The 45,951-nt window shown below is 43.9% G+C and carries 43 protein-coding genes and 3 pseudogenes; 19 read left to right on the top strand and 27 right to left on the bottom strand.

Features of this window, described 5'->3' with window-relative positions; genetic code table 11:
* The 9 genes from DFP77_RS19995 to DFP77_RS16620 all read right to left on the bottom strand — a co-directional run.
* Positions 1–2,067 (bottom strand): histidine kinase dimerization/phospho-acceptor domain-containing protein (locus tag DFP77_RS19995; RefSeq protein ID WP_181858584.1); only part of this gene is annotated, 2,067 nt, incomplete at its 3' end.
* A gap of 12 nt (positions 2,068–2,079) precedes the next feature.
* A complete protein-coding gene (locus DFP77_RS16655) occupies positions 2,080–3,282 on the bottom strand; it encodes an ABC transporter substrate-binding protein (RefSeq protein WP_114413351.1) in 1,203 nt (400 codons plus the stop codon).
* A 224-nt stretch (positions 3,283–3,506) separates the two neighbouring features.
* The gene (locus DFP77_RS16650) at positions 3,507–4,430 is read right to left on the bottom strand and encodes a 5-oxoprolinase subunit C family protein (RefSeq protein WP_114413350.1); all 924 of its coding nucleotides are present in this window, start codon (positions 4,428–4,430) and stop codon (positions 3,507–3,509) included.
* Complete coding sequence (gene pxpB, locus DFP77_RS16645) at positions 4,420–5,124, bottom strand: 5-oxoprolinase subunit PxpB (protein ID WP_114413349.1); 705 nt, start codon at positions 5,122–5,124, stop codon at positions 4,420–4,422. Before pxpB ends, DFP77_RS16650 begins: the two co-directional genes overlap by 11 nt.
* A 3-nt stretch (positions 5,125–5,127) precedes the next feature.
* Positions 5,128–5,880 carry a 5-oxoprolinase subunit PxpA gene (locus DFP77_RS16640; protein WP_114413348.1) on the bottom strand — a complete coding sequence of 251 codons (753 nt, stop codon included), beginning with the start codon at positions 5,878–5,880 and terminating at the stop codon, positions 5,128–5,130.
* Between the two features lie 34 nt (positions 5,881–5,914).
* Positions 5,915–7,222 carry a TRAP transporter large permease gene (locus tag DFP77_RS16635; protein WP_114413347.1) on the bottom strand — a complete coding sequence of 436 codons (1,308 nt, stop codon included), beginning with the start codon at positions 7,220–7,222 and terminating at the stop codon, positions 5,915–5,917.
* Positions 7,222–7,740: a TRAP transporter small permease gene (locus DFP77_RS16630; protein ID WP_114413346.1), complete on the bottom strand. Its 519-nt coding sequence runs from the start codon at positions 7,738–7,740 to the stop codon at positions 7,222–7,224. The genes DFP77_RS16635 and DFP77_RS16630 overlap by 1 nt, the downstream gene beginning before the upstream one ends.
* Before the next feature lie 117 nt (positions 7,741–7,857).
* Positions 7,858–8,829 carry a TRAP transporter substrate-binding protein gene (locus DFP77_RS16625; protein ID WP_114413345.1) on the bottom strand — a complete coding sequence of 324 codons (972 nt, stop codon included), beginning with the start codon at positions 8,827–8,829 and terminating at the stop codon, positions 7,858–7,860.
* Between the two features lie 97 nt (positions 8,830–8,926).
* Positions 8,927–9,727: a putative hydro-lyase gene (locus DFP77_RS16620; protein WP_114413344.1), complete on the bottom strand. Its 801-nt coding sequence runs from the start codon at positions 9,725–9,727 to the stop codon at positions 8,927–8,929.
* A 197-nt stretch (positions 9,728–9,924) separates the two neighbouring features.
* Between DFP77_RS16620 and DFP77_RS16615 the strand changes: the two genes are divergently transcribed.
* Positions 9,925–11,193: an amidase family protein gene (locus DFP77_RS16615; RefSeq protein ID WP_114413353.1), complete on the top strand. Its 1,269-nt coding sequence runs from the start codon at positions 9,925–9,927 to the stop codon at positions 11,191–11,193.
* On the opposite strand, the gene DFP77_RS16610 is transcribed toward DFP77_RS16615, so the two are convergent.
* Positions 11,194–12,099, bottom strand: a complete 906-nt coding sequence (locus tag DFP77_RS16610) for a LysR family transcriptional regulator (protein ID WP_114413343.1) — start codon at positions 12,097–12,099, stop codon at positions 11,194–11,196. It lies immediately after the preceding gene.
* 168 nt (positions 12,100–12,267) lie between these two features.
* Between DFP77_RS16610 and DFP77_RS16605 the strand changes: the two genes are divergently transcribed.
* The 5 genes and pseudogenes from DFP77_RS16605 to DFP77_RS16585 all read left to right on the top strand — a co-directional run bounded on the left by DFP77_RS16605 (position 12,268) and on the right by DFP77_RS16585 (position 15,917).
* On the top strand, positions 12,268–12,852 hold the full coding sequence (locus DFP77_RS16605) for a DUF502 domain-containing protein (RefSeq protein ID WP_114413342.1): 585 nt from the start codon (positions 12,268–12,270) through the stop codon (positions 12,850–12,852).
* 75 nt (positions 12,853–12,927) lie between these two features.
* Positions 12,928–14,007 (top strand): annotated as a pseudogene (gene rfbB, locus DFP77_RS16600) (dTDP-glucose 4,6-dehydratase).
* A pseudogene (gene rfbA / locus DFP77_RS16595) lies at positions 13,997–14,847 on the top strand (glucose-1-phosphate thymidylyltransferase RfbA). Before rfbB ends, rfbA begins: the two co-directional pseudogenes overlap by 11 nt.
* 122 nt (positions 14,848–14,969) lie before the next feature.
* Positions 14,970–15,350 (top strand): dTDP-4-dehydrorhamnose 3,5-epimerase, encoded by a 381-nt coding sequence (rfbC, locus tag DFP77_RS16590; protein WP_309477169.1) that lies wholly within the window; start codon positions 14,970–14,972, stop codon positions 15,348–15,350.
* 87 nt (positions 15,351–15,437) lie between these two features.
* Positions 15,438–15,917 (top strand): annotated as a pseudogene (locus tag DFP77_RS16585) (SDR family oxidoreductase).
* A gap of 92 nt (positions 15,918–16,009) precedes the next feature.
* Here the strand turns inward: DFP77_RS16585 and DFP77_RS16580 are convergent.
* Positions 16,010–16,831, bottom strand: coding sequence for a glycosyltransferase (locus DFP77_RS16580; protein WP_114413341.1), 822 nt, complete (start codon positions 16,829–16,831; stop codon positions 16,010–16,012).
* Positions 16,832–17,049: 218 nt separating this feature from the next.
* On the opposite strand from DFP77_RS16580, the gene DFP77_RS16575 reads away from it, so the two are divergent.
* Positions 17,050–18,285, top strand: coding sequence for a TIGR03862 family flavoprotein (locus tag DFP77_RS16575; RefSeq protein ID WP_114413340.1), 1,236 nt, complete (start codon positions 17,050–17,052; stop codon positions 18,283–18,285).
* Positions 18,286–18,433: 148 nt separating this feature from the next.
* On the opposite strand, the gene DFP77_RS16570 is transcribed toward DFP77_RS16575, so the two are convergent.
* The 3 genes from DFP77_RS16570 to DFP77_RS16560 form a co-directional block, all read right to left on the bottom strand.
* Positions 18,434–18,979, bottom strand: coding sequence for a porin family protein (locus DFP77_RS16570; protein WP_114413339.1), 546 nt, complete (start codon positions 18,977–18,979; stop codon positions 18,434–18,436).
* Between the two features lie 358 nt (positions 18,980–19,337).
* Positions 19,338–20,429 (bottom strand): OmpA family protein, encoded by a 1,092-nt coding sequence (locus tag DFP77_RS16565; protein ID WP_114413338.1) that lies wholly within the window; start codon positions 20,427–20,429, stop codon positions 19,338–19,340.
* Between the two features lie 288 nt (positions 20,430–20,717).
* The gene (locus tag DFP77_RS16560; protein ID WP_114413337.1) at positions 20,718–21,614 is read right to left on the bottom strand and encodes an NAD(P)/FAD-dependent oxidoreductase; all 897 of its coding nucleotides are present in this window, start codon (positions 21,612–21,614) and stop codon (positions 20,718–20,720) included.
* A gap of 112 nt (positions 21,615–21,726) precedes the next feature.
* Here DFP77_RS16560 and DFP77_RS16555 point away from each other — a divergent pair, with 112 nt between their 5' ends.
* The 4 genes from DFP77_RS16555 to DFP77_RS16540 all read left to right on the top strand — a co-directional run bounded on the left by DFP77_RS16555 (position 21,727) and on the right by DFP77_RS16540 (position 24,451).
* A complete protein-coding gene (locus tag DFP77_RS16555) occupies positions 21,727–22,206 on the top strand; it encodes an Rrf2 family transcriptional regulator (RefSeq protein WP_239543943.1) in 480 nt (159 codons plus the stop codon).
* 4 nt (positions 22,207–22,210) lie between these two features.
* Positions 22,211–22,903 carry a helix-turn-helix transcriptional regulator gene (locus tag DFP77_RS16550; protein ID WP_114413335.1) on the top strand — a complete coding sequence of 231 codons (693 nt, stop codon included), beginning with the start codon at positions 22,211–22,213 and terminating at the stop codon, positions 22,901–22,903.
* Between the two features lie 136 nt (positions 22,904–23,039).
* The gene (locus DFP77_RS16545; RefSeq protein WP_114413334.1) at positions 23,040–23,423 is read left to right on the top strand and encodes a VOC family protein; all 384 of its coding nucleotides are present in this window, start codon (positions 23,040–23,042) and stop codon (positions 23,421–23,423) included.
* Positions 23,424–23,659: 236 nt separating this feature from the next.
* Positions 23,660–24,451, top strand: a complete 792-nt coding sequence (locus DFP77_RS16540; protein ID WP_114413333.1) for a DODA-type extradiol aromatic ring-opening family dioxygenase — start codon at positions 23,660–23,662, stop codon at positions 24,449–24,451.
* Positions 24,452–24,713: 262 nt separating this feature from the next.
* Here the strand turns inward: DFP77_RS16540 and DFP77_RS16535 are convergent, their stop codons facing one another.
* The gene (locus DFP77_RS16535) at positions 24,714–25,052 is read right to left on the bottom strand and encodes a hypothetical protein (RefSeq protein ID WP_147270567.1); all 339 of its coding nucleotides are present in this window, start codon (positions 25,050–25,052) and stop codon (positions 24,714–24,716) included.
* Between the two features lie 19 nt (positions 25,053–25,071).
* Positions 25,072–25,956, bottom strand: a complete 885-nt coding sequence (locus DFP77_RS16530; RefSeq protein WP_114413331.1) for a phytanoyl-CoA dioxygenase family protein — start codon at positions 25,954–25,956, stop codon at positions 25,072–25,074.
* Between the two features lie 352 nt (positions 25,957–26,308).
* Here DFP77_RS16530 and DFP77_RS16525 point away from each other — a divergent pair, with 352 nt between their 5' ends.
* Both DFP77_RS16525 and DFP77_RS16520 read left to right on the top strand, forming a co-directional pair.
* Complete coding sequence (locus DFP77_RS16525; protein WP_114413330.1) at positions 26,309–26,491, top strand: hypothetical protein; 183 nt, start codon at positions 26,309–26,311, stop codon at positions 26,489–26,491.
* A gap of 181 nt (positions 26,492–26,672) precedes the next feature.
* Complete coding sequence (locus tag DFP77_RS16520; RefSeq protein ID WP_114413329.1) at positions 26,673–26,855, top strand: hypothetical protein; 183 nt, start codon at positions 26,673–26,675, stop codon at positions 26,853–26,855.
* A gap of 126 nt (positions 26,856–26,981) precedes the next feature.
* On the opposite strand, the gene DFP77_RS16515 is transcribed toward DFP77_RS16520, so the two are convergent.
* The 6 genes from DFP77_RS16515 to DFP77_RS16490 form a co-directional block, all read right to left on the bottom strand.
* Positions 26,982–28,706, bottom strand: coding sequence for an ABC transporter substrate-binding protein (locus DFP77_RS16515; protein ID WP_114413328.1), 1,725 nt, complete (start codon positions 28,704–28,706; stop codon positions 26,982–26,984).
* Between the two features lie 103 nt (positions 28,707–28,809).
* Positions 28,810–29,082, bottom strand: coding sequence for a DUF2160 domain-containing protein (locus DFP77_RS16510; RefSeq protein ID WP_114413327.1), 273 nt, complete (start codon positions 29,080–29,082; stop codon positions 28,810–28,812).
* Positions 29,083–29,093: 11 nt separating this feature from the next.
* A complete protein-coding gene (locus DFP77_RS16505; RefSeq protein WP_258861199.1) occupies positions 29,094–29,987 on the bottom strand; it encodes a carbohydrate ABC transporter permease in 894 nt (297 codons plus the stop codon).
* Positions 29,988–29,996: 9 nt separating this feature from the next.
* On the bottom strand, positions 29,997–30,866 hold the full coding sequence (locus tag DFP77_RS16500) for a carbohydrate ABC transporter permease (RefSeq protein WP_114413326.1): 870 nt from the start codon (positions 30,864–30,866) through the stop codon (positions 29,997–29,999).
* The gene (locus DFP77_RS16495; protein WP_114413325.1) at positions 30,856–32,010 is read right to left on the bottom strand and encodes an ABC transporter ATP-binding protein; all 1,155 of its coding nucleotides are present in this window, start codon (positions 32,008–32,010) and stop codon (positions 30,856–30,858) included. Before DFP77_RS16495 ends, DFP77_RS16500 begins: the two co-directional genes overlap by 11 nt.
* 2 nt (positions 32,011–32,012) lie before the next feature.
* A complete protein-coding gene (locus tag DFP77_RS16490) occupies positions 32,013–33,101 on the bottom strand; it encodes an ABC transporter ATP-binding protein (protein WP_114413324.1) in 1,089 nt (362 codons plus the stop codon).
* A 318-nt stretch (positions 33,102–33,419) separates the two neighbouring features.
* Here DFP77_RS16490 and DFP77_RS16485 point away from each other — a divergent pair, with 318 nt between their 5' ends.
* Complete coding sequence (locus tag DFP77_RS16485) at positions 33,420–35,432, top strand: sigma-54-dependent Fis family transcriptional regulator (RefSeq protein WP_114413323.1); 2,013 nt, start codon at positions 33,420–33,422, stop codon at positions 35,430–35,432.
* Positions 35,433–35,486: 54 nt separating this feature from the next.
* Here the strand turns inward: DFP77_RS16485 and DFP77_RS16480 are convergent, their stop codons facing one another.
* A complete protein-coding gene (locus tag DFP77_RS16480; RefSeq protein WP_114413322.1) occupies positions 35,487–35,888 on the bottom strand; it encodes a RidA family protein in 402 nt (133 codons plus the stop codon).
* Positions 35,889–35,988: 100 nt separating this feature from the next.
* A complete protein-coding gene (locus DFP77_RS16475) occupies positions 35,989–36,876 on the bottom strand; it encodes a LysR family transcriptional regulator (RefSeq protein WP_114413321.1) in 888 nt (295 codons plus the stop codon).
* 100 nt (positions 36,877–36,976) lie between these two features.
* On the opposite strand from DFP77_RS16475, the gene DFP77_RS16470 reads away from it, so the two are divergent.
* The 3 genes from DFP77_RS16470 (at position 36,977) to DFP77_RS16460 (ending at position 39,877) form a co-directional block, all read left to right on the top strand.
* On the top strand, positions 36,977–37,504 hold the full coding sequence (locus tag DFP77_RS16470; protein ID WP_114413320.1) for a DUF7482 domain-containing protein: 528 nt from the start codon (positions 36,977–36,979) through the stop codon (positions 37,502–37,504).
* A 272-nt stretch (positions 37,505–37,776) separates the two neighbouring features.
* Complete coding sequence (locus tag DFP77_RS16465; protein ID WP_114413319.1) at positions 37,777–38,751, top strand: DUF1852 domain-containing protein; 975 nt, start codon at positions 37,777–37,779, stop codon at positions 38,749–38,751.
* Positions 38,752–38,809: 58 nt separating this feature from the next.
* A complete protein-coding gene (locus tag DFP77_RS16460; protein ID WP_114413318.1) occupies positions 38,810–39,877 on the top strand; it encodes a methionine synthase in 1,068 nt (355 codons plus the stop codon).
* Positions 39,878–39,979: 102 nt separating this feature from the next.
* Here the strand turns inward: DFP77_RS16460 and DFP77_RS16455 are convergent, their stop codons facing one another.
* The gene (locus tag DFP77_RS16455) at positions 39,980–40,918 is read right to left on the bottom strand and encodes an AraC family transcriptional regulator (RefSeq protein WP_114413317.1); all 939 of its coding nucleotides are present in this window, start codon (positions 40,916–40,918) and stop codon (positions 39,980–39,982) included.
* 95 nt (positions 40,919–41,013) lie between these two features.
* Here DFP77_RS16455 and DFP77_RS16450 point away from each other — a divergent pair, with 95 nt between their 5' ends.
* Positions 41,014–41,964 (top strand): alpha/beta hydrolase family protein, encoded by a 951-nt coding sequence (locus DFP77_RS16450; protein WP_114413316.1) that lies wholly within the window; start codon positions 41,014–41,016, stop codon positions 41,962–41,964.
* Between the two features lie 122 nt (positions 41,965–42,086).
* On the opposite strand, the gene DFP77_RS16445 is transcribed toward DFP77_RS16450, so the two are convergent.
* A complete protein-coding gene (locus tag DFP77_RS16445) occupies positions 42,087–43,136 on the bottom strand; it encodes a peptidase M42 (protein ID WP_114413315.1) in 1,050 nt (349 codons plus the stop codon).
* A 174-nt stretch (positions 43,137–43,310) separates the two neighbouring features.
* On the opposite strand from DFP77_RS16445, the gene DFP77_RS19990 reads away from it, so the two are divergent.
* The gene (locus DFP77_RS19990) at positions 43,311–44,627 is read left to right on the top strand and encodes a methyl-accepting chemotaxis protein (protein ID WP_114413314.1); all 1,317 of its coding nucleotides are present in this window, start codon (positions 43,311–43,313) and stop codon (positions 44,625–44,627) included.
* Between the two features lie 83 nt (positions 44,628–44,710).
* Here the strand turns inward: DFP77_RS19990 and DFP77_RS16435 are convergent, their stop codons facing one another.
* Positions 44,711–45,829, bottom strand: coding sequence for a PA0069 family radical SAM protein (locus tag DFP77_RS16435; protein ID WP_114413313.1), 1,119 nt, complete (start codon positions 45,827–45,829; stop codon positions 44,711–44,713).
* Between the last annotated feature and the right edge of the window lie 122 nt (positions 45,830–45,951).

Genomic DNA, 45,951 nt, shown 5'->3' with positions numbered 1-45,951 from the left:
CACTTGAATGTCTTTGGTAATCCACTGGTTTTCACTTACCGTCCCCTGTCTATTTATAATAACAAATGAGGCGACAACTATCCTGACACAGGGGGCATTAGGGGAAATATCGAACAAGAGTTCGATGGACTTTTCATCGGCTTTTAGCGCCAGTATGTTTGCGGCATCACCAAATACATTATTAATATTGAAGTCGATTTTTTCGATGGTGAGCATACCTGCTTCGACTTTAGAAAAATCGAGAATGTCATTGATGATGCCAAGTAATGACTCGGCAGAATAACTGACCTTTTCAATATAGCTGCGTTGTTTTTTATTCAAGTCGGTTAACAACGCAAGATGAGACATACCAATGATGGCGTTCATTGGCGTGCGGATTTCATGGCTCATATTGGCGAGAAAATCACTTTTAGCTCGGTTTGCTTGCTCGGCGGCGTCTTTCGCGACTTCTAGTTCATTAGTGCGGTTTTTGACTTCGATTTCGAGCTGTTCTCGGTGTGCTTTGAGGGCGTTTTCAGCTTGTTTACGCTGACGAATATTATGCCAAGTACAGAGTGTTGCGGGATGGTTGGCAATCATAATACTTGCCATGGTAACTTCTGCGATCAGAGGTTGGCCGGTAGCGTCAGACAGCAGCCACTCAAAACGATGATAACCTTCTTGCTCTACTTGTCTAAGAACATTTTCAAGAGCGGTGGAAGAGTTATAACCATTGGCTTGAGTGGGTGGGCTGAGTTCTTCCATGGTTTTTTGTTTGATGTCCCGCTCTTGGGTGAACCTCATTTGTTCAACGGCGGCCTTGTTACACTCCACAACTTTATGGCCTGAAAGTATCCATACAGGGTCAGGAGATAATTCGAACATGGAGCGGAAACGGTTCTCACTGTCGACCAAATCTGCTAGTTGTTTTTTAACTCGACGAGATACAATCCAAGACAAAATCAGCAATGCCAAGACACCCATCAGTACCTTTGACGACATTTTTTTAGTGAAATCATCAAGACGTGTTTCTACTTCGTAGTTGGTTTTTTTTGACTGGGACTGAACGCGTTCACCAATGGAATCCAACATCTTAGGTAAGTCTTGAAAAGCGCTGTAGAAGCGTTTGTCTAAACGTTCTCGGTCACTTTCAATTTGTAGTTGATCGATACGCATCTGGTACAAACTCAAGCCAGAAGGAACAATGATGTCCCTTTGTTGATTCACATAATAGCGATCACCAAACATCTCGTTCGCCAGTTTTTGAGTTAGCGATGTTATTTTTTTTGAGGCGCCACTAAAGTCTTTTTCTAACAAAACCGGCAGACGGTTTAGGCTTTCTAATATCGGTTTCACACCATTGTCTTTGATGTCTCTTAGATTGTCTCTGTCGGCCTCGGTTAGCATGAAGTTAATCAGTACTCTCAAGTCAGAAAGGCTCAGGATAATTTGACGTATTTGCGAGTTTAGACGTTGATTTCCAAAGTTACTGTACTCTAATGCTAGCTTTGCTTTTTGGTCGCCGGTGCTGTTGTTGTAGCGATATAGAATAACGGCTTCACTAAGGTGTATTTTACCCTCCACATCATTAAGCAAATCGCGAATTACTTGTAATGTCGCTAGGGTATCTTCTTTGTAGTTGTCATTTGGGTAACTTTGTTTAAAGATGCTGCGTTGTTGGCTCCAGACTTGAATATCTACAGTGAGTTGCAGTATTTGATTAAGTCCTCTATTAAGCGCTGCAGACAAAAATCTAAAATCAATATCTTTTTCTCCCGCTTTTTCCAGTGACTTTATGGCAGCATCGATGCGGTCTATTTGTTCTGCTGGTGGATAAACTGCGGCATAGTCTTCTTTCAGTACTTGGCGTAGTCGATATTGATGCGAGGGTAAAAGTTCTCTTAGTTCGGACGATGCAAATAGCAGCTCGTCTTGGGATGTTCTTGCGTCGTTGTAAGTGACTTTTAAGTCGGTCAGCGCAGTTGAGAGCATGATGGAGAAAGCGATTGTCATGGTAAGTGCCACAAACGTAAGCAGCCAGACTAAGGACCGGATACTAGATTTTGGCATTTTCATGGACACTTTCATTACGTATGACACCTACTCTAAGAGATTCGCGTAATCGAGATACAATTTTGGCGCAGCGGAAAAAGGAATTGAAACCAGCTGCCCTACTTTCAACTGTGTTAACCATACGGAATGGCTTGCTTGATGCTCTTGGGGTGAGAGCATAAGCGGTACGCCAAGACCTATATCGAATTCCCCTAATGACTCAAGGGCATCAATGATTTTTTCGCGGCTTGTCGGTAATTCATTCGAAAATGGTTTGGTGAAGATTCGAGCCGCGATATAGCCTTCGAAGCTTAGTGGGTTTAGTTTAGCTTGTGGTGAATATTTAGCCATATCTTCACGGAAATCGATCGCTACAGGCAATGCTTTATCTCTAAATGAAGGCACCACCTGGGTGACTAGGATTCTGGCTGGTATGTCCTGTAACTGCTCCACAAATAAGCGACTGCCCATAAAGGAGATACCAACAAACAAGGGGTCTAGGCCATATTCTCGTGTTAATCGAATAAATTTGGCACTGGGGCCAGCGCTGCCAATCATGAAAATAACTTTGGGTGTGGGATTACGAATCAGTAAGTCTGCAACGGCGTGCTCTACCGCTAGAGTGTTGCGTGAGTATTCCATTTGAAATAGATGGTATTTTGGATCTATGTTGTGCTTTTCAATCAATGTATTAAGGTGCTTACGTCCCGTGCTGCCAAACATATCTTGTTGGTTAAAGAGTGCTATATCGTCTGGCGTCAAGTTTAGCTCGGCAGCGAGGGCATCAAAAACGGCAGCTAGTTCTTCTTCATAGCTAGCCCGATAGTTAATTAAGTAACGGTCGGGAGTAATAGGGCGAATAACAGAAGAGCCTGTGACAGGTGCAAATAAAAGCGTCTTATTTTCTAGGGCAATGGGCGCACTGACGGCGACAGTGGGGGTTCCTATATTGCCAAATAACACATCAACGAAACTTTCTTCAATCAGGGCTCTAACATTAGAGGCCACTTTTCTAGGCTCGTAAGCATCGTCCATGGCCATTAGCTGAACCGTGTGACCTGTTTCACTCTTGAAGCGAGAAAAAGCAGCGCGTGCGCCTGCGCTAAAGTCTTCTCCCATTGATGCGTTATCCCCTGAGAAAGCGCCACTCATTCCTACCTTCATAATCTGCGCAGATTGGCTCGTGCTTGCAGCGCTTAGGTTGGCAAGAAGAAGCAGAAAAGAAAAGATGACAAAGCGCGATAAAACCATTGGTTTTTAGTTCTCCGTTGAAGGAAATATAACGACAGAAAATAGACTTAGATTAAGTGTTTAACGACTCTCGCTTGAGTGTAGAGCGTTTTCTAGGAAAGGTGGGAAAGTATTTATATAGAAATTGTCTTGATTTGTTACTGATGTGCAACTTATTGCAATATAACGCTCATCAAAAGGGAGTTAGGGCTCATCTGCTTGATGAGCGTTATATCATTGAAAGGCTAGCGCCACTGTGCAAGGCGAGCCATTTGTAAATGACGCTCTTGCTCTGCCTGATCAACCGTAATCGGCGTAAACTGAATAATATCTCCTGGCTTTTGCTGTGCCAGAATGCTGCCACCAATACGTGTTACGCAGCCTATTTTTGGATAGCCACCTATGGTTTGCCTGTCTTGCAGCAAGACAATCGGTTGGCCATCTTTAGGCACTTGAATCGCACCATAAGCGATACCTTCAGAGATAATACCTTTCAGGGTACTGTGAATTTCTTGTCCTTCTAAACGGTAACCCATGCGGTCTGAGTTTGACGATACAGTGTAATCGCTAGAGAAAAAGTTTGCCCGTTCCAAAGAGGAAAAAGATTGGTATTGGTAACCTAAAATCACAGGGATTTCTCTGTTGCCATAATTCGGAATCGCCAAGCGTGGTACGGATCGTTTTTCATGATCAGAACAAGCTTGATAGACCAATATGTCCCCTTTTTTCAGCTTGTCGCCTTTGCCGGTTAATCCGCCAACCTTTTCGCGTACGACGGTCGCAACACTGCCTAATATGGGGTCGCAAAGGAAACCACCTTTTACGGCAAGATAAGCACGCAAGCCCCAGACTGGCTGGTGGAAGGCCAGAATATCGCCTTTTTTAATGGCGTAAGTTTGCCAAGGCGTGATGCTTCTATCGTTTAGTGTCGCTCCAAGATCCGCGCCAGTAATGGCGATGCTGGTGTCTGCTTGGGCTTCCAGAGTCAACATGCCAAAGGTGATTTCGACTTGAGGGCTGTTGTCTTTGTTATCTAGTAATGCGTTACCCCAGCGAAAGGCAACTTCGTCCATTGGCCCCCCCGTGGTTAACCCAATAGACTGATGACCATGACGACCCAAATCTTGAACCAGTGCCAATAAACCGGGTTTAATTACTTTAAAAGCCATCGAGCTGACCTCCTTGTACCAAGAACTCATCTCGAGAAATCGGCTCGAATCGAACCGAGTCCCCCATGGCGATAAGGGCGAGATTTTCACTTCCCCAATCAATTAAATTGACAGGCGTTCGTCCAATAATTTGCCAACCACCGGGCGTAACACTGGGATAAACGGCGGTTTGATTTTCTGCCAATGCCACACTACCAATAGGCACTTTTAGGCGTGGAGTAGTTTTTCTTGGAACATGAAGTTCATCGGGCGTATTCCCCAAAAAAGCGAACCCCGGCGTAAACCCAATGGCATAGGCGCGATAGGTTGTTTCACTATGACGCTGAATTATTTCGCTGATGCTCAAATGACAGTGCTTGGCAACGTCTTCGATATCAGGCCCGACTTCTTTACCGTAATAAACAGGAATCACCACTTCGCGCTGATCTTTGACTGAAAAGTCATTAGGATCAATGGCTTCTATGGTCTGGCGAATGGTTTTAAAAATAGCAAAGCGGTCATAATGGTCGTCATCAAACACCACCAATAGGGTGGTGTAGGATGGCACCAAATCAACAATGCCTTCTAGTTTTACTAAGTATTGTGTTACTTGAGCAATGTAGTTGGACGTAGCTTCGCTAATCACCCGACTAAAGGTTAATAAGCAGGCCTGATTACTGACCATTTCTATATTTGGAAGATTTTCACCGCTCATGATTTATTTCGCATTTGTCTGATTTTGTCGATCAACCAATGTACGGATGCGCGTTACGGCATCTACAGCATGAGCGCCATCGCCATGCACACAAATGGTATCTGCATGGATGGCCAGTTGCTTGCCTGAGCTGGTCGTTAATGTGCCTGTTTCGCATAATTGTTCGACTTGCTTTTCGATCAAATCAAAGCTGGCGTGAACGGCATTTGGTTCTTTACGGGGCGTGAGTCGACCTTCGTCTGTGTATAAGCGATCAGAGAAAGCTTCAAACCAAACGTTGAGACCGTATTTCTTGGCCATCTTCTTAATCTCAGGGGCTTCTGGCACGGCCATCACCATTAATGTCAATGTAGCGTCTAGTTCGCTTACTGCTTGCATCACTGTGTCTAACACAGCGAAATCTGCCATCATGGTGTTGTACAAAGCGCCATGAGGTTTGACGTAATCCACATGGGTGTTTTGGCTTTCGCAGATGCCTTTTAACGCGCCAATTTGATATTGAATCAACGCTTTTAATTCAGCGGGAGCAATATCCATGTTACGACGACCGAAGCCAACCAAATCCGGATAAGCTGGATGCGCGCCAATGGTGACATTGTGCTGTTTTGCTAAGGCAACGGTCTTTGCCATGGTCAATGGGTCGGAAGCGTGAAAGCCGCAAGCGATGTTTGCTTGATCAACAAATGGCATGATTTGATCGTCTAAGCCCATTTGCCAAGTGCCGAACGCTTCGCCCATATCACAATTTAATTTCATTTTTGATTCCTTAAGCCTGTACACTGTTAAGCGCTTAGTTTTGAGACATGGTTGTTGGTAAATAGGTCACAATTTCAGGAAAGATACTAATTAACAGAATGGCCACGCCAATAAGTAAAAAGAACGGTAAGGCAGCTTTTGCTACATACAAAATGTTCTTCCCTGTCAGGGCCTGAATCACAAAGAGGTTGAAGCCAACGGGTGGGGTGATTTGCGACATTTCCACCACTAATACAATGAAAATACCAAACCACAACAGGTCAATATTCGCTGCTTGTACCATAGGTAAGATGACCGCAACGGTCAGCACGACTACAGAAATACCATCTAAGAAACAGCCTAAAATCACGAATAACACGGTGAGGTATAGGATCAATTCCATAGGTGACAAAGACATGCCCGAAATCCACAAAGCCAAGGCTTTAGGTATGCCCAAGAAGCCCATTGCCAATGTTAGAAAGTGCGCGCCGATCAAGATGAAACCAATCATACAAGAACTTTTTACGGCACCTAATAAGCTGTCCATAAAGCTATGACGACTTAATGAGCCTGTGAGTGCAGCAAGCACCAAAGCGCCCGCTACGCCCAAAGCCGCGGCTTCTGTTGGCGTCGTAATACCGCCGTAAATAGAACCTAAAACAAAGCCAATTAAACCCATGACAGGCAATAGTTTGCGCAAGCCTTTAATGCGTGCAGACCAGCTAGTTTCATGGCCTGTTGTTTTAGGTAATTCGTCTTTATGTAGGTGTCCCCAGATCATGGTGAAGCCCATAAACAAAGATACAAGTAATAACCCCGGCAAAGCGCCAGCGATAAACAAGCGTGCGATAGACACTTCTGCCGCCACACCATAAACAATCAAAATAATCGATGGTGGAATTAACAGCCCCAATGTTCCAGAGCCTGCTAAGGTGCCGATGGCCATACGATCGCTGTAACCTTGTTTGCGAAGTTCAGGCAAGGTCATGCGCCCAATTGTCGCAGCGGTGGCTGCAGAAGAGCCGGATACCGCAGCAAAAATGCCACAACTAAGAATATTTACATGCAGCAATTTACCCGGAACGCCACCTAACCAAGGCGACAGACCTTTGAATAAATCCTCAGATAAGCGCGTACGAAACAGCACCTCCCCCATCCAAATGAACAATGGCAAAGCGGTCAGTGACCACGCAGTACTTGCCCCCCAGCTTGAGGTCGCAAAAAGCAAATCCACTTGATAGTTTTCAGAAAGAATTAAGCCCAAACCACCAATGGCGATTAGGGTAAAAGACACCCAAACACCCAGTGACAAAAGGGCAAGCATGGCAAATGCCAACAGGATAGAAATCCACATCATATCCATTAGATTTCCTCCAAAGACAGGGCGTCTTCTTGTTCACTGTAAGTAGGTTGTTTACCACCAAGTACTGAGATTAATGCATCCAAAATAGCTAGGTTGAGTGCGATGACACCAATGGCAACAGGCAGTTGAGGTATCCAAAGTGGCACAGGAATGTAGCCATATGACACTTCTTCATAAATATAGGACTCGTAAACCATGTAACAGCAGGCATAGGATAAATAGCTCAATAACGCTAAGGACAGTATTAGAATCGCGCCTTCTTGAATCTTGCGAGGTACCGGAGAAAATCGTTGAATCAGCAAGGTGACTCGAATATGGCCGCCTTCACGGAAGGTATAAGCCAATCCAAGAAAGGTCGATGCCGCAAGTGCATAGCCTGCGAAGTCTTCTGCAGAGGGGACAATAAAACCGAATAAACGACCGACGATTTGTGCTAATAAAAGCGAGGTAATAATAACGATACACAAACCGGACAGCAGGCCAGAGCAGAGGTAAAGTTTTTCTTTTAATTGGCTCATAGTGTTCACTTTTTGCTTGGAAGACACCGCCTAAACCTATCTTATGGTAATGGTTAGAAGTAGGCGGTGTTAGGAGGACACTTATATCTAATCGTTTTAATTAGATAGACTTAATCATTAGTTTTGGTAGCGAGTTAGGATTTCACCAATCTCTTTTGGTGCTTCTGCTTTCCACTCTTCTGTCATTGTTTTACCAATGGCTTTTAATTCTTCAACTAACTGAGAAGACGGGTCTGATACCATCATGCCGTTTTCAACCAAGGTAGCTTTGTCCTTCGCCGCGCGCGCTGCAATTTGAGTCCAACCAGCTGCCTCAGCGTGCTTGGCAGCGTCTAGTACGATTTGTTGAGTGGCTTTATCCAAACGACGGAATGAGCGCTTGTTGACCACCACAATGTTTTTTGGAATCCACGCTTTTACATCTGTGTAGTGATTCACATAATCCCAAGCTTGACTATCAACACCTGTTGACGGTGATGTAATCATGGCTTGAATGATACCAGTGCTAAAAGCTTGAGGAATGTCTGGGGTTTGGATCGTCATTGGCGTGGTGTTCATCAAATCAGCAAGACGAGATTGCGTTGGGCTATAAGCGCGCATTTTCTGGCCTTTTAGGTCTGACAAAGTGTTCACTGCATCTTTGCTGTAAAGGCTCTGCGCTGGCCATGCAACAGTGTAAAGCAACATCATGCCGTCTTTATCAAGTTCTTTAGCAATAGATGGCTTAGCTGCTTCCCACAATTTTTTAGCATCTTCAAAAGACGTGGCCAAGAACGGAATATTATCGTGCTTGTAGATCGGGTTTTCATTACCCAAAATCCCCAAGAACATTTCGCCCATTTGTACCTGCCCCGTTTTTACTGCACGTGGAATTTCAGGGTGTTTTACCAAAGAGCCACCAGAGTGAACAGTAATTTCAAGGTCGCTATTGTCTTGGACCTCTTTCGCAAAGGTATAAGCGATTTGCGTTTGCAGGTTGCCATCACCGTAAGGCGTTGGCATATGCCATTTTTCAGCAAAACTGGCTGTAGAGGTCAGACCGCCAAGAGCGATGCCGCTAACAATTAATGCATTGGATAACTTTGACATAGTAATCGTTCCTATTTTAAGTGTGGTTGTGTGTTTCTTATTATTAATAGCGCGATATTTTTATCTGCGCAGAGCTTCTCAGGTGTTCTTTGTAAGGCTAAAGAACAGCAAGATCGGTATCTAAAATATCTGTCACCAGCATTTTTCCTGGTGAATGGGTAATGCAAATCGGTGGTTTTGCGTTACGAATGGCCACCTGTGGTGTGACGCCACAAGCCCAAAATACGGGTACCTCTCCCTCTTTAACGCTGACTGCATCGCCGTAATCAGGCTTGCTTAAATCAGCGATACCAATCTCTTGTGGAGAACCAAAATGTAATGGCGCGCCATGAGCTTTTGGGAAACGTGTGGTGATTTGAATCGCTCGGATCGCATCTTTTGGTACATAAGGGCGCATTGTCATGACTGTGTTACCGAAAAAACGACCGGCTGGTACAGTAGCAATGTTGGTTTCATACATAGAAACATTAACGTCTTCTTCAATATTTCTTGGTGTAAGACCTGCCTGTGACAAAGCATGTTCAAAAGAAAAAGAACACCCTAGGACAAAAGCCACCATGTCGTCTTGCCATAGTTCTTCAATATCTGTACGGTTTTCGACTTTTTCGCCATTGCGGTAAACATAGTATTCTGGAATGTCGTGGCGCATATCGATGTCGTGGCCAAGCTCTGGCATTGTGAAATCGCCAACTTCAGAAACACCGATCAAAGGGCAGGATATTGGGTTCTTCTGGCAGTAAAGCAAAAAATCACTTGCCCAATCTGCAGGTAAAATAACCACGTTGCCTTGTATCGCCCCTTGTACCAAACCGCTCGTAGGGCCAGTGTGCGCTTTACTACGAATTGCTTGACGCAAATCATATGCTTTTTGCAGTAATGGTGACTGAGCTGGTTTCATGGAGGTTTTCCTTATTCTTGCCACAATCTATAGACCAAGAGTAGATCTTGCCTACCATAAAAGTCTAATCATGTTTTTTTGGGTTATTTGATAAAAAATATTTATTAGGTCGTTTGTAATGAGCATTATACCTTTGACGGAACAGACCAAGGAGGGTAGTTTTCCAGAGCAATGAATACCCAATAGTGAGCGAATCTATGACGCAATCCAAACTATCGAATTTTGCTTGGCAGGACCGAGATCTTATCGCCAAGTGGAAGAGTGCTTTAGAGGTTATTGATACAAAAGGCCAGTCAGTTTTTACTGAGCTGTTTGATTATATTGAGCCTCAGCCAGGGCCATTGAATGGAGCGATTATTTCGATTAAAGACCTGTTTCAAGTACAAGGATATAAGACACAAGCAGGTTCTGTATTTATTAACCAACAGCTTGCAAAGCAAGATGCCGTTGCCGTTGCTTTGTTAAGAGCCGCTGGTGCGAGTTTCTTGGGTCACACCAATATGACGGAGCTAGCGTATTCTGGGTTGGGCTTGAATCCCCATTATGGCACGCCGGACAATCCTATTAATGCCGGTCGCATTACCGGAGGATCGACCAGTGGTGGTGCCGCGTCTGTCGCTTTGGGTGTGGCGGATGCAACGCTTGGTACCGATACTGGCGGTTCATTGCGTATTCCAGCGGCGTTTTGTGGCTTGACTGGTTTTAAACCGTCACAGCAAACTGTCTCAAGGGAAGGTTGTTTGCCATTGTCTGATGAGCTTGATTCAGTCGGTACAATTGCTAAAACAGTAGAAGAGTGTGAATTGCTTTGGCATGTATTGTCTGGGGCACCGTCAGTGGATTCAGCAAAAAGCACGGATTCTTCTCAGTTGAAGCTAGTCGTACCAAGTAACTTTGGTATGAATGATTTGGATGCGCTGGTTGAGGATGGTTTTGAAGAGAAGCTAGCTTGTCTTGAGGCCGCTGGTGTTGTAGTTGAACGACGTTTCATTGAAGCTCTAGAAGCCTATAAAACCTTGCCAGTTTGGCAATTTTCGTCGTTCGAAAGTCAGGCGTTTTATAGTCAGAACTATGACTTAGAGACTGCGGATATTGACCCACGAGTGGCCTCTCGTATCGCCCGAGCGAAAACCATTAATGCTGAGGACTTTCAGAGAACTCAAGCGGCTCGACAGGCGTTTATTAAGCGAATGTCAGAAGAGGAACCTAATACGGTTTTCTTGTTACCAACGGTGGCTGTGGTCGCACCTAAGTTGTCTGATTTAGAACAAGATTCCGAATACGATCGTCTAAACTTATTGTGCTTGCGCAATACGTCGTTAGCCAATGTATTAAACGGTTGTAGTATTTCCTTACCATTCAACTTCCAACAAGAGTCAATGGGGCTAATGTTGACCGCTGGCAACGGTAAAGATCAGGCGATATTGGATCTTGCCAAAAGGTTGCAGTCTATTTTAAGAGACTAATTACTGAGCTTGCTTTTTACTGTATTCCTGAGCGGAGACCACAGCAATATTCGTTGCTACTTCAGCAATGGGGTTAAATGGCTCGTCCGAATAAGAGGCGGTGAATGTGAGGTCATTAGGCGTCCAGACTGCTCTAATCTTTCGTAGGGATCCCGCCTCTAGTTCTTTAGTAATCATGATGTTCGGTAGGGTGGAAATCCCTACGGCGTCAATGGCTAAGCTACGGCAAGCAGCCAAGGATGTCGATGCAAAAAAGTGTGCTGGAGGCCCATCGAGCTCGCGGAATTTTTGATTGATTTCCACATAAGGTTTGGTGGCTCGAGCGTAAGTGATAATGGGCCACTTGGCTAATTCTTCTAAATACAATAATCGATCAGGCAGGTCTAAATGTGGACTTGCTACCCAAGAAAGAGAAAACGTACAGAGTTCGCGGTTAACAATATTTGGTTCTGAAATCGGCCCCATCAAAAGCCCTAAATCCAATGACCTGTCTTTTATACCATTGGCCAAATTGCTGGTGATATCGACGGTCATTTCCACATCAAGATTGGGCATGTCTTTGTTGAGCCGTGAAAGGAAATCCGGTAACCAAGTGTTTACTATGGTTTCTGAAACCCCCAAACGCAGCACACCTGAATATGCAGTAGAAAGCCCCGCGCGCTTTTTAAGTTGCTCGGTCTGGTAAAGAATTTTTTCTACATAAGGGAGTAATTCTTTGCCTTTTGAGGTCAGCATAATCGGGCTGGAGCCGCCTTCTCGTTCGAATAGTTTGACGCCTAATTCTTCCTCTAATCCTGATATCCGAGCTGAAATCGCTGGTTGCGTGGTATGGAGGCGCTCGGCGGCTTTACGAAAGCTTCCTAAAGAGGCAACCCAAACAAAAGTTTCAAGACGTTTATAGTTCACGTTATTGCGACCTCTAGTGTAATAAGTAGACAAAAAAGCAAGGATTGTCCAAAAGAGTATAAGGCTGGCAATGTTTCGGCAATCTTTTCGTTAAGTCTTACTCGGAGTAATAGGAGTGGCATAAAGCTTGCGGTATGCTGTAAACAATTTTATAGGACCATTTAAGATATGAACAAATTAATTAAGTTATTGCTTAAAGGGTTAGTGGCGGTGTTACCGATTGGTATAACCGTGTCTCTAATCTATTGGCTGTTAGCGACGGGTGAAGCGATTGCTCAACCATTGCTATTACTATTGATTCCAGAATCACTTTATTTCCCGGGGTTAGGCTTGATCGCGAGCTTGTCCATGCTGGTTCTGACTGGCTTCTTGGTGAATTTATACGGCTTTCGCTATTTGGTTAAAATTAGCCAGAATATTTTCGAGCGCATCCCGTTAGTAAAGTCCATTTACGGTGCGATTAAAGACATGATGATGGTCTTCAATTTGGCGGAAAAGAAGGAAATGAAAAGCGTTGTGTCGATTGAATGGAACGGCGCGCAAGTGATTGGTTTTGTTACCGGTGAGCAAACTGGACAGCAGCTCTTTGGCGAGCAAGACTTAGTCGGCGTTTATGTACCGTTAAGTTATCAGATTGGTGGCATGACGCTTTATATATCCCGTGACCGTTTGACTGAGTTGGATATTGGCGTAGAAGAAGCCATGCGTCTGGCCTTGACCGCAGGTGTGCAGAGTAAACCTAAGGCTGAATGATTAATATTAGAGTGTTGGTTTTATCATCGATATCATTGACCGATTCGTGTGAATGTTATTGTGTAAGGGGATAAAATGAAGTTATTGGTTACTGGTGGTTCTGGTTTTATAGGTAGTGCGCTATTTACTTAATGAATCTGACCATTCTGTGGTGAACCTTGATAAGTTAACCTCTGCCTGGAATCCAGGATCATCTATACCAGCAAATTTACACAATGGTAACTACTTTTTTGAGCAAGTTAATATTTGCGATGCTGCTGAGTTAGACAGAGTATTTCAACAGCATCAACCGGATGCTGTAATGCATTTGGCAGCAGAGAGCCATGTTGATCGTTCGATTGATGGCCTAGGTGATTTTATCCAGACTAATATTGTCGAGACTTATACCTTATTGGAAGCGACTCGAAAATATTGGCTTAGTTTGGGGGCTGAGAAAAAAGCTGCTTTTCGCTTTCATCATATATCAACGGATGAAGTCTATGGAGACTTACCGCATCCTGATGAAGTGGAAGGCACTCTGCCGTTATTTACAGAAACAACACCGTATTCTCCCAGCTCTTCTTATTCCGCAAGTAAAGCGAGTTCAGACCATTTGGTTCTTGCGTGGCTCTACGTACCTATGGTTTACCTACTATCGTTACCAATTGTTCGAATAATTGCGGCCCTTATCACTTCCCAGAGAAACTGATTCCTCATGTGATTCTTAATGCTTTAGCTGGTAAGTCATTGCCTGTTTATGGCGATGGATCGCAAATTCGTGATTGGTTATTTGTCGAAGACCATGCTCGCGCTCTCGTTAAGGTTGTAACGCAAGGGAAGATAGGAGAGGCCTATAATATTGGTGGTCACAATGAAAAGCGCAACGTAGAAGTGGTTCAGACCATTTGTGATTTGCTTGAAGAGATGGTGCCTCATAAACCAGAAGGTGTGAGTGCTTATCAAGATTTAATTACTTATGTCAAAGATCGACCTGGACATGATGTGCGTTATGCAATAGATACTTCAAAAATCGCCAATGAGTTGAATTGGCAATCTGAAGAAACATTTGAAACGGGCATGCGTAAAACAGTGCAGTGGTATTTAGATAATGAATCTTGGTGGCAACGAGTATTAAGTGGCGACTACAAATTGCATCATATCGGTGATCAATCGTAAGGGGGGTTATTATGAAAAGCGTAAAGGAATTATTCTTGCTGGTGGAAGTGGTACTCGTTTACATCTGTTAACTCTAGGGGTATCTAAACAGCTGATGCTTGCGGGAATGCAGGAAATTTTGATTATTACAACGCCAGAGGGTCAATTTAATTTCCAAAACTTGTTGGGGGATGGTCATCAATTTGGCATTGAACTTACTTATGCTATTCAGCCGTCTCCCGATGGGCTAGCACAAGCCTTTATTATTGCTGAAAATTTCATAGGTGATGATAATGTTGCATTGGTATTGGGTGACAATATTTTCTTCGGCCAACATTTCTCTGATAAGTTATTACAAGCTTCTTCTTTGGCAAATGGTGCTACAGTATTTGGGTATCATGTGAATGATCCAGAACGTTTTGGCGTAGTGGAATTTGATGACGAGGGCAAAGCGGTCAGTATTGAAGAAATGCCAGCCAGCCCAAAATCGAATCATGCGGTAACAGGTTTATATTTTTACGACAATGATATCATTGTCGTAAAAATATTCAGCTTTCGGAACGTGGCGAGCTTGAGATTACCGATGTGAATTTAGCTTATTTACAATGTGGCGATTTACATGTGTCATTACTTGGTCGAGGTTTTGCTTGGTTGGATACAGGAACACATGATGCCCTTTTGGAAGCAGGGCAATTTGTACAGACCGTTGAGCATCGTCAAGGACTGAAAGTTGCTTGTTTAGAAGAAATTGCTTATCGCCAGAAATGGATTAGTAGAGATCAACTTATTGCTTCTTGTACGGCGTTGAAAAAAACAGGTTATGGTCAGTATCTTCTTAAAGTGGCTGACGGCTATCGATAATAGGTAAGTTAGATGAATATAATTAAAACGAACATTGACGGTGCTGTCATTATTGAACCAAAAATATTTGGTGATGAACGAGGTTTTTTATTGAGACCTTTCAAGCAATTCGATATCAGGAAATGGCAGGAATAGATTTACCTTTTGTTCAAGACAACCACTCTCGATCCAGTGAAAGTGTGCTTAGGGTCTTACATTTCCAAAAGACGAAACCACAGGGAAAATTAGTTCGTGTGGTACGTGGTGAGGTGTTTGATGCCATTGTTGATATTCGTAAAGGATCGTCAACGTATGGTCAATGGATAGGTGTGACACTTTCTGAAGAAAATAAAAGCCAGTTATGGGTGTCGCCTAGGTTGGCTCATGGTTTTGCTGTCTTATCCGATACGGCGGATTTTGAGTACAAATGTAAAGGTTATTATGACCCAAGCGATGAAGGGGGTTTGATATGGAATGATCCAGATGTCGGTGTAGAGTGGCCTACAGGTATTGAGCCTATTTAGTTAATGCCACAGGACCTTCTCTATTAGCGGAACAAGCCGCCAAATTGGAGATTCCGATCGACTGATTATGTATTTGACGGTGAAGCCGTGGAGCCATATAAATCAAGTGATGTGACCAATCCGAAAGGGGTTTACGGGGCGTCTAAATTAGCAGGCGAAGAGTTGGTAACGGTGACGTGTGATAAGTATATTATTTTGCGAACCGCTTGGGTTTTTAGTGAATACGGTAATAATTTTGTGAAAACCATGCTTCGTTTAGGGAAAGAACGAGACAGTTTAGGCGTATTTGCGGATCAATATGGTAGCCCAACTTACGCAGGAGATATTGTTTAAGCAATATTAACATTCTGCTTAAACTACCATAGTAATGGCGTACTTGCGTAGGGGATCTATCATTTTGCTGGAGATATGCCAACTAGCTGGCATGGTGTTGCCCGTGCTATTTTTTATAAAGCACAGCAGCATGGGGTATTATTAGAACAACTTAAACTGGCGGCGATTAGTTCTGAGCAGTATCCAACGCCAGCTAAGCGGCCAGCTTTTCGGTATTTGATACAGAAGAAATAAGGGATTTAGAAATATCTAGTTCGCCATGGTTAAGAGGCTTGGAAAAGTATTAAGTCGGTTATAAAGGATAAGGCTTGGATCCTGAATCTACTTTAATTATGCGTATCCAAGCCTAGTTGAGCCTTAAACATGCCTTTTGATTTTCTAGCCAACATGTCATTTTCATATTGGCTGCCAGAGTAATCTCTGGAAGAGCGAGTGTGGTAAAGGTGGAATTGATTCGCGGCGAACTTGCATGATTTCACCTGTAAACCTAATGCCTTTAGACGCCATTCTATGTCTGTATCATCTGGAAGAGAGGTCTCACCATAGCTTTCGTCAAAGCCATTAATGGCGATCAAATCACTTTTGAAACAAGAAAAGTTACAGCCAACAATCGAAGATGCTCTAGGAAAAATCCATTTTTGAAATACAGCGTTATGAGGTTTGAGAAAAATACCTGCCTCTATATGGCCTTCTGAACAATCTTTCCAAAGACTAGGTAACTTGAGTACATAACTACGTTCCAATTCTAGGGCACTTATTTTTCCTGTACGGATTTTGGTGCTGTATTCAGGCCCTAAATTTACCCTGCGTCCGGCAAGCGCTAGCCCTTGTTTTGCAAGTAAAGCATGGCTTTCAATAAAGGTGCTATAAGGTATGCAGTCACCATCAATGAAAATAATATATTCGCCCGTTGCGGCCAAAATGGCATTGTTTTGTGAGCGAGACTTTCGGATGCCGTTATCTTCTTGAGAAGTATGAATCACTTCTATATCTTTGATTTTACTGACGAATTCTCGAATTTTCTCGCCGTTATTATCTTCGGCGACAATAAGTTCAAAGTTCTTATAAGTTTGTGTTTTGAGCGATTCAACAATTAAGGATAATGCTTCTATGTCTTTGTAGACAGCAACGACTAAACTGACTTTCACTTAGTTTCCTTCAATTTAAATTTAGATACTGACTTTTTAAGTTTTGTAAGTAGAAATGATAACATCTATAAAAAATGAGTCACATCGAAATTTTGCTCACTCAAGCTACTCAATCAATAGTAAAACAAAGGGTTAATGGCTAAACCATTTGAGCCTTAAGCAAAATTCTTTATCATACACTTCTTTTTTAGTAACTCTTTGAAGTGATGTTGGTAAGTATGCAAGAAGCGGCGCGAACGCAGAAAACAGTTATTGTTGTTGGAGCAGGCCCTGCAGGCCTGATGGCAGCAGAAGGGATCTGTGCCGCTGGCTATCAGGTTCATGTATACGATGCGAAGCCCAGTGCGTGCCGTAAGTTTTTATTAGCCGGTGTGGGAGGCATGAACATTACCCATTCCGAAGCGTATCCAGACTTTATTCAACGCTATTATGATAAAGCCGAGTGGCTTAATACCTCAATTAGTCAATTCAATGCTGATGCCTTATGCGAATGGATTCATGACTTAGGTATAGAAACCTTTGTTGGCACATCTGGCCGAGTATTCCCCAAAGACATGAAAGCCGCCCCGTTATTGCGTAACTGGTTAAAGCGTTTACGTGATGCTGGTGTGCAGTTTCATATGCGCCACAAAATGACGAACTTGTCAGCCAATAAAGTGGTGTTTGATCATGCTGGTGAAAGTGTGACGGTAAAGGCCGATGCGATTGTGTTGGCAATGGGCGGGGCAAGCTGGCCAAAGTTAGGCTCTGACGGTGCTTGGTCTTCTGTATTGACGAATAATGGCGTTGATGTGGCTCCCCTACAAAGCGCTAATTGCGGTTTTTACAGTGAGTGGAGTGAGCATTTAAAAACAAAATTTGCCGGGAACCCTCTTAAAGACGTTGCATTTTCTTTTACCTTGGCAGATGGGCAAGTGGTGACGAAAAAGGGTGAGTGCATTGTTACCCAAGATGGCATGGAAGGCAGCCTGATATATGCGTTTTCTAAATACCTTCGAGATGGCATTAACGACTCAGGCCAATCGTCTTTGTTGATGGACTTCCTGCCACTGCAAAGTGAAGAGCAAGTCATCAAAAAACTGCGTAATACCAAGCCGAAAGAATCCTTTAGCAAATATTTGAAACGCACCTTGAGTATCACAGGTGTGAAGGCGGTGTTGCTGCATGAGTCTTTTCCTAAAGAAGCCTTCCAAACGCCAGAGACTTTAGCTCGATGCTTAAAAGCTGTGCCTGTTAGTTTTTATAAAACTAAGCCAATAGAGGAAGTTATTTCGAGTGCGGGTGGTGTGTGCGAAAACAGTGTGAATGAGTCGCTTATGCTACATGCTATGCCCGGTGTGTTTTGTGCCGGCGAAATGCTGGATTGGGAAGCACCAACAGGCGGCTACCTATTAACGGCGTGCTTTGCGACAGGTCATTTAGTCGCCAAAGGCGTGGATGAATTCCTGTCCTGAGTAGAAGATATAACCCCCTCAGTCTGAATACATAAAAAACGCCCAATGTTGCCATTGGGCGTTTTAATCTTAACGATTATTGAAGCTTTCTATTTTGGTAACACAATACATCCGTATATGAGAATGATTCGGTTATCTTAACGAAATATTAGTTAGACGCTTGTTGGTTTGGCATGCCGAAGCTGTACTGTACACCAACAGAAGTCACGTTATCTAAATGGTTGTCCTCAATGTCTTTCACTAGACGGAAGTCTGCACGAAGATCCACATCGCTGTTGATCGCGTATTTCACACCGCCACCCGCGTTAACTAGTAGGTTATTTGAGTCGCCATCAACATCTGTCATACCAACGCCTGCAGCAACATATGGCGTTAGATTGACGGTCGTAAATTCTGGAAGGCTATAGAGGCCATCGACGCGGTATTGATCTAGATCGTTGTTGCGTCCGCGTTTACTGGCATCTGAATGAAGGTAAACCGCTTCTAGAGCCAATGGGCTGTTTGTTTGATAGCCGACACCAATGGAGTAAGAGGTGTCATTTCCTGCTTGTCTATCGCTGTCCGTGTTGTAGTAACCGATGCTTGGCGTTACGGTAAAACCTGGTTTTGGTGTTTCTGCATATGCCATGGTAGCGAGTGATGAAGCTATTAGGACACCGCTAAAAAGAGTGCGTTTTTTAAAAGATGTAGACATATTATTTCTCCTAATGAACATAATGTTTTGTTGTTCACTATCTAGATTACGCTGATTTTCCCCCCTGAAAACCCCATCTCAATTGCGCAAAAAATAGGACATGAACACCTGCTACCCAATCATGACGCAAGCTTTACTTAAGTGGTGATATTCAAGCAATACGATGGTCAAAATGTGTTCGAAAGGGTGTAGGAAATGCGCTGCTTATTACAGTAAGTTTTCACTTAAAAAATGCCAAAAAGTAATTGTGGCCTGACTATGAAGAAGTCCGTTACAAAGCCATAAAATAAGCAAAAAAACGCCCAATACAGAGTATTGGGCGCAAGTTGATAGTTAGCAGATAGTAACAGCGAGATGATTAGGCTTCGCTGGTGGAGATAATCGCAACAATACGGCGGTTCGCTTCACGGTGCTCTTCCGTATCGTTTTCGACAAAAGGTCGTTCTTCGCCATAACCGATGGCATCGACACGAGATTCGTCAACCTGAAACGTGTTGATTAGTACATCGGCAACGGATTGAGCGCGTTTTTCTGAAACGGTTTGGTTGTAGTTTGCCGCACCTGTATCGTCAGTATGACCTTCAATAACCACTGTGCTGCCAGGGCTCTCTTGAAGGAATACCGCGATTTTTTCAATATCCGGATAAAACTTCTGCTCAACAGTGGTTTTGTTAAGACCAAATTGAATGTTTATTTTTTCCGGGGGGAGAGTTTCTACAACAGTTTGTTGAGCCGGCTCTTCCATCATAGGGGCTTCTGTCATCGATTCTTCTTGAACCATTTCTTCCGGTTGCTCTGATATTTCTTCAGTCATCGGCTCGGCTTCTATTGGCTCGGCTTGCTGAACTGGCTCAGGCTCCACTTGAGTATAGGTTTGTTCGACAGGCGTATAGCTATCATTGCTAGAAGATGATTGCTTAGATGGGCCGCCAAATGTCATTTGCACACCCAAAGAGGTCACATTATCAAGATGATGATCTTCCACATCATTTACCAAACGGAAGTCTGCTCGTAGTGAAACCGTATCATTGACTGCGTATTTCAAACCACCACCGGCATTGACTTGAATATTGTCATGGCCTGTATCGTTACTAAAATCTGTGGTGCCAACACCTGCAGCTAAATAAGGGGTGAGATCTACGCTGTTTAGGGTCGGTAAATGATAGAGGCCGTCTAGACGGTATTGATCTACATCGACATTATTCCCTGCCTGCTTACTGTCGGCGTTTAGGTAAACAAATTCTACAGCCCATGGATTGTTAAATTGATATCCCAAACCTAAGGAATAGGCTTTGTCATCCTTAATATCTCGGTCGCTATCCATGTTGTAGTAGCCAATACTTGGCGTAATTGTGAATCCTTCTTGTTGTTGTGCAAGCGCCAATGTGGACAGTGAAGACGCTGCAATAATACTGCTGAGAAGCGTGCGTTTTGCGATGTTATAAGACATTTTTTTATCTCCTGATAAATTGCTATGTTGGTTGTTCTTTTTCCAGAATAGCGCTTTTATCGGGGTTTCAAAATTGACATAAAAGTGACCTTAAGCCCTTATGTAATAAGGGCTCTCGCAATAATGACGAGGATTTTACGTTATAGGCATTTTCAACACGGATGAAGAGGTCCATGAGCGTTTAAAAGCGTAGAAAAGGAGATATTCATTACACGAGATTTTCAAATTGAAAAAGAAAAAATGAGGTATCAGGCGTGTGTTGATACCTCATGTAAAGACAAGAACAGGTTAATCGTGCATTAATGACTGATGAGCGCCACCACCGGCCATTACACCAGCAGCCGAGGCTAAGGTAGCATTGTGCATTGGGCTGGCGGCATCGCCAGCCGCAAAGACACCTTCTACTGACGTTTGTTTCATTGCATTGGTTTTGATCACAAGACCAAGAGGGCCTTCTTCAAACTCACAGCCTAACTGTTCTGCAAATGGGCTTGTCATATGAGTCTTGGGGGCAACAAAGAGTGCCGCAATACGAATTGCCCTACCGTCAGCAAGGTACACCGTGGATATTTCAGGTGTTCGTCCAAGTACTTCAACTATCGGTGTGTTTTCAATGGTAACGCCACGTTTTTTCAGGAAGGCGCTTTGCTCTTCGTCCGGCTCGTAGAGACCCTGAGTAAAATAAGTAGTTGGGCCCCAGTCAGGGATCATCCCTGCTTGATGAATGGATATAGGGCTGGTGGCAAGAACGCCAAGTGGCTGGTTACGAACTTCATAGCCATGACAATAAGGGCAGTGAATGACGGTTGCCCCCCAGCGTTCTTTTAGGCCAGGGATGTCTGGAATCTCATCTTTTAATCCAGTTGCCAAAATGAGCTTCTTACTGGTCAATATGCTTTTGTCTGCAAGCGTAACGCTGAATCCTTCAGTGTGCTTTTCGACGCTTGTCGCTTTGCCTTCCACAATACTGGCGGTTGGGTATTTTAGTAACTGTCGATAAGCCTCTTGCTGAATGGCAAATGGCGACACGCCATCCAAGCCGAAAAATCCATGAGATTCATCTGCGAAACGATTTCTGGGTTCGCCTGCGTCGATGACAGTAACGGTTCTTTGTCCTCTTACGAGCTGCATGGCAGCGGAAAGCCCAGCAAAGCTTCCACCAATTACGATAACGTCGAGTTGCATTGGTTGTTCCTCATTTTTATCAAGAATAAATATTTATGAAACATCATAAGTTACATGAAACATCAAAGTCAACTCACGATACTTTTAATGTTTCATGACAAACTGAGTTAGAATGCAAAGATCGTTATTCACCATGAGATTGCTGATGAGAAAAGACAGCCGTTTATCCCGTATGCTGCATGTACTGATTCACATGGATCAGTTAGATGCGCCTGCCACGTCTGAAAAAATTGCTAAGATGCTTAATACCAATCCCGTTGTGGTGCGCCGCACCATGGCAGGTTTGCGAGACAAAGGCTATGTCACCTCTGTTAAAGGTCACGGTGGTGGTTGGTCATTAGCAATGGCGTTATCAGACATCACCTTGTTAGACATTCATAATGCCATGGGCGACAGTTCAGTATTTACCATTGGATTGTCTGATGAACACACATCTTGTCCGATTGAAATCGCCGTTAACCAAGCGATTAGTGACGTATTGATTGAAGCAGAAGCGTTATTGTTAGAGCGTTTTCGGGATGTGACATTGGACAAGTTAGCGGTCGGTTTTGCGGATTATCCGCTGAACCAACAAACCTCTAGCGGAGAGTAAAAACGTGGTTCGTTCTCAACGTTTGCTTGCTCTCATTGCTTTACTGCGCAGTCATCGATATCCGGTATCTGGCCAGACCTTAGCTGACAAGCTGGAGGTGAGTGTACGAACCTTGTATCGAGACATTGCGACTCTGCAAGAACAGGGGGCAAATATCCAAGGTGAAGCGGGCGTGGGTTACGTACTTAAGCCTGGTTTTCTACTGCCGCCATTAATGTTCACCGAGGAAGAAATAGAAGCTTTGGTTCTTGGCGCTCGTTGGGTGTCGCAACGCACTGACAACCAATTAAGCGACGGCGCACAAAATGCCTTGAACAAAATTGCAGCGGTATTGCCTATAGAGTTAAAAGACATGCTCGACGATACGACTTTGCTGATCGGTCCGAGTAAAGAGATGACCACAGATACGGTGGATATGGGCGACGTTCGCCAAGCGATTCGAGATGAAAAGGTTCTCTCCATTGATTATCGAGATTTAAAAGGCAAGCAGTCTCAGCGTCGAATCTGGCCATTTGCCTTGGGGTATTTTGATGAGGTTCGGGTGTTAGTGGCTTGGTGTGAATTGCGCCAAGACATTCGTAATTTTCGGGCGGATAGAATTTTCTCTTGTGAGTTAATAAACACGCGTTACGCAACGCCTCGTCATGTATTGCTTAAACAATGGCGAGCAACTTTGCATGAGCTTAAGTCTTCCTAATAAATCGCTTTCACTTCAAATCACTACTGACAAGATCTGACACTCCGCTTATTTATTCTCACTTTATCGGGCCAAAGCCTGATGAGAAGTACTAAACTTTTAATGTGAAATATAAACAGCGAATAGGAATGTCAGTATGGATCTTTCAAATTTCACCATCTTATATGTCGACAATGTTCAACGCAGCGTGGATTTTTATCGTTCTTTATTTGAGCGCGAACCGGTAGAAGCCACCGAAAGCTTTGCTTTGTTTGTTTCGGAAACTGGCGCGAAGTTTGGTTTGTGGGTGCGAGAAGATGTTTTTCCAACAGCCAAGGATGTGCCCGCGGGCAGTATGGAAGTGGCGTTAACTCTTGATAACCTGATTACTTTGCAGATTAACTACATCAAATGGCGAGAGTTGGGAGTCGATATTATTCAAGAGCCAACCATCATGGATTTCGGGACTACTTTTACAGCGCTTGATCCAGATGGTCATCGTTTGCGTGTCTATACTCCTGAAAAAGCCAATAATAACTAAGAGTCGGTGATTAACCCGAAAAAGCACCGTCACTATTTATCTAATTGGCGGTGTTTTTTTGATTGAAAAGAAACGTAGTAGATCTTTTTTGGAGATTATTAATCAGAATGAAATGATGGGTTAACTGAAGGCATATTGATCCAGCCGATGAGCAAGCCTAGACTGATCTCATTCAATAAAGCCAATTCAGCGTTTTGCAAGTTGGCTACTTACTCCAGTTTTAGAGGTGAACAACTATGTTACCCACTTATTTTATTTCACACGGCGGCGGCCCTTGGCCTTATATTGCTGACATGCGCGCCATGTTTTCTAATCTTGAAGCGTCTTTGGTTCGAATGACACAAGAATTGCCTGAAAAGCCAAAAGCGATTTTGATGATATCAGGTCATTGGGAACGCAAAACCTTTGGTGTTCAGTCTAACCCTGCGCCTGGAATGGAATACGATTATTACGGTTTTCCTGCACATACTTATGAAGTGAAATACCAAGCCCCTGGCTCGCCAGAGGTGGCTAATCGCGTCGCAGATCTCATTAAAAGTGCAGGCTTTCCGGTGGATCTGGATGACAAAAAAGGTTTTGACCACGGTGCGTTCGCTCCAATGGCCGTGATGTACCCAGAAGCAGATATGCCACTGGTTCAATTGTCACTTAAATCGAACCTAAACCCAGAAGAACATATGGCGTTAGGTCGTGCCTTGGCACCCTTGCGTGAAGAGGGCGTATTGATCGTCGGAAGTGGTTTAAGCTTTCACAACCTTGGGTTAAGAGGCCCGCAAGCCATTAAACCTTCTACTGATTTTGATGCTTGGCTACATGAAACCTTATTAGAATCCGAGCCAGCCGAGCGCAGTGCTAACATCATTGAGTGGGACAAAGCCCCTTACGCTCGTCTTTGCCATCCACGAGAAGATCATTTGATTCCTCTTATGGTTGCCCTTGGTGCCGCAGAGGATGGCAAAGCCACCTGTGTTTATCATGACGAAGGATTGTTTGGTGGTTGGACGGCGTCTAGCTTCCGCTTTGATTAAGGAAGGTGCGAGCAAGTCCTCTTGCCTCAGCATGTGGATAAAAGCCTGTTGTTCGAGGCGAGTGCCGAATGTGAATAGTGGTTCTATTTGCGAGGTGTTCAACAAAGAATACAGGCTTTTAGGCCATGCCCTGCGGGTCTTTCAGAGAAAACGTCACATGTCGTTGCGACTCTTTGAAAGGTACCTACATTCCTTCAGAGTCGCGCCTTATTTGACGGTTTCTCTGAAAGACTGAGGCTTAGTAGACTTATTCGTACCTTCCTTAAGCGTTCTTAGGTTTTTTTGTCGTATATTTTTTGGTGGCTCTAGATCGAAAGCCAGATCTAGCGCCAACTTGTTTGATTCGACCTTTCATTTCCAGCATGGCAATTTTTATCTTCTTATTAGAAGTCGCCAGTTTCTTTAACTGCTCTATTTCTTTTAAAGCCTCGGCAAACTGTTTTTGCTTAAGTAAAATCTCCACAATTTCCTTCATGTGGCTGATGATATCCGCATGATCCGTGGTGAAGTTAGACAAACTGATCTCAAATGCCTTTCTCGCATTGTTTAATGTCTCACCTGAATGATCTGTCTGTTCGTCGTTGCGTGTCATTGTGGTCATGAAAGCCTTAGAGGGTAGGTTATATTTGGCGTCTAAAATCGAGTCGTAATACTTGTCGAGGAAGATTTGAAACATTGGCCGAAAAAGTGTGAAGACAGCGCGGATCGAACACAATGATGTCGCCAGCGGTGCCGGTCAATGTGACAACCTTCTGTTCGATGCCATGTAGCGAATTGCCTTCTTCAATGAATCGTTGGATTCGTTGATCAGGAGAACCTTCTTGAATAAGTTTTTGGAACCAAGGGTCTTCTTGAATAAGAGGGTCTAACACCTGATCCATAGGCAATAACGTTACGTCTTTAGGGCTCTCATACAGTCCGCTATTCACCGAAGAAAAAGCGTTTATTAACTCCTCGTTATTGGATGTTCCTAGAGTTTTGGCAAGACGCTCCGCTCGTCGATGAGATCCAGAAATGACGGTTGTCGCCCCCATATCTGCAGTGACATTATCAAGAAACACAAAGACAAATAAACTCCAAGGCTTGGCGTCACCTACCACAGCAGGTTCATCGCAGTGCCAAGATTTATGAGGTACATTCCAAACTGACTCTGAACCTGGAAAGCTTAACAAAGAATACCAAAGGTCTAGCGGGCGCCAAGTGTGATCGACAAATATTTGATCGATAACCGGTTGGATCGCACGCTCGATATCGTCTAATTTCCCTGCGGCTTTGAGCTCTCGCATAATCGACCCCATGCCGTTTAGTCGTTTTGCGCGAGCGTCCCCGATAGGGTTGTTAACATTGGAAAACCAAGTGCTAGGTTTGTCGAGATGAATGTCAAACTTGCGATGCACTTCCTGCCAAAGATGGGTTTGTACATCGGCAAGCATTTCAACATCGATGACATTGGAAAGTTTCAGGACTCCTTTGTTTTGGAAATCTTCTTGTTTAGATAATGTCATCGAATTAGTTTCCCGTTCAGCGTTAGCGTCTCAGTGAGTTCTGTCTAAGACCAATAATACCATTGAGCTCTATTTAAAGAAGGGTTGTAGTCTGAAAAAACACTTATGCAGACAGTTATGATTACTTCACACCTAAAGGCTTAACAAAGCCCCCCCCGTGCTATGTTTGTTGCCGATATGAGCCAGTGCTTTTTGATAAAAAGTCATTAATTAGGTCGATTGACGATTGCTCTGAAAGGATAAAGTCAGCGACCTTTGGATAGTGAAAATTACAGTCATGACTTTGTAAGGCTGAGAGTTGAATGAAAAGTACTTTGCTATGCTCGCCCATTCGAAGAATGAGGAGATAATTATGAGAGCCACTTTACTTATTATTGCAGTCAGTTTGGTGTCGTTAACGGGTTGCGAGATAAATCGAGTGGGCGGGAAATTTGCTGGCATTGATATCGAAGCAAAGAGCGATGAAGGTCACAAAGATAATGGCTCATCTGGTAAGTTTTGTCCTCCTGGGCAAGCTAAAAAAGGTGGCTGCTAGCACCACATTTAACAATATTACCCATCGTTCAGAGTAAACTGAGATGAATTGAAGTGGTTTCATGTCAGTTTAATGGCGAAGTTTTCTGTTTTTAACATAAATTTTCAAATATTAGACAGAGTAATTTCCTAAAGTTGTCTATGGTTAAGAAACTACCATGCAATCTACGGAGAGAACTCGCATGAACAGAAAAGATGACCGCATAGAACATTTAGTCAGTTTACTCGAAAACTTAGAGAAGGTTTCGCTTCAGGATATTGCCCAAATTCCGCCTTCTCAGCAGCATATACTGGCCGAAAAAATTGAGAGCTTACAGGATGAGCTCAAAGCATTAATGACGGAAGATGAAAAAATCACTCATTGATTTGATGACTTTTGGTCTATGTTTACTTGCCAGATAACCTCTATATTTCAGCATATTCCCGCCAAAAAAAGACCGGCCTAAGCCGGTCAAACGTTCAGAGTACTGGGACAAACAATATAACGAACATTATTCCCAAGAACGAAGTAGGTCATCATAAGAAACCGTAACGCCTTGAGGTTTCTCATTGGACAATTTCGCTTTTGGAGAGCCTGGTTGTGCCAACCAGTAAGCTTCGTCACGCGGTTTGTTCATTTTTGGTCCACAGATAGGTTGTACATTAGCGCGTTCTAGACGCTCCATAACCTTATCTTGCGCTGCGGCTAGGCCATTAAGTGCTTCTTGTGGTGTTGCTTCTCCGCTTGCTGCTTGAGAAATGTACTGCCACCAAAGTTGAGCGAGCTTAGGATAATCTGGTACGTTGATACCTGTTGGCGACCATTCTTTACGCGCAGGCCCTTTGTAGAATTCCACTAAACCACCCAATTTAGGAGCAGCCGCTGCCATTTCTGGAGAGTTGATATCGGATTCACGAATAGGTGTTAGACCTACGAGTGTTTTCTTCAAAGAAACCGTTTTTGCTGTGGTGAACTGAGCGTACAACCAAGCCGCTAAGCGACGATCTTCTGGTGTTGAGTTCATGAAAGTCCAAGCACCAACGTCTTGATAACCTTTCTTCATGCCTTCTTCCCAGTATGGCCCAACCGGAGAAGGAGCCATGCGCCATTTTGGCGTGCCGTCTGGGTTTACTACTGCTAAGCCTTCTTTGATCATATCCGCTGTAAAAGTGGTGTACCAAAAAATTTGCTGAGCAATAGCGCCTTGAGCTGGTACAGGACCAGACTCAGAGAAGGTCATGCCTTGTGCTTCAGGTGGCGCGTACTTACGTAACCATTCGACGTATTTAGTTGTTGCATAAACCGCAGCAGGGCCGTTTGTTGCACCACCACGAGAGACACTTGAGCCAACAGGTGAACACGCATCTTTGATACGAATACCCCATTCATCCACAGGTAAGCCATTTGGTGTACCCTTGTCGCCAGCACCCGCCATAGAGAACCAAGCATCGGTGAAACGCCAGCCTAGTGATGGGTCTTTTTTACCGTAATCCATGTGGCCATATATACGTTCGCCGTCGATGGTTTTCACTTTATCGGTGAAGAACTCAGCGATATCTTCATAAGCAGACCAGTTAACTGGTACACCTAGCTCATAGCCATAGATAGATTTGAATTTGGCTTTTAGATCAGGACGAGCAAACCAGTCAGCGCGGAACCAATAAAGGTTGGCAAACTGCTGTGTTGGCAACTGGTAAAGTTTGCCATCTGGGCCTGTGGTGAAATCTAAGCCGATGAAATCAGCCAGATCCAAGGTTGGTGAAGTATAGGCTTTACCGTCGCCCTGCATCATGTCAGAGATTGGTACCACTTTACCGTAGCGAAAATGGGTACCGATCAAGTCGGAATCGTTGACGTAAGCATCGTAGATGTTACGGCCAGACTGCATTTGCGTTTGCAGTTTTTCGACTACATCACCTTCTTGGATCAGATCATGGTTGACCTTGATACCAGTGATCTCTTGGAAAGCCTTAGCCAAAACTTGAGACTCGTATTTATGAGTCGTTAAGGTTTCAGATGCTACGTTGATTTCCATACCGCGGAATTTTTTCGCGGCTTCGGTGAACCAGTGCATTTCGTCAAGCTGTTGTTGCTTGTTTAGTGTAGAAACGGTGAATTCGGTATCTACCCATTTTTCTGCAGCGTCTGAGTATGCGTCAGCCCATAAGGTGGCTGAATGCATCATGACAGCAAAGGGTAAGGCGGCGAGTGCAATTTTTTTCTTATTGTAGTGCATATTTTACCTCAACTAAGTTTGGTTTTTCTTTTAGGTTTTTAGGTTTGGCTTCCGTGCCTGTCGTACTAGAGAGTCCATCAGTTCGTACTGAGAGAGACGCTGACTAGCCCCAACGCATCAGGATGATCATCCAAAATGCGCATAGGACGGTTGCCACCGCGATGTTCACATCCGTTAACGCAACGAATACCAGGTGGATAAAAGCACTGCTAAGCAGGCCAATGAATAAGCGATCACCGCGCGTGGTTGCCAGTGGCAAAAAGCCACGGCGTTCTACACAAGGTGAGATCAGTTGCCATGTGGTCATACCGACCAAGATCACAGCAATGCCGATAAAAAACAGGGCAGTAGGTAATGTCCAAGACATCCAAGCCATAATAATTCTCCTTACACTCGACCAAGGGCAAAGCCCTTCGCCACATGGTTACGAACGAAGTAAATGACCAGCATTCCAGGAATAATTGTTAGTACGCCAGCGGCCGCGAGCAGTCCCCAATCCATCCCTGAAGCCGAGACGGTTCGCGTCATAATAGCCGCGATAGGTTTTGCATCGACGGACGTTAAGGTTCGTGCCAATAGCAACTCTACCCAAGAGAACATGAAGCAGAAGAATGCCGTTACACCGATACCTGAGCGAATCAAGGGAATGAAGATGCGCACGAAAAATTTTGGAAACGAGTAGCCATCGATATATGCCGTCTCGTCTATTTCACGCGGCACGCCACTCATAAAACCTTCTAGAATCCATACCGCTAATGGCACAGTGAAAATACAGTGTGCTAGCGCCACGGCAATATGGGTATCGAACAAACCCACTGACGAATACAGCTGGAAGAACGGTAGTAAGAACACGGCTGGTGGCGCCATACGGTTAGAGAGCAACCAGAAGAACATGTGCTTATCACCAATGAACTTATAGCGGCTAAAGGCATACGCAGCAGGTAAGGCAACCAGTAGACTGATGACCATATTCATGGACACGTAAAAAATTGAGTTTACGTAACCCATGTACCACGTTGGGTCGCCAAATATCTTAGCGTAGTTCGCCAAAGTGAAATCTTCAGGGAAGAAAGATAAGCCGCTGAGAATTTCGGTATTGGTTTTAAATGACATGTTGATTAGCCAATAGATTGGCAGCAGTAACAGCACCAAATACAGCACCAAACCAAAGCGTCCACGAAGATGGGCATTACGCGTCTTACGCTCAGCTTTGCTGTAAACCGGGGCTTGTTCTTTGGTACCTGTATTGTGGCGCGTCATTGATGTTTTTAATTGCGTCATGATTCGCTCCTACTTGTCTTTTTGCATGTTCATGATGGTGGTGTAGAACACCCAACACACGAGCAAGATGATTAAGAAATACACCAGCGAGAAGGCTGCCGCAGGACCAAGGTCAAACTGGCCGATGGCTTGCTGTACTAAGGCTTGGCTCAAGAAGGTTGTGGAACTACCTGGACCGCCACCGGTAAGTACAAAAGGCTCGGTGTAAATCATGAAAGAATCCATAAAGCGCAATAACACACCAATAATCAGTACGTTAGTAAGCTTAGGCAGCTGGATGTAACGGAATACCGCCCAGCGAGACGCTTGGTCAATACGTGCAGCTTGATAATACACTTCAGGAATCGCTCGCAGGCCCGAGTAGCACAACAAGGCAACCAATGGCGTCCAGTGCCAAACGTCCATCAAGACAACGGTTAACCAAGCGTCGGTAGGATTAGAGGCATAGTTATAATCGACACCGATACCACTCATAAAAGCACCGAACAAGCCGATGTCAGCACGGCCGAAGATTTGCCAAATCGTACCGACCACGTTCCATGGAATCAGCAGGGGAATCGCAACCAAAATCAAAGCCAAAGAGGCACCACGACCTTTGGTTGGCATCATCAAGGCAACACAAATTCCCAATGGTACTTCAATGATAAGAATGGTGAATGAGTAGATAAACTGACGCAGCAGAGCTTCGTGTAAGCGGCTGTCTAGCATCACTTGTTTGAACCACTCTGTGCCGACGAAGTAGCGGGTATAAGGATCAAAAATATCCTGCACCGAATAGTTCACTACCGTCATCAATGGAATGATGGCAGAGAAAGCAACGATGAGGAAAACGGGCATAACAAGGAACCATGCCTTGTTGTTCTCGACTTTAGTTTGCATGGTCGGTCTCCTTATTCTGATCTGCTGTGTCTGCTTGACCGTCTACATCAACCAGATATTCGTTCACATAGACCTTGGTCCACTGTTCCGGAAAGCTCACATAGATTTGTCCGGATGGGACTTTTTGATCTTCGCTTAAACGGGCTTTCATCATTTTTCCATGAAACATGAAAGACAAAATCTTGTAGGTACCAAGGTCTTCTACGTAATCTACGTCGACAGAAAAGGCGTCGTCGTTTTTACCATCCCACACATGGACAAATTCAGGACGAATGCCCAAAGTGACCTTGTTGGCTCCCATGGCTTTTAAACGCGTTAACATGGCCTCGCTGACGGAGATTTTATGATCGCCAAACATTAGCGCTGCTTTTTCGTCTTGGCTTTTGAGTTCTGCCTCAAAAAAGTTCATACCTGGGCTGCCAATAAAGTAGCCAACAAAAGTATGTGCAGGTTTTTCGAATAACTCTCGTGGCGTGCCGAACTGGACGATTTGCCCGTTGTACATGACGGCAATTTTGTCAGCGAAGGTGGAGGCTTCTAGCTGATCGTGCGTCACATACACCATGGTGATATTGAACTGCTCATGGATCTGCTTGAGTTTGCGGCGCAATTTCCATTTCAGCTGAGGATCGATAACGGTAAGAGGCTCATCAAACAAAATTGCTGATACATCGTCACGTACTAAGCCACGCCCCATGGAGACTTTTTGTTTTTGATCCGCTGACAAACCTTTGGCTTTACGCTTTAGCTGGTCAGACAGTTCAAGAATTTCGGCAACTTCGTAGACTTTCGACTTCACCTTGTATTCTGGTACGCCAATATTGCGCAGTGGAAAGGCCAAGTTATCAAACACCGTCATGGTGTCGTACACCACTGGGAATTGGAAAACCTGCGCGATATTGCGCTCTTCGGGTTTTAATTCGTTTACGCGTTTGCCGTCAAATAATACCTCCCCGTTAGAAGGTTTTAGCAGGCCCGAAATAATATTCAGTAGTGTGGATTTACCGCAGCCAGATGGGCCAAGTAGGGCAAAGGCTCCGCCTTGTTCCCAAACGTGAGACATTTCGCGGATGGCGTAGTCTTCTGGCTTGGTTGGATTATCGGTATAAGTATGCGCTAAGGCATTTAAGGTAATAGAAGCCATGATTATTGATCCCTCATTCGTGCTGGGGAATGCACCATCTTGCCTTGAGCGTCAAAGGCGTACAGCTTGTGCGTCGGGAAATAGACTTTAATTTCTTGATCCACTTGGTAAGCGTGAACCCCAGATAAATGCAGTACTAAATCAAAATGGGGGTTGTGAACATGCAAGAAGGTTTCTGATCCACTGATCTCCGCCAAATCAACTCGGACAGGCAACTCTAAATCATCGTCAGAGTGTGGCACCAAACCTATGTGCGAAGCGCGCACACCAAATTGATATTCACCAGGAGTCAGGCGGCGCAAATCGCTGTTCAAACGGAAATGGACAGTGTCGTCGAAAGTGACTTCTTCTTCGCTGACGCGACCAGGAACCACGTTGATTGGTGGTTCAGAGAACATCTCTGCAGTGATAATGTCTTTTGGCTGGTGATAAACCTCAGCAGTTGGCCCCATTTGCAGCAAACGACCTTCGTTTAAAACAGCGGTGTTGCCACCCAGAGCCAAGGCTTCGTTCGGTTCGGTTGTGGCGTAAATAGCGATACAGTTACGGGCTTTGAACAAGGCGCGTAATTCTTGGCGTAGCTCTTCGCGTAATTTGTAATCGAGGTTAACCAGAGGTTCATCGAATAAGATAATTTGCGAGTCTTTCACCAAGGCTCTCGCCATAGCGGTACGCTGTTGCTGGCCACCGGAAAGTTGCAGTGGCAAACGATCAAGGAAAGGATCGATGCGAAGCATTTCTGCGGTTTCACGTACACGGCGGTCGACTTCTTTTTCATCCATCTTTGCCAAGCGAAGTGGCGACGCGATGTTTTCGTAAACCGTAAGATTGGGGTAATTGATGAACTGTTGGTACACCATGGAAATGTTGCGTTCGCGAACAGGCACACCTGTTACGTCCACTCCATTCATGAGGATTTTTCCTTTGGTAGGTCGATCAAGACCCGCCATGAGGCGCATTAGCGTCGTTTTACCGGACAGAGTGCGTCCAAGTAGAACGTTGAAAGAGCCGGGTTCGAGAGATAAATTTACATCATCGATCCACGTCTCGCCTTCAACAACGCGCGATACATTCTGCAGCGTCAGAGACATTGTAAGTACCTTTTTTGTTGTTATTGTTTTCTTGTGTGAACATCTTGTGTCTTTCGCAAGGCTCAAAAATGAACGCAAAGTAATTTTGTCTGTATGTTGTAAATACTTACAAAAGCCGTGCCAAAAATATTTCTATACTTCTGGTAAGATATAACTCATTGAAAAATATTGGTTTTATTGTGATTTTTAGTTGGGTTTGGTGGTTTTCACTTTCGAAAAAGGACTGTTCACGAGTGTTCAAAGTGTTTACAGTCTGCCAACTACAGTGAACATTTCATGCACACTCCGAGGGATCTCCTTGAGGTGTTGGAGTAGGAAATGCAAGACGAAGAAGAACAAAAACAACAACAAAGTGCTGCCGTATCTGCCGTCATAGACTCTGGATCGGAAACGAATTTGACGCAAACTCACAAAGAGCGAATTCAAGCGTCTTGGTATCGTTGCGAGCAATTTGGCTTGGATCACAGCAGTCGACCCGATTTCGCGACCTTGCCAAAAGGTTCGTTAACAGATCTGATAGATCAGCATCGTAGCTTGCTCGAAACCACAGAAAACGAAGTGTTGCCGTATTACGAAAATATTCTGAGCAATTCGGCGTGTATGATCGTTTTGGCGGACCGCCAAGGTCATGTACTGAATACTTGGGGGCAACCGCGTTTTGGCAGTGCTGCACAGCATGGTTTGGTAGGCGGGAACCAATGGACCGAAATGGGGGTTGGCACCAATGCGATTGGTACCGCTCTGATTACTGGCGAAGCTATTCAAGTGGGTCGAGATGAACACTTCTTACGTGCTAATCGTTTTATGGTTGGCTCGGCATCGCCTATCTACAACACCAAAAACGATTTGGTTGGTGTGTTGGACATCTCATCAGACGCGTATCTGCCTCAAGATCATACTTTTGGCATGGTCAAACTCATGTCGTTGAGTGTGGAGAACCGCCTGATATTTTCCGCCTTTCAACAAGAGCATTTCATTCTTAGTTTTAATACCAATGTGGTCAGTTTAGACAGTCATTGGTCTGGTATTTTGGTGCTGGATGAAAACGGTACGATTGTCTCTGCTAACCGTCGTGCAGAAGTGGTTCTCGCTCAGGACTTGGCGTTGCTCAACATTAATCAAATATTTGATATCGAAATGCGTGAGATCAAACATCATCCTTTTAGTTTGCCGATGAAGTTGATTGCCATGGGGCGCTATCAGTTTTACGTTAAAGTGATTCCTCCCGTACAGCAAATCATGCGCATACCAGACTTTCGTCAGCGAGCAGATTATGTTGCACCATCACAGCCAGAAGCCATTGTTATGAATGAAAAAAATCCACCAGTTGAAAAGGTGAAGAAGCCGGAAGAACTGTCGTTTAAAGCGATTCCAGATAACGTCATTCCACTGGCTGAATTACAACATGGCGACGATCGAGTCGAGCGTTTAGTGCGCCAAGCTCATAAGATTATGGAAAAAGATATTCCTATCTTGATTCATGGTGAAACGGGCGCTGGTAAAGAGATATTTGTACGCAGTTTGCACTATCACAGCTCTCGTGCCAAAGAGATGTTAGTGGCGGTAAATTGTGCTGCCATTCCTGCTGAATTGGTAGAGTCTGAACTTTTTGGTTATGAAAAAGGCGCTTTTACTGGTGCGCAAAATCGAGGCTCAATAGGTCTGATTCGTCGCGCGCATCACGGCACATTATTTCTCGATGAAATTGGTGAAATGCCCATGGCTGTGCAGTCGCGTTTGTTGCGGGTTTTGCAAGAAAGAGTGGTCACGCCATTGGGTTCTACTGAAGCCTTTCCGGTGGACATTAAACTGATTTCCGCCACCAATCGAATCTTAAAAGAAGAAGTGAAAGAAGGGCGTTTTCGCCAAGATTTATACTATCGAATTTCAGGTTTGAACATCGAACTACCCGCTTTGCGTGAGCGCACTGACAAAGCGGCATTGATCAAATACCTTCATGAGCGTTTACGCAAAGAAGAACCAGGCCCAGCTTTGTCGCAAGCTATGTTGGACTTACTGGTGACGCATCCATGGCCGGGTAACATGCGCCAACTTGCTCATGTATTAAAAGTCGGCATGGCAATGGCCGATGAGGAAGAGCTAGAAGAATGGCATTTACCTGATGATTTCTTTGATGACCTCGATGCCATGGGACAAGTTGATGATTCAACATCATCAAAGGCGGCCAGTGAACAAGATGAACCGTTAGAAGACTTGATACCTAGGCTGTTAAATGAATTCAAAGGCAATGTCTCGCAAACCGCCAAAACCGCTGGTGTGAGCCGCAATACGGTTTATAAATATGCGAAGCCTAAAGAAAGTGATGCCTAAGCTGACAATGTCATCCCTGTTTTAACCTCTGTGGTTAAAACAGGGATCGGTATACTATCTAGCCACTTTTGCGACAGCTTCAATTTCAATTAAAATCTCTGGGGAAGCTAAAGAGGCAACGCCAATCCCCGTTAATGCAGGGCGTGAGGTACCTAGTGTGCTGGCGATAATAGGGACGATGTCTTCCATATGGTCTGCAACCTCACCACGCACATAGACTCGTAGCTGCAGGATATTTTCGACTGAGGAATTTGCCTCTTCTAGCACCGTGATTAAGTGTTTTGCTGCATTGGCAGTTTGCGTTTTCATGTCGTGATTATGAGTTTGAAAATCGGTGTCCCAGTCGACTTGCCCTGAAATAAAAACCAATCCCGTATCGTTATCTACCGTGGCTTGTGACATACCCGTTGCTGCACCATCATACAAGGATAGTGGATTAATGCGTTTAATGGACATAAAGACCTCTACATAGTGTTTAAAGTGACGCTAGGGTAGAGGTGAGTGGGGCGTTTGGCGATAAAGCTAAGCTTGTTGCTCATACAAGCGAAGATCATTTTTAATGAGCAAACTTCTTCTGGATGCTATCCAGTAACCAGCTAATTAATGGGTCATGTTTTGCGTTTGGGTGATAGGCAGCTACGACTTGATAACCTGGTGGGTATTTTTCTAATGGAAGCTCAACTAGTCCTTCGTAAGGTAATAGTCTCGAAGGAATGAATCCCACCATGTTTGACTGTTTTAAGGTTTCTTTCGCCATATGAAAGGAAGGGGCAGATACGGCAACATGACGTGGAAAACCTTGTTGTTCAAACCAAGTATCAGCAGAGCCTATAAAGCTGCCAACGCCAGGTGAAACAATGACAAAGTCGTATGTGGTTAATTGTTCTAGTGATAGGCCATGAGTGCGTTCAATGGATTTCTTCGCTGTTACGCATAGGTATTTTTCGGTAAATAACGGCGTTGAAATCAATCCTTCGGGAGCATAGGCGCTGGTCGTAAAAACAATATCTATTGAGCCTTGATGGATTTTTTTGGTTAGGTTGGCGTGTTCGATATTGGTAACGATCACTTTAACTTTAGGAGCGTACTGTCTAAGCTCTCTAATTAGCTCGGTGACGATCACTTCTTGGGTGTAGTCTGTTGCACAGATAACCAGTGTTCTTTCTACTTCCTGTGGTGCAAACGCTTTTGCCAGAGGGATGCTATTTATGTGGGTTAATATTTTTTCGATGTGTTGCTCTATCTCTTTGGCGTAGGGTGTTGGAATCACTCCATGGCCTGTTCTAACAAAGAGTTGATCACCAAGAATGCTTCTTATTTTTTTAAGTTGAAGACTGACTGCCTGTTGAGAAACACTGAGATGTTCTGCCGCTGCTGAAATATTGCCGAACTGATAAAGAGCGCTTAATGTTCTAAGATGATTTATTTCAAGTTTATCTATCATGCGCGTTTCGTTGGCTTAAATGAGGCATAGCTGTTAATAATAGTCGTTAAATGACCGTTTTCAATGCTCTTTCTATTTGAATTACTCTGGGGTGAATGGCATGTTGCGTCAATGTTTCTTAGGGATTATCTGTGTTTTTTTATTAGCTTCTTGCAGTTCTCATTCTATTCAAGATGAACAAAGTCGGCAGGCTAGTGTTAGTCTGCCTTTGTTGCACGGCTGGCACGAAGGCAAAGAGGTGCTCTACATAACAACCGATGTGTCAGATCCAGCGGTGGCCAAAGCCAAAAATGCCAATTATGCGCCTCGGTTACGTGATGCTGTGCCGAATTACCCGAAACTACCTCAAGTGAAAACTGTGCTAGAGCGTGTGTATGCGTTTCCGAATCAAGAGCAAGCTTGGAGCGTATTTGCGTCGGTTCCAGAGCCATTAGGCTATGAAAGCCAAGACACTCATTACTCGCCACTTTGGTTGATGTACGTCGTGGTATGGAAAGATCCAAGCAAGGCAACAGAATTGACATCTGAAGAAGCGATTTTTGCGGCAGAAGATCACGGTTTGGTTACCATCGAACGAACCGATATCGTGCTTAATTGTCCGGTCATTCCGTTTTCTCTTGTTGAATAGCACCCGAGAATATAACGCCCTACTTGGGGCGTTCTTGTCTTTGAATATCCTATCCTAGTCGTTACTTACCACTCCCAATCCTGAGTCTCATCTATCTTATTAAATGAATTAAATTCAATTAATATAAATTTAATTCATTTTTATTCATGATTATGATTGCGTATAAATGTACTCATAGAGTCATTAGACAGATCGCCAATAATCAAAAACTGGCAAGTGAGAACAAGGAAGAGATCCTTATTTCACTTCAGAAAATAGGATACGAGGTCACCATGAGCAACGATTTTATCTTTACTATTAAGCGTATTTGCTTCGATGAAAACTACCGCCCTGCAGACAATACACGCATCACAACGAACTTTGCGAACTTGGCTAGAGGAGAGAGACGACAAGAAAATCTTCGTGACGCATTGAGGATGATTAACAACCGTTTTAATGCGCTGGCGCATTGGGATAATACAGAGGGAAATCGTTACTCTGTTGAACTTGAAATCATTTCGGTTGATGTTGATATTGAAGGAAAGGGCCAGTCCTTTCCAACCATTGAAATCTTAAAGACGAATATTTTTGATCATCACACTGAGCAGCGTATCGAAGGCATTGTAGGAAACAATTTCTCTTCTTATGTGCGTGATTATGACTTCAGCGTCTTGCTGCCAAACCACAACAAAGACCAAGCTGAATTTAGTATTCCTGATAACTTCGGTGAGTTACATGGAAAGCTCTTTAAAAGTTTTGTGACGTCGGACAGCTTCAAGGAAAGTTTTACTAAGCCACCTGTTATTTGTCTGAGTGTTTCAGACAATAAAACGTACCAGCGTACAGGAAATCAGCACCCAGTTCTGGGGGTAGAATATCAACCAAATGGCACCTCTTTGACCGAGCAATACTTTCAGAAAATGGGCTTACAGGTTCGATACTTTATGCCTGCCAACAGCGCTGCGCCATTGGCTTTTTATTTTGTGGGTGACTTGCTTAACGACTACACCAACCTTGAGCTTATTGGCACCATCAGCACGATGGAGACCTTCCAGAAAATCTACCGGCCAGAAATTTACAACGCCAACGCGGTTGCTGGAAAGAGCTATCAACCTAACTTAAAAAACCTCGATCATTCTTTAACGCAAATTGTTTATGACCGTGAAGAACGCAGTCAGTTGGCGAGTGAACAAGGCAAATTTGCTGAGCAGAATTTTATAAAGCCATATCAAAAGGTACTTGAGCAGTGGTCTGCTAATTGCGCATAAACGCGACCCTTAATGGTTATTTTTCAAACATTACATTTAATAAACGGCATTCTTTATTATGAAAACAGATATTGAAAAAACAGTTGCTAACAACACACTGCTACCGACTTCAACAGCAGGCAGCTTACCGAAGCCCACATGGCTTGCAGAGCCAGAAACCCTTTGGTCCCCTTGGAAATTGGAGGGTGATCAATTAGTTGACGGCAAACAGGATGCACTGCGTATCTCGCTTCAAGAGCAACAGCAAGCGGGCATTGATATTGTCAGTGACGGTGAACAAACGCGCCAACACTTTGTTACCACTTTTATTGAGCATCTTAGCGGCGTTGATTTTGAGAACCGTCAGACAGTAAGAATTCGTGATCGCTATGACGCGAGCGTACCTACTGTCGTTGGTCCTGTTAGTCGTATCAAGCCAGTGTTTGTTGAAGATGCTAAATTTTTGCGTCAGCAAACTAAGCAGCCGATTAAATGGGCGCTGCCAGGCCCAATGACCATGATTGATACGCTTTACGATGATCATTATAAAAGCCGAGAAAAGCTCGCATGGGAATTTGCCAAAATCCTTAATCAAGAAGCCAAAGAGTTAGAAGCGGCTGGTGTGGATATCATCCAATTTGATGAGCCCGCGTTTAATGTGTTTTTTGATGATGTGAACGATTGGGGCATCGCAACGTTAGAAAGAGCTATTGAAGGCCTCAAATGCGAAACCGCAGTACATATTTGTTATGGCTACGGCATTAAAGCCAATACGGATTGGAAAAAGACGCTTGGGTCTGAATGGCGACAATATGAAGAAGCCTTCCCTAAGCTGCAACAATCCAGCATCGATATTATTTCGCTTGAATGCCATAACTCGCATGTGCCCATGGAGTTGCTTGAGCTGATTCGCGGTAAGAAAGTCATGGTTGGCGCAATCGACGTAGCAAATCATGCCATTGAGACACCAGAAGAAGTGGCCAATACTTTGCGCAAAGCATTGCAGTTTGTCGATGCAGACAAGCTCTACCCTTGTACTAACTGTGGCATGGCTCCGCTGCCTCATGCTGTGGCAAGAAGCAAACTACATGCCTTGAATGCTGGCGCAGACATTATTCGAAAAGAGCTGGCTTTGTTGTCGAATTAATTGGCCTCAATCGTAAAAATCCCGTTTGAATTGACATATCGAAACGGGATTTTCTTGGCTTTCTAAATCTGCTTTTTTAAATAAGTGTAACTAAAGCTCGTTTTACTCTGACACAAACTCGATGTTACTGGCTCTAACTGCAAGGTTATTTTCAAGCAAAAATTTCGACGGAGGTTGACCAGTATGTTTGCTAAAAGCAGAGCTAAACGCACTGGCAGATTGGTAACCTATCCTTTCGGCAATAGTGGCCATAGTATACTTTTGGCGCCTTAAAAGATCTTTCGCAATCGCCATACGCCATGCAATGACATATTCCATTGGTGTACAACCCACAGCTTTGCTAAAGCGTTGAAAAAAAGCGGAGCGGGACAATGAGGCCTCCTTTGCTAATTCATCGATCGTCCATGATTGACTCACATCTTGATGAATTTTTCGGATCGCAATGGCAAGCCGTTCATCGGCTAAACCGACTAACAAACCAGGAACCTCTGGCGTGTCCATCTTCGTTCTAAAAGCTTCAATCAGCAGAATTTCTAATAATCGAGCCAATACAGAATCACGGCCGGGGCGTTGCGCCAAGGATTCCTCAATAACAAGCTCTACCAGCGTGGTGAGTCTTTTTGCTTCGCGCAGGTGAACAAGTTTCGGAAGAAGCGATACCAGTATTTTTGAATCTGGCGCCTCAAATTGACAATGGCCAATAAGTAAATGCGCATTCAACTCTTGCTCTGCTTCACCTACAAAATAGGTACTAGCAGCCGTTTTAATGGGCACAGTATCGGCTTCTGTCAGTGCTAGAGGATGACTGCTGGCTACCGTAAAAGCATGTGCTTCAGGAACAAGGACAAAATCGCCAGCGGTTAGATAAATCGATTCTTCGCCTTTTAATGTGAACTCGCAATTTCCCTCTAGCACAACACAATAGAACGGATTACCGATTTCTTCGCGTCTAATACGCCACTTGCCTGCGGCATGGACTACCTTGGAAAAAGCGGCTTTTGGTTGCAATAGGGTCACAATACTCGAAAGAGGATCTATCATTTAAATACTATTGGTAATGTTATGTGGATTTTTCATTATATATTGTACATGCACCTTTAGATAGAGTTAACACCTCAATCGCTTAAGGAGCTTTTATGAATAATCTCGTTACCGAATCTAAGAATATCCCAGAGTCTAATCGTCAACTTACTCTGTCGATTAGCCCGATTGCCCTAACCATTGAAGGTCGTGAAACACCGCTTGAGCTCAGAATTACCCTGCCAGTAAGTGGCGAGGATATTCCAATTATCTTACTTTCTCATGGTCATGGTCCATCGTCGTACCTGCCTTCTAAAGATGGTTACGCCCCACTGGTAAACTATTACGCTGAGCAAGGTTTTGCCGTTATTCAACCTACTCATGCAAGTTCAAGAGTGGGTGGTCTCGACAATACTCACCCAGATGCGCCACTTTTTCTCAATGAAAGAGTGCTTGAAATGAAAACTATTTTAGACAGTTTGGCGCAAATTGAGCGTGATATAGTTAGTCTTTCTGGCCGATTAGATAAAGAGCGTATCGCGATCGTAGGGCACTCTGCAGGGGCGATGACAGCGGCCATGTTAATGGGCATGACGTTACCACATATAAGCAGCGTATTAGATCAGCGTATCAAAGTGGGAGTTCTATTAGCGGCTGTGGGCAAAGGAGGAGATGATTTAATTGAATCAGCAAGAGAAAGGTTCCCTGAAATTAATCCAAATTATTCATCAATGACCACAAAAAACTTAGTAGTGTATGGTGATCAAGACCTTAGTCCGCACTTCACAACTCGTAACGCAGACTGGCATGCCGATCCATATCACATTGCTCCGGGCAGCGATTTTTTGCTGACGTTAATGGGCGGCAAACATGGCCTAGGTGGTATTGCCGGTTATGACGCAAAAGAAACCGATGACGAAGATCCTGATCGTCTCGCCATTACTCAAAAAATGACAGCAGCGTATTTAAAATCAGCTTTATATGAGGATGACAATGCATGGGAGCAAGCTTGTGAAGCTCTGCAAGCTTTTGCCAGTAAACAGGCTTACGTGGAAAGTAAACACTGAACGCTATGAAGCTTAAGACTCCAATAACCTAGAGATTCATTTTTGGGTAGATAAAAAAAACCGTTTCGAATTTAAAAGTCGAAACGGGGTTTTTATGTATTGCTAGTCAAAATTAATAAAGGCTAAATATTTGATACAACTTTTAGCATATCCAGAAACGCATCCACGGATTCCACTGCTGCCGACTCATGCATTGTGTGGTAACCAATAGTTGGGATTTGAATCGTTGTGCCATCTACCAAGCCATTTGATGCGGCGATAATACGGCCAAGTTCGGTACTTCCAAGGGAGCTTGGTTGCAGGCCTTGCTCAGCTCGTTTGGCGTTTTCATTTTCTACGTAACGGTTTTTATATAAGTAACTGATGTTGTTTTTCTCGCACAGCTCTTCAAGAAGTTTTGTACTGTCTTTGTTGAATGTGGCGTTGGCGTCTTTTTCCCTAAGTACCAGAAGCTGCTCGTTAGCCGCATCAAGATTCGGGAACGGGCTAGTATCAACCACAAATAAACGGTTGGTTGAACCGCCAAAACGACGGAACCATTCTAGTAAATAGCGCCAGCTTTTTCCTGCTTCTTCCTGTGCTGTAAAAAAGGCGGTGCCTTTGAAACCATGATCAAAAAGATGCACCAAAGCTGCGGCTGAAATCACATTGTCGAGCTGACCTTCTAAGCGATTGTCGACTATGTGTAATTGGTCTTTAAAAGCGATTGGCGTACCTGCAACCACACCTTCTAACCCTTCGGTTTCGAAAATCAAGTTGTTACGGAATTCACAAACATAAGAGCTTTTAATGGTTCCTTTGCCACGATAAACCCCAGACCAAGGTTCGTAAGCGTAAATTTCTTCATGGTTGAAGCGCTCTGTGACCTTGGTCATGAGTTCTTCAGACACAGAGTTATTCAATAGATCTGTGCGGTTTGCCGAAACAAACGCCGCGTATTGGAATTCATTTGGTCCAGTACACACCAAACCGTGACGGTCTATATGCGCCGAAAACATAGTGCTAAACGGGTCGCTACCTTGGGCAACCAGCAAGCCTTCGTACCAAGTGACCTTTGCCCCTCGTTCTTCCAGTTCGCGTTGTAACACTCGGAAAAATGAATGCTCTGCACCAACCACACTGGGGGCGCGAATAAGCAGTTTGAGTAGGTCGATAAAGTCATCACTAGGCATGTAAACAAGGTCCAATAAAAGAGAGAGAAGAGTATCGGTTATAAACTGAATTGACAGATTTACATAATGTTTTTTTGTACGTCTATTGTATAAAATTTCGTTCTCTGCTTTATTGATTAAATTATGACAGGCCACCATTAAGGTTAGCTGAACTGAACTTAGGAAAGGAAATACATGTTTTTTTCTAATAGTAAACTTAAAGAAAAAATTGTTGGGTTAGAGAAAGAGCTATCCTCTTTCCATGAGACGGTAACGGATCTTAAAGAGGAAATGATATTTTTCTCTCTTGATTCCAGCGGCACTATCCTCGAGGTCAATCAGCTTTTTTTGACTGCTTGTGGGTATGAAAAAAGTGATATCGTCGGACGTAATATTAAAGAAATTATCCTTAAAAAATCATTAGCAAAAGAGCATTGTCAAAAGATGCTGTCCAGTATTAGTGAGAAGGATCACTGGCATGGTGCATTACAGCTGGTGACAAAAAGTGGCGAAGAGGCATGGTTTCGTTCAATTGTTCAGCCTAACAAACATTCTGAAAGTGGCTCAGTGACTTTGTCAGTCTATTCTACTGAGTTAACAAGCACTATTTCTCAAGCCAAAGAAACACAAGATATGTTGGCCGCTTTGAATCGTTCTTCAGCAGTAATCGAATTTAGTTTGGATGGTATTATTTTAGCTGCGAATGACAATTTCTTAAAAGGTATGGGCTACTCTAAAAAGCAAATTGTTGGCCAGCACCACAGAATGTTTTGTGAAACGCAAGAAGCAGAATCGCAAGAATATAAAAAGTTCTGGCAGCGCTTACGTTCAGGTGAGTTTGTTTCCGACCGCTTTAAGCGAATAGATAGTCACGGAAACACGGTATGGTTAGAAGCATCCTACAACCCAATACATGACGAAAGTGGCGATCTGTATAAAGTAGTTAAATTTGCGACGGTTATTACTGAGCAGATGAACCGTGAATTTGCGATCTCCGAAACTTCAGAAATTGCTTATGGCGTGTCTAAAAAAAATGTCTCAGATGCATTAACGGGTAAACAGGTAATTGAATCGACCATTAAGACAATGAACGAATTGTCTGGTCAGATGAGTACCGCAGGGCAAGGGATTTTTGAGCTAAATACACAGTCTACCAAGGTGTCAGAATTGGTTGAAAGTATTCGAGGCATCGCTGATCAGACTAACCTTCTTGCGCTGAATGCTGCAATTGAAGCTGCACGAGCGGGCGAACAAGGTCGTGGCTTTGCGGTTGTAGCCGATGAAGTGAGACAACTTGCTTCAAGAACCAGTTCGGCTACGGAAGAAATCATCAAGGTAGTTGGTGATAACAAAAAACTAACTGAGCAAGCCGTTTCTCTTATCGAAGGCAGTATGGAGAAAGCGCAAGTAGCGCTTAAATTGTCTAATGATGCGGGAGACGTAATGAACGATATAGAAATGGGGGCAAACCAAGTAGTGGATGCCGTCAGCCAGTTTAATAATAAGCTTTAGGCTTTATTTTAAATAACGAATGTTCTCTATAATCCTCTAAGATTTTGTTTCTTAGAGGATTTTTTGTATATAGGACAAGCGCTCTAAAATAACGCCATCTGATCACCTTCCTTTGGAGGAACGGCAAAATGACGGCAATCGAGATAACTGAGTCGGTTGTCGTCCAGCCCATATTTGCGTCGTGCGACATGAAAGCGTTGATTGATTAAATCCGCGAAGATACCTTCCCCCGTCATGCGTTTGCCAAATTGGCTGTTGTAGAGCTTGCCGCCGCGCATGTCCATAATACGCAGCAAAACATGCTCAGCACGGTCTGGGTAATGCTGGTGGAGCCAATCCGAAAACAAAGGCGCAACCTCGTGAGGCAAACGCAACATAATGTAATTGATGGATTGCGCGCCAACCTCTGCGCAAGCAGCGACGATTTCTTCTAACTCATTATCGTTGATAAAAGGAATCACTGGTGCGACAAGAACCGAAACCGGAATTCCAGCTTCACGTAAGGTTTTAATCACCTGTAAAAGTGTTTTTCCAGACGCTGTTCTGGGTTCTAAAATACGCTTTAAATCGTTATTGAGTGTTGTCACACTGACCGCCACATGAATCAGATTTTTCTCTGCCATCATCGTGAGTAAGTCAATGTCTCTTAGTATCAGTGTGCTCTTGGTGATCAGCGAAATGGGTTGATTGTGTGCCAAGGCGATTTCTAATAACCGACGAGTGATTTTCAGCTGTTTTTCTATCGGCTGATAAGCGTCGGTATTAATACCCAAAGCAATGGGTTCACAACGATAGTTTGGGTGAGCCAGTTCTTCTTCAAACAGAAATGCTGCATTAGTTTTGGCAATCAGTTTAGTTTCAAAATCCAACCCTGGCGACAAATCTAAATACGCATGAGTCGGGCGAGCAAAACAATATACGCAGCCATGTTCACAGCCTTTATAAGGGTTGACCGACATGCGAAAAGGAATATCAGGGGAGGAATTGCGACTAATGATGCTTTTGGCGCGTTCATGACGAACCTCCGTTTTGGGCGACGACTTTTCCAACAAGGCGATGGCTTCGTCGTTTTCATCTACTTCCACCAGCGTAATCGCAAAACGACCCGCCATATTATTGGCTGTGCCACGCCCCTTGATAGGGTTATTGAAAGGCGACGTATCGCCTTTTTGATTACTGTTATTAGAGAAGGAAGCAGACATAACAACACTCAATATACTGTGCATATATAAGGGCTATCCATTTAGAGCAACCAATGTCAATATATAGTGATGAACAAAAAATCTTCTTCACTCAAAGCGGGTATTGATTACCCTAAAAATTG

Source organism: Marinomonas foliarum (assembly GCF_003337275.1).
Taxonomy (GTDB): Bacteria; Pseudomonadota; Gammaproteobacteria; order Pseudomonadales; family Marinomonadaceae; genus Marinomonas; species Marinomonas foliarum.
Note: the sequence above shows the minus strand (reverse complement) of the source record. Positions and strands in the feature narration are given on the sequence as shown.

Excerpts from the sequence above, each read along its gene's own strand:
- DFP77_RS16640 (WP_114413348.1), bottom strand. The coding sequence starts at position 5,880 with ATGAAATTAAATTGTGATATGGGCGAAGCGTTCGGCACTTGGCAAATG.
- DFP77_RS16530 (WP_114413331.1), bottom strand. The coding sequence starts at position 25,956 with ATGACATTATCTAAACAAGAAGATTTCCAAAACAAAGGAGTCCTGAAA.
- DFP77_RS16625 (WP_114413345.1), bottom strand. The coding sequence starts at position 8,829 with ATGTCAAAGTTATCCAATGCATTAATTGTTAGCGGCATCGCTCTTGGC.
- DFP77_RS16450 (WP_114413316.1), top strand. The coding sequence starts at position 41,014 with ATGAATAATCTCGTTACCGAATCTAAGAATATCCCAGAGTCTAATCGT.
- DFP77_RS16445 (WP_114413315.1), bottom strand. The coding sequence starts at position 43,136 with ATGCCTAGTGATGACTTTATCGACCTACTCAAACTGCTTATTCGCGCC.
- DFP77_RS16535 (WP_147270567.1), bottom strand. The coding sequence starts at position 25,052 with ATGACCACAATGACACGCAACGACGAACAGACAGATCATTCAGGTGAG.
- DFP77_RS16620 (WP_114413344.1), bottom strand. The coding sequence starts at position 9,727 with ATGAAACCAGCTCAGTCACCATTACTGCAAAAAGCATATGATTTGCGT.
- rfbC (WP_309477169.1), top strand. The coding sequence starts at position 14,970 with ATGGCAGGAATAGATTTACCTTTTGTTCAAGACAACCACTCTCGATCC.
- DFP77_RS16655 (WP_114413351.1), bottom strand. The coding sequence starts at position 3,282 with ATGGTTTTATCGCGCTTTGTCATCTTTTCTTTTCTGCTTCTTCTTGCC.
- DFP77_RS16470 (WP_114413320.1), top strand. The coding sequence starts at position 36,977 with ATGTTGCGTCAATGTTTCTTAGGGATTATCTGTGTTTTTTTATTAGCT.
- DFP77_RS16465 (WP_114413319.1), top strand. The coding sequence starts at position 37,777 with ATGAGCAACGATTTTATCTTTACTATTAAGCGTATTTGCTTCGATGAA.
- DFP77_RS16630 (WP_114413346.1), bottom strand. The coding sequence starts at position 7,740 with ATGAGCCAATTAAAAGAAAAACTTTACCTCTGCTCTGGCCTGCTGTCC.
- DFP77_RS16520 (WP_114413329.1), top strand. The coding sequence starts at position 26,673 with ATGAACAGAAAAGATGACCGCATAGAACATTTAGTCAGTTTACTCGAA.
- DFP77_RS16540 (WP_114413333.1), top strand. The coding sequence starts at position 23,660 with ATGTTACCCACTTATTTTATTTCACACGGCGGCGGCCCTTGGCCTTAT.
- DFP77_RS16460 (WP_114413318.1), top strand. The coding sequence starts at position 38,810 with ATGAAAACAGATATTGAAAAAACAGTTGCTAACAACACACTGCTACCG.
- DFP77_RS16545 (WP_114413334.1), top strand. The coding sequence starts at position 23,040 with ATGGATCTTTCAAATTTCACCATCTTATATGTCGACAATGTTCAACGC.
- DFP77_RS16560 (WP_114413337.1), bottom strand. The coding sequence starts at position 21,614 with ATGCAACTCGACGTTATCGTAATTGGTGGAAGCTTTGCTGGGCTTTCC.
- pxpB (WP_114413349.1), bottom strand. The coding sequence starts at position 5,124 with ATGAGCGGTGAAAATCTTCCAAATATAGAAATGGTCAGTAATCAGGCC.
- DFP77_RS16515 (WP_114413328.1), bottom strand. The coding sequence starts at position 28,706 with ATGCACTACAATAAGAAAAAAATTGCACTCGCCGCCTTACCCTTTGCT.
- DFP77_RS16570 (WP_114413339.1), bottom strand. The coding sequence starts at position 18,979 with ATGTCTACATCTTTTAAAAAACGCACTCTTTTTAGCGGTGTCCTAATA.
- DFP77_RS16615 (WP_114413353.1), top strand. The coding sequence starts at position 9,925 with ATGACGCAATCCAAACTATCGAATTTTGCTTGGCAGGACCGAGATCTT.
- DFP77_RS16650 (WP_114413350.1), bottom strand. The coding sequence starts at position 4,430 with ATGGCTTTTAAAGTAATTAAACCCGGTTTATTGGCACTGGTTCAAGAT.
- DFP77_RS16495 (WP_114413325.1), bottom strand. The coding sequence starts at position 32,010 with ATGGCTTCTATTACCTTAAATGCCTTAGCGCATACTTATACCGATAAT.
- DFP77_RS16480 (WP_114413322.1), bottom strand. The coding sequence starts at position 35,888 with ATGTCCATTAAACGCATTAATCCACTATCCTTGTATGATGGTGCAGCA.
- DFP77_RS16635 (WP_114413347.1), bottom strand. The coding sequence starts at position 7,222 with ATGGATATGATGTGGATTTCTATCCTGTTGGCATTTGCCATGCTTGCC.
- DFP77_RS16510 (WP_114413327.1), bottom strand. The coding sequence starts at position 29,082 with ATGGCTTGGATGTCTTGGACATTACCTACTGCCCTGTTTTTTATCGGC.
- DFP77_RS16490 (WP_114413324.1), bottom strand. The coding sequence starts at position 33,101 with ATGTCTCTGACGCTGCAGAATGTATCGCGCGTTGTTGAAGGCGAGACG.
- DFP77_RS16575 (WP_114413340.1), top strand. The coding sequence starts at position 17,050 with ATGCAAGAAGCGGCGCGAACGCAGAAAACAGTTATTGTTGTTGGAGCA.
- DFP77_RS16555 (WP_239543943.1), top strand. The coding sequence starts at position 21,727 with ATGCAAAGATCGTTATTCACCATGAGATTGCTGATGAGAAAAGACAGC.
- DFP77_RS16455 (WP_114413317.1), bottom strand. The coding sequence starts at position 40,918 with ATGATAGATCCTCTTTCGAGTATTGTGACCCTATTGCAACCAAAAGCC.
- DFP77_RS16505 (WP_258861199.1), bottom strand. The coding sequence starts at position 29,987 with ATGACGCAATTAAAAACATCAATGACGCGCCACAATACAGGTACCAAA.
- DFP77_RS16605 (WP_114413342.1), top strand. The coding sequence starts at position 12,268 with ATGAACAAATTAATTAAGTTATTGCTTAAAGGGTTAGTGGCGGTGTTA.
- DFP77_RS16475 (WP_114413321.1), bottom strand. The coding sequence starts at position 36,876 with ATGATAGATAAACTTGAAATAAATCATCTTAGAACATTAAGCGCTCTT.
- DFP77_RS19990 (WP_114413314.1), top strand. The coding sequence starts at position 43,311 with ATGTTTTTTTCTAATAGTAAACTTAAAGAAAAAATTGTTGGGTTAGAG.
- DFP77_RS16435 (WP_114413313.1), bottom strand. The coding sequence starts at position 45,829 with ATGTCTGCTTCCTTCTCTAATAACAGTAATCAAAAAGGCGATACGTCG.
- DFP77_RS16565 (WP_114413338.1), bottom strand. The coding sequence starts at position 20,429 with ATGTCTTATAACATCGCAAAACGCACGCTTCTCAGCAGTATTATTGCA.
- DFP77_RS16500 (WP_114413326.1), bottom strand. The coding sequence starts at position 30,866 with ATGCAAACTAAAGTCGAGAACAACAAGGCATGGTTCCTTGTTATGCCC.
- DFP77_RS16525 (WP_114413330.1), top strand. The coding sequence starts at position 26,309 with ATGAGAGCCACTTTACTTATTATTGCAGTCAGTTTGGTGTCGTTAACG.
- DFP77_RS16485 (WP_114413323.1), top strand. The coding sequence starts at position 33,420 with ATGCAAGACGAAGAAGAACAAAAACAACAACAAAGTGCTGCCGTATCT.